Below are 57,671 nucleotides of genomic sequence, written 5' to 3'. Positions count from 1 at the left end.
GAGCGTACAGAGCGCGAAGAGGAAGAAAAGACTGCAAAATTACTAAGTAATCTGAACATTTATTCTACAGATGTTATTGCAGATATTGGCGCTGGCTCTGGTTATCACGTTTTTAAAATGGCGCAAATGGCTTCTAAAGGATTGATCTATGCTGTTGATATTCAACCAGAAATGTTAGTTGCTATGGATTATAAAATAAATGCTGACAACATTAAAAATGTGGAAACTATAAAAGGTGGTGAGCAAAGTGAAAATCTTCCAGAAAATTCTATCGATAAAGTACTCATGGTAGACGTGTATCATGAGTTTAATTATCCTGCAGAAATGTTGGCATCCATCAAAAAAGCATTAAAACCCAATGGTAGAATATTTTTAATCGAGTATCGTGGCGAAGATGGTAACGTTCCCATTAAACCCATTCATAAAATGACAGAAAAACAAGCTATAAGAGAGTTTGCAGTTGCTGGGTTTGTCTTAGAAAACAATATTGATAACTTACCATGGCAACATTGTATGATTTTTAAAGTAAAGTGATCACTAGAAAATGTGCCAATTCTAGTACCTTTTTTAACCTTTAAAATTATATCTAGTAATAATTTCTTTTAGTCTGATTTTTAAATCTTCACCTGTATCAAAAATCATTTGTTCTGTATTTGGAAACGGTACAACTCGATTAGTAATATAATCTAAATACACACCGTCTATGGCTCTTTTGTCCCCTTGATATGTAGCGAAAAAATGTTCAAATAAAAATGTACTTTCTATAGGAAAGCGGTCTATCAGTTGCTTCGTTTTTGTATCTGTATATTCTGCAGTTGCGACTATAGTCGATGTTTTAAATTGACGAGTCTCTAGATACTCACAGGTGACTTTTGTGAATTTATCTTCTTTTATATCATCACCCAAAGAATCTTTTTTTACGTTGCCATTGCTGTCTAATACATATTTAAAACCGTCTTTCACGAGTTTTTCTTGAATAATTTGTCGCTCTTTTATGTGTTCTGGGGACATTATAATATCTTTAAAAATTAAAGATAAAGTATAGTCATAATTTAAATCGGCTACTTTTTCATTGTGATAAATAGTCCATAAATCATTTAATCCATATGTGCTTATGTTTAGTAAATCTGTTTCTAATCGTTGGGGTATTATTTGCTCTGTATTATTTTTGAGAGTTATAAGTATAATATCCTGACCTTTGTATAACGCATCATTTGTGAGTGCATTTACATCTTTATAATTAGGGTTTATTTTATCTATATATTTAAAATCATTATAAGCTTGTCTTGCATTCAACTTATCATCAGTCTCTAGTAAAATTATAGCTTTACCATATAGGTAATTAGTCGTTTCCTCTTTGTATTTAATAATTTGTGCGGTGTAATCACTAAATTGAAACTTAACCTCTTTACCACTATAATAGAGTGGAAGTATAGGTTTAATCTGTTCCTGACGGTTATTTAATTTTTGGAATAGACCATAAATATCTTCAAAATTCTCTGGGTTTGCATCTTTTTTTAAATATGAAATTCGATCTAAATCTCTCTTAGTTGCTTTATTGAATGCGTTTTTTAATAATAATATAGAGGCTTGTTTGCTTTTTTTAGACTTGTTGTTACTCAATTTTCTCAAGGCATCATTTATGGCAATATCGTAGTTGCCATTATTAACTTGTTTTTCAATGCTCTTGGTCGTATTACAGGCCACTATTACAATTGCCATCGTAATTAAAAGTAGATATTTTTTCATTTAGAATCGGGTTTAGTTCAGTATTTAGGGTAAAAATATAATAACCTTTAATACTTTAAAATTGTTTAGCACTTATTTTGAGATTTAATCTCTTTAATCTTTAGATTGTTATTCTTACAAAAAGACTCCCAAAGCAATTACTTTGAGAGTTTGTTATAATAATTTTAGCCTCTTTTTATTCTATAAGAGCTAATAATATCTTTCAATTTTAACTTGATGTCTTCACCAGTGTCATATACCATTTGTGCATCGCTAGGAAAGAGGAGTCTTCTGTTTCTAGTTAATTCATGTTCTTGTCTGTTCAACGTTCTTTGGTCACCTCTAACAGTTGCATAGAAATGTTCAAATACAAACTCACTATCAATAGCAAAAGCTTCTAAAGCTTGGTTTGTTCTTAAATCTGTATACACCACATCGGCAATAACTTGTGTTGATTTAAATTGATTAACCTCAAAGTATCGCGCTCTAATAGTAACAATCTTATCAATCTTTATGTTGTTGCCTAGACTATCCACCATCACATCGCCATGAGTATCTGTTTGGTATTCCCAACCATCAACTATGTTTTTTTGCTTTAATACTTGTCTAGAGTTTACTTGCTCTGGCGAAATATTAATACGCTTTAATTGCAATTGCATTTCAAAATCATAATTGACTTCGGAAATGTGCTGAGCGTGATAAACCGTCCAAAATTCATTTAATCCGTATGTATCAAAGTTCAATAAATCGGCCTCTAATTGCTGCGGAATGATTTGTGTTGTTTGGTTTTCAATAGAAACCATAACATAATCGGTGCCTTTATTGTGAGCTTCGGTTATAAGATTTCTAGTGTCCTCAAAATTCGGATTGATACGTTCTACATAATTAAAGATATCGTATGCTTGTCTAGCATTGTACTTATCTTCAGAATCTAAAAGCGTGATCCCTTGGCCAATTAAATAATCTGATGTCCTATACCTGTAGTCGACGATTTCCGAGGTGTAATCATTGAATTTTAAATCAAGATTTCTACCACTTATTTGTAAAGGCATGACGCGCTTAATCGCATTTTGTCTTGCTTCTAGATCTAAATAAGTTTCGTAAATCGCTTTGTATTGCTCAGGATTTCCATCTTTTTTTAAATGTACGACATCTCGTAAATCTTCCTTTAAAACTTTGTGGTAAGCATCTTCAAGCATTACGATATAGTCCTGCTTACGCTTATTGTCTTTGTTGTTTTCGAGTTTTATTAACACATCATTGATTGCTTGGTCATAGTTGCCCTGATTAATAGCGCTTTCCACTAGTTTTCTTCCGTTACATGATGTTAGTACCAGAAAAAGTACTGTTGTGAGTAGTAATTGCCTCATAATTCTAGATTTTAGTGAAACTCTATGTTACAAATCCTATAGGATTTAGCAACATGGTTAGCTGAACTGATCCCGAACTCGTTTCGGGATCTTCAACTAGTAATTCCAAATTACGTGCCATACTAAAAACGAAACATTTATATTTTATAAATTCCGAAGAACATATAAAACAAAAAGCTTGAAATTAAAAGGGGTATCCTTCTAAGTTCAAGCTTCCATGTTCTAGTTTTGTATTTTTTATACTACTTCTTTTTCTTCGGATTAAAAACCGGTAATAATTCTGTTTTTACAGATCCAAATCCAATACGTGTACCATCGTTTTCACAGTACCCTCTCATAATTACTGTATCATGATCATTTATGAATTTACGCTCACTACCATCTTTCATTGTTACTGGTTTTGTGCCCTTCCATGATAACTCTAACATAGATCCGTAAGAATCTGGCGTAGGTCCAGAAATTGTACCACTTCCCATCATATCTCCAGAGTTCACAGGACACCCATTTACAGTGTGATGTGCTAACTGCTGTGACATATTCCAGTACATGTACTTAAAGTTTGATTTAGTAACAGTCGTTTCCTTAGCACCTTTTGGTCTGATACCAACTTCTAAGTTGATATCGAAACTCTTTTTACCTTTGGTTTGCAAATACTCAAGTGGTTTAGGATTTTGTTTTGGGCTCTCAACTCTAAACGGTTCTAGAGCATCAAGTGTTACAATCCATGGCGACATTGAAGAGGCAAAACTCTTACCTAAAAATGGTCCTAATGGTACATATTCCCATTTTTGAATATCACGTGCAGACCAGTCATTAAATAACACTAGTCCAAAGATGTATTCTTCCGCTTCAGCGATAGGAATTGGTTCACCTAAATCATTTGCATCTGTTGTAATGAAGGCCATTTCTAATTCAAAATCAACTAATTTAGAGGGGCCAAAAACAGGCGTTTTTGCACCTTCTGGCATCGTTTGCCCTTGCGGACGATGAATAGGAATTCCAGATGGAATAATAGATGAACTGCGACCATGATAACCAACAGGCATGTGGACCCAATTTGGTAATAATGCATTGTCGGGATCTCTAAACATGGTGCCTACATTGGTTGCATGTTCTTTACTAGCATAAAAATCGGTATAATCTCCAACTTGAACAGGTAATTGCATTTCAATTTCATCTAAACGAAATAACACAATTTCTTTATGTGGATTGTTGTTTTTAAGTGTTTCGTTTTCATCATCAAAAATTTTAGCGATGCGGTTACGAACTAAACGCCAGGTTTTTCTGCCATCTGCAATGAAGTCATTTAAGGTGTCTTGAAGAAAAATATCATCTGTTAGAGGAATTCCTTCAAAATAACCAAGTTGATGTAAAGCACCAAGGTCAATGGCTGTATCTCCTATTCTAGTTCCAATAGTAATGATGTCATCACGAGTTAGGAATACTCCAAACGGAATATTTTGAATTGGGAAATCGGAGTTTTTTCCAACGTGCAACCACGAAGAACGATCAGGATTATTTGCAGATAATGGCATGTATAACAGTTTTATTATATTTTATTTTCTATTCAAACCTACATAATTTTTTTATTTTAATCTCATAAAAGCATAAAAAATAGGGATAATTTAACTGTTAATAACATGCTCATAAAAGTTTGTTATAAATCTGTTTATTTGAACTCTTTTAAGAGCATGATTTCTTACTTTTGTAAAACTTAATTTAAACTTTAGATATGCAACGTGATTCACAGATTTTTGAACTTATAGATGCTGAGAAAAGCAGACAAATAAACGGTTTAGAGCTTATTGCTTCAGAGAATTTTGCAAGCGACCAAGTCATGGAAGCTGCGGGTTCTGTGCTAACGAACAAATATGCCGAAGGCTATCCAGGTAAACGTTATTATGGAGGTTGTGAAATCGTTGATGAGGTTGAGCAACTTGCTATTGATAGAGCCAAAACTTTATTTGGTGCTGTGTATGCTAATGTACAACCACACTCTGGAAGTCAAGCGAATACTGCTGTTTTTTCAGCTTGTTTAAATCCTGGTGATAAGATTTTAGGTTTTGATTTGTCGCATGGTGGGCATTTAACTCATGGGTCTCCGGTTAACTTTTCTGGTAAATTATATAACCCAACATTTTACGGAGTAGAAGAGGAGACAGGTGTTTTAAACTATGATAAAATTCAAGAGATTGCATCTCGTGAAAAACCTCAAATGATTATTGCAGGAGCTTCTGCTTATTCTCGTGATATTGATTTTAAGCGTTTTCGTGTTATTGCAGATAGTGTTGGTGCATTATTGTTAGGAGATATTTCGCATCCATCAGGTTTAATAGCTAAAGGCATTTTAAACGATCCATTACCGCATTGTCATATTGTAACGACTACCACTCACAAAACATTAAGAGGACCAAGAGGTGGCTTAATAATGATGGGACAAGATTTTGATAATCCATTTGGTTTAAAACTGAAAAACGGAAATCTTAAAAAAATGTCTTCATTGTTAAATTCGGCTGTATTTCCTGGTAATCAAGGTGGACCATTGATGCATATCATTGCTGCTAAAGCAATCGCATTTGGTGAAGCGCTTACTGATGAATTTATGCATTACATGTTGCAAGTGAAAAATAATGCGGCAGCCATGGCAAAAGCATTTGTAGATAGAGATTATCATATTATTTCAGGAGGTACAGATAACCATATGATGCTTATCGATTTAAGAAATAAAGATATCACAGGTAAGGCTGCAGAAGAAGCTCTAGGGAAAGCAGATATTACAGTGAATAAAAACATGGTGCCATTTGATGATAAGAGTCCGTTCGTGACCTCAGGAATTAGAGTAGGTACAGCAGCAATTACTACTAGAGGCCTAAAGGAAGAGGATATGGAAGCGATAGTTGGTTTTATTGATCAAGCGATTACTCATAACGAAGATGATACAAAGCTAGAAGCGATTGCATTACAAGTGAATGAGATGATGGGTGGGAAGCCATTGTTTGCTTAAAACAACAGAAACAACCTTTAAGGTTTAAAGTAGATATTTATAATTGAACCTCATAGGTTTTTAAAACCTATGAGGTCCTTTTGTATTATGCCATTTCGACGAAAGGAGAAATCTCATTATTTGATGTATTAAGGACTTCTTATATACTTCTAAAATTTTAAGTTATAACAGTAGTATAGAGTAGTTCTAGCCTTATCGGTGGAAAACACCAACAAAGAATAAGTCGATTCTTTGTAGTCATAAATTTTAATGAATCAATCCTCAGTAAAAGGAGCACTCTTGTAAGCACCAAGATCTGGAGGTGATGGTCTTGGTTCACCTAAAATATCATTAGTTATTTCAAAACTCGTGCTTCCAGCGCCATTAGCTGCAGAATTCTCACCAATCATCAGCATGTTTTTAAACGGGAGTTTAAAATCTGGATCGCTATTAAAAATACAGTCCTCGTATAAATCTGTATTACTTATACCGTAGTTGGCATTACTCGAGAAGTTACCACTAGTATCCTGAAAACGGATTAAGCAATTGGTGAACTTGAAATTGAAAAGGTTGTCAGAAATATTATCAAAACCAATTTCTGGATTGTCATTTCCAAAGATGATACAGTTGTTGAAATTAGCTTCCATTAAATCATTACCAATATTCATATTGTTTGTATCGGTAATATAATTGTTTAAAAACACTGCTGGAAACTGTCTAAAACTATTATTCCAATAATTAGCGATTGTACAATGTGTGAAATTATATTTTCCGCCAAGAGTTCCAGCAAAAGAGGATTGTCCGCTAGCATTAATTACCACGTTTTCTGCAGAAATTGAACTCGCACGACCCAATATTCCAAAGTTACTAGAATTATAAATCTGAGAGTTGGTAATCGTTAATTTATCTTCTATGGCATTTTGGTTGCCTTCACTTAAAATCCCAACCGTACCATTTTTAATAGTCGCATAATTAATATCATTATCAACACTACCATTAAACAACCATATCGTTCCCCATTGTCCAGGAATATTTTCATACAAAGGCTCAAGTCTATCGCCTTGAAAGATGACTTCATTTTCTAAGAGTTCTTGGTCATCACTTAATCCGCCATTTACTTTTAATGACGCATTATTAGTCACCAATAAACCAGAATTAGCATGGAAATGCACACGTGCTCCTGCTTCAATAGTTAAAACATCTCCATCACCGATCGCTGCGTAGCCATAAATAACATAGGGTTTTTCGTTTGTGAATGTGAGTTCGTTATTTTCTAGAAACCGACCTTGAAGTGTCGTTTCATCTTGCGTACCGTCACCATCCACATCAAAAGTTAAGGTTTCAACGATACCAGTAGTATTATCTCTATCTGGATAGATAAACACTGCGTCTTTTATAAGGGTTACCAATTCTACTTTTTGGGAATTAGTACCAGTATCAAACTCAATAGCATCGGTATACAGAAACTCTAAACTGTTTAGCGCGAGCGCTTGAATATCGGCTGTAGTTTCTACAAAAATAAACAGACTATCATTGGCTAAAAGCTCTACGTTTTCAAATTCTTTTCCAGGGAGACCATCAACATTTAATCTGTAATTTGAACTTACACCTTGGCTTAAACGTACTGTAGGAATAGAAATATCATCATTACTACGGTTATAGACTTTTAGGTTATAGGTACTTGATCCTATATTTGAAAAAATGGTATCTAAGTAGATGGTGTCTTTAGAAAATTCTAGATTACCTGTACTTGGCGCAAAATCAAAATCTTTTCTGCACGAGCTCCAGAACATTAATATGCCAATTGTAAATAGAAAGTATATAATTCGCTTCATAAAAAAATAATCTAAACCTAGTGCGCTTGAGTAAATAATCAAACGTGCCTTAGGCACCTCAAATATAACTTTTGTAGTTAACTTTTATTATGGTTGTCTACAAAATGTTTTAAATCTAATTCTTAGTATGAGCTTCAAGTATTTTTTTAAAGGCTTCACTGTGGGTTAAAAGTACGTCAACCAACATAAACTCATTTTCTTTTTTAAGTATTGTAGCATTCAATTGTTGCGCGCTGCAATAATCAAAAAATAATTGTTGATATGGTTTTGGGATATCTAATTGAATAGTTAAATACTTCTGATTGAAGTAGGTATTCGTTTCAAAAAGAATAATTAAGTCCTCTGGAGCTAAATAAACCACATCAGGTTCACTTTTTTTCTTTTTAAAGAGGTTTCCTATTAATTTAGCAACTGCAATAAGGTCTAAAGTAGGTTGGAGGTTTTCTCCACTTCCAAAGGTTCGTTTTTTGAATGCTATTTGTCCTTGCCTTGCCGTATTCGTGCTTAATCCAATTGAATCAAACATTTTTTCTTTAATCTGATTAACTTCAACTGGATCTAATTCATTCGTAATTTTTTTCAGCTCGATAACCATATCTTCTTTAAAATGAGAGGCATTAATACTTATAAATTCTTGACTATGAAAATAAGAGTTAATTACGAGTACATCATTAACCTGAGCCTCAATTTGGAAAACGCCTTTATCATCAGAATAGCTTAAGATGTTTTGTGTTCTATTAATGATTTTAGCACCTGTTATCGGTGCTTCGTTGTCATAGATAAAACCTTTTATAGATTGCGCTCCAGTAAATAATGGTAAAAGAAGCACAATAAGTAATTTTAGATGTTTCAAAACCGTGGTTATAAATTGAATCTTAAAATTAAGAAATTTTAGAGGAATAAAAATAGATATTAAGAGAATTTAACGACCTTACTATATGTAATGTTGCTGATTTAATCGTCTACTTAGCTGTCTAAAAGTAAGTTGAGTGCTTCGCTAGAAATAATTAAATAGTCTAATAATTCAATCTCTCGATGTTCTATAATAAGGGTCTTATTTATGTTTTGAACACTACAATATTAAAAAAAAACAAATATTGTAATTCTGCCTTTATTTTTAATTCTGAGATGAGCAAAGATTGATTAAAAAGTCTATTGTTTTTAAATAAGGTGATCAAATCTTGTGTTTGGACATAAACGATTTCAGGAGTTTTGATTTTCTTTTCCAAAATTTTAGTAACTTTTGATTCATCCAATGCGTTAGCGATTTTTTGAAGTTCGATAATGATTTCCTTTTTAAAATAGTTCTGCGATATTATGATGGTTTGTTGCGAATGAAAATAAGAATTGATAATGAGTGTGTCCTTAAGCCTCGCTTTTATTTTAAACTGACCTTTGTCGTCAGAATAGGCTAAGATATTTTGAGTTGTATTTAAGAGTTTTACGCCTTTAACAGTTGTTTCATGATCGTAGATAAAACCATTAATGGTTTGAGCATTGGACACCAACGGAATGATAAAAAGTAGAACGATTAAATATTTCAATGAAATTACTAATTGGTTTATATCTCAAATTAAGACATTTTCGAAGAGAATAAAATTAGGTTTAAGAGAATTTAACAGCCCTTTTAGAGTTTATTTAACTGAATAATGTAGCGAGGTCTTCCGGGATTCTTGCTGGACGATTTGTCTCATGAGACATAAAACACCAGATCGTTTCTGAGGTTGTCAATAACTTATCTGTATTTTTATTATAGATGTCTACAGTTCTTGTAGATCTCACGCCTCCAGATTTTACGACATATGTTTTTAAGAGCAACATCTCGCCCAAAAGTGCTTCGGCTTTGTATTGAATGTGATGACTAAGTAAAACCCAATAATAGGTGTTTCTTATCTTTTCTGTAGTTTTAAAATTCCAATGTGCTGCTGCAATATCTTGAACCCAACGCACATACTCTATGTTATTCACGTGGTTTAATGCGTCTAAATGGCCTTTTGTAACAGTGAGTTCTTGCTCGTAGATTTGCATACTTTTTAATTTCTAGAATAAAAATTTAAAAGTATGGATTATTCTTTCTTTCTGAAAATATTAGTCATGTTATATAGTAGTTTTTCAATTAAAGTGCGCTCTAGTTCTTTGTTTCCAATTTTTTTACGTCTTTCTTTTCTTTCCTTGTTCTTTAAGCAATTATTTAGTCGAGCATAGTTTGCTACTCCTGCGTAAATGTTGTGTTCTCCACAGTCATCTGGGGCTTCTTCAAGTTCTAACTTGTAATTGTTATTTTGATTTATTGCCAGATTGTATTCAGAAAGACCAGCAAATGTCATGTGTAGTGTGTCGCCAGTCTTTACTTTTAATGTATAGTAACCATCAAAATCTGATTGGATTTCAGCTTTGGACCTCACATTGACAACTATAACACCAGGTATTGGTAACCTGTCAATTTTGGTAGTAATGAAGCCTTTTATTAGTCGCTCGTTTAATAAAGAAATACCTATTTTTCCATTGACTATTGTCGTGTTTAAAGTGTCTATTTTAGCAATTATAGGCTTTCCTTGCGCTTCAATATTTTGTGTTCCAAAACTTAAAAAAGTAAATAGGGTTGAAGCGACGAAACTCAAATAGTTGTTCTTGTCGTTTCTGCTTAATACGAGTTCTCTCTTAAGCTGGGTTGATTTAAATCGTCCACAAATTTCACCTTCATCCAAAAAGGTTTTTACAAGGTGTTCATCTGTGGATGCTGTGAAATCATAAACAGTTTTCTCGCAAGATGAACAATGACGACCTTTTTTTTCTGGTGTCATTGTGTTCCAGTCCTCATGACAAGGCTTTGGAATATTTATGGTTAAGGTCGTTCTCATGATTCAAAGAACCAAAAGAAAGTCTTCTTTTAAATGTAAGAATGAGTGAACGGTACTTTTGATTGAGTGAAGTAAACCTTTGGTTTATTTCTCAAAAACCTCCACCTCAAATAATTTATCCCAACGTTTTCCTGTGACGAAAAGTGTTTTTGTATCAGGATTGTAAGCAATACCATTGAGTACATCTAAACCTGCATGTTGCTGCACTAGATTATGCAATGGAGAAAAATCAATAACACCTTCGATAGCCCCATTTTTAGGGTTTATAATGGCCACTCCATTTTTTTGATAACGATTGGCATAAATTTTACCGTTAACATATTCTAACTCATTCATGCCAATTATTTTTCCTTTATTGGTGTACACTTGAAGTTTAGAATCTTCGACTAAAGTTTCAGGATTTAGTAACCAGATTTGTTCAGTACCATCAGATTTGTAAATGTTTATCCCATCGTTACAAATCCCCCAACCTTCTTTACTTTTTCCGTAGGTAAAACTACTTTTCTTTTCAAACGTATTGACATCGTACACAAAGCCAATATTTTCTTGCCACGTTAATTGGTAAATATGATCATTCATGATGGTTAGGCCTTCTCCAAAATATTGATTTCCTATAGCTTTATTTTGAAGGACTTCACCCGTTTTATAATCTACTTTTCTCAATTTGGATTCACCATATTGTCCAGTGCTCTCGTACAGTTCTCCATTATGAAATTCTAAACCCTGCGTGTAAGAGCTGATATCATGCGGATACTCGTTTATAATTTTATAACCGTAAACCTTAGGAGATTGGTTGTTTAAAATGGTAATCTTAGTTTCTATAACTTCGGAAGCATCTCCTATGCTAACCGTAGCCTTGACTGTTTGAATTCCTAAAAGGACATTATCCAATTTTAAAGACGCATCAACCGGTTCACCATTTAAGGTGTAGCTAATTGCTGAGATTTCGATCCCTTTTGGGTTTTTAATTGAAAGATTTATGGTTTCTCCTAGTATTGTAATATTACTCTTAGCGTCTGTTGTAATGGAAAGACTCGGTTTTTGAGGTGTAGAATTTCCGCAGGAAATAATAGTAACACTTAAGATTGTGATTATGAAAGCTTTAATTGAATACATTTTTGTAGATATTTAGGTGCAAGTTATTTAATAAAATTCAGTTTAAAAAATCAAATAAAATTCAGTTTAAAATCATTGCAAAAGAATTAAAAGATTGTATCTTTGCTGCTGGCAAGTCCTACACAACTAGCTCCTGTTGAATCCTCCAGGTCGGGAACGAAGCAAAGGTAAATGGTCGTAGCAGTGTGATGTAGGTAGCTTGCCTTTTTTTGTACCATAAACTCAAATCTTGAAAGCCTTGGCGAATCAGGGTTTTTTAGTTTTTAATACTCCCAGCGGTCATCGGGATCTCATTATGAAATACGGTCTTTTGAAATGTTGTATTTTGGTATTTGAAATTTATAAATAATATGTCTAAAGTTGTTTTAATTACAGGAGGATCTTCAGGAATTGGTAAATCAATTGGCGAGTTTCTATCTCAAAAAGGATTTACGGTTTATGGAACAAGTAGGTCACCTGAACGCTATCCAGATTCTAAAATCAAATTGGTAGCATTGGATGTGGCAGATGTACTTTCTGTAGAAAAAGCAATTGCAACTGTAGCTCATGAAGCTGGACGTATAGATGTGGTCATTAATAATGCAGGAGCAGGAATTACTGGGCCTATTGAAGATATTCCTAACGAAGAGATCAAGCGTAATTTTGAGACTAATCTCTTTGGACCTATCAATGTTATAAAAGCAGTGTTACCTCAAATGCGTAAACAAAACTACGGGCTTATAATAAACGTCACATCGATTGCTGGTTATATGGGACTACCATATCGCGGAATTTACAGCGCTAGTAAAGGTGCTCTAGAGTTGATTACAGAGGCATTTAGAATGGAAATTAAAGATTTTAATATCCATATGACGAATGTGGCTCCTGGTGATTTTGCGACTAATATTGCAGCGGGTCGTTTTCATGCTCCTGTGATTAAGGGTTCGCCTTATGAAGAAAAATATGGTCAAGTTTTGAAAGCTATTGACGAAGATGTCAATAAAGGCAATGATCCCATCATGGTGTCTCATATGATTCATAAAATTATTAAAACTCCAAATCCTAGAATACATTATAAAGTAGGTGCATTTATGCAAAAGTTTTCTATTATTTTGAAAAGAGTTTTATCTGATAAGATGTATGAAAAAATGTTGCTGAATCATTATAAATTATAGGTGTTTTTGTCAAAACATAAAACCTCTTTAATTGTTTGTTCGTTTTTTGCAATATTATCTCCAATCACTCAAATACTCGTTAGTTCCGGTGGAGGTTCTTTAGCTTATTTGATATCGTCAAATGATTTTAATGCTCATAATATAGTTGGGGCCTGGCATGGCTGTCTTAGCTGTGCTTTTTTTGATTGGTTTTGGTTGTCCTAAATCAAAATTATTAAAAATAATTAGTTCTTTTATAGCTACTTTGTTTCTCTGTAATCTTATTGTTTTTAGTCATTTAGATTTTACAAACAGTGATTTTTTGTGTTTCCAGGGCAGTATATTTTAGGTTCAATACTTTCATTTAGTGTGTTGTATATTATTTCCGAAGTAAAAGAAAAACACCTTTAATGTATCTTGTTAATATCATTTAATAATATGTTCTGCCAAAAGCGTCATAAAATCGTAAATTTGTAACATAATTTTAATCGCAACTATAACATTACAACACATGAAATTTTTTATTGATACAGCAAACCTTGAACAGATAAAAGAAGCTCAGGATCTTGGTATTTTAGATGGGGTAACTACCAACCCTTCATTAATGGCTAAAGAAGGTATTACAGGTCATGATAATATTATGAAACATTATGTCAACATCTGTAATATTGTAGATGGAGATGTGTCTGCAGAGGTGATTTCTACAGATTTTGAAGGTATGGTAAGGGAAGGTGAGGCGCTTGCTGATTTACACGAACAAATTGTTGTGAAGTTACCAATAATTAAAGATGGTATTAAGGCCTGTAAGTATTTTACGGATAAGGGTATTAAAACAAATCTAACTTTAGTGTTTTCTGCTGGTCAAGCATTATTGGCAGCAAAAGCAGGTGCAACTTATGTGTCTCCGTTTATTGGTCGTTTAGATGATATTTCTACAGATGGTTTAAACCTTATTGCAGAGATTAGAATGATCTACGATAACTACGGTTTTGAAACTGAAATTCTTGCAGCTTCAGTTCGTCACACCATGCATGTTATAGATTGTGCGAAATTAGGAGCAGATGTTATGACAGGTCCTTTAAGTTCTATTACAGGATTATTAAAACATCCGTTAACAGATATCGGTTTAGAGAAATTCCTAGCAGATTACAACAAAGGGAACTAAATACTATTTTAAAATTCCTAAACGCAAAAAAACTCCTGAATAGATATTCAGGAGTTTTTTTGCGTTTAGGGAATTTAAGTTTAGTTTATTTAATGCGTGTGGGCTAAAGTGGACTCAATAAGCTCGTCAATATCGGTACTAAATAAATCGGTGTTAGATTCAATGATATAGCCATTATTATCCACTATTAATACCTTTTGTGAATTAGCTATAGCAAACTTTTGGATGGCTTCATTAGGATTTTTAAACATATATTCATTCTCAGTAGGATACTTTAATAAATTTAATGTCTTTTTCCAGGAACTCGTATTCATGTCATTAATATTGATGGCAATAAAATTCATGTTAGGATATTTAACTTTTAAATTTTTCATCATATAATGATTGTTCGTATAACTAAATTTAAAATTTGATGACCAGCAGTAAATTACTGTTGGTGCTTTAATAACGTCATGTAGATCTATAATATTACTATTAAAATCTACAATATCAATATTAGGCACCTTATTTCCTGGATACAAGCTTAAAGTAGAATTAACCAAATTTTTAATGTAGGTTTTGTCAAATTCATTGGTGCTCTTTTTTAGGTAAGAGTCGAGCATACTTTTAGATTGCTCTGCGCTAGAACTATTATATACAAATACTCTAGTCGCATGTTTTAGCACATAGTCTTTTATTGTTTTATTATCAATAACACTATCAATTAATCTTAATTTTTCTAGATTATAATCTAGAGCTTGTCTATCAAATTTATGATGACTTCCATCATGATAATATTCTTTTAAGGCAGTATTATGAAAATACCAATCCATAAACTTATTATATGAATAAACACCACTTAGAGACACATCATTAAAATCAATATTTGTCCTATAATCATAAAAACCGTCAGGAAGATCCTTGTAATGTATCAACTTATTATTTCCGAAGTAACCAAAAGGATATTTTTCTTTATACGTATAGTAGCTGTAATTGATTCCAGCCTCAGCAATTTTCTTAAATAATAATGACGTTTCTTGTTTAATTACAAAACGCTCTAAATTTTCTAATCGCTGCTGCCTTGCTTTATTGATGTGTTTTTCAAATTCTTCTGGTTCTAAATGTTGTAGTTCATAGAACTCCTTGCTAACTACTTCATCATTTAAAAATGCCTTTATGAGAAAATTATTCTTTTTGGAACCAATTCCAGTATAGACTAAAGACTCATCAAAATCACTAGTGTTTAATCTAAGCATGATGCTATCATTAGGCTCAATAAGAAGCGTTTGATATTCACCTCCATGGGTAAAATAATATAAACCAGCCTTCAAATCATTAATTTTATAGACAAACCTATTTTGTACGTCTAGACGAATAGTATCACGCTCAGTTTCGTTATTATAGATGGTGATATAATTATTATTAGGATTGACAATTTCTCCGCCAAAATAAGCTGTATCAGCGGTTTTGGGTTCAGAATTGCAACATGTACATAAGAAACTTGTTAATATACTAGCTATAATTAGTTTCATAGAAAATTTAAGTCGTGGGTAATTATTCCTAACAAAAATAAAGGTTGCGAACTCTAACTGATGTTAATAGGTTGTTAAATGTTGATTTTACTAAGATAAGAGGTTATTTTGGAGCTAAAAATAAGCCGTTTAGTTTCATACAATCGTAAGAATTTTTTACTTTTGCATCCTGAAACTTTGGGTGCTTATGTTTCTTCGGAAATTCTAAAGCGGTAAAAGTTGTAACTTAAATAAATACAGTATGTTATCAGTATCAAATCTTTCGGTACAATTCGGAAAAAGAATCCTTTTTGACGAAGTAAATACAACCTTTAATAATGGAAATATTTATGGAATCATTGGGGCAAATGGCGCAGGAAAATCTACATTTCTAAATATTATTGCAGGAAAACAAGATCCTACTTCGGGACATGTCCATTTAGAGCCAGGTAAACGTATGTCGGTTTTAGAACAAAATCATAACTTATATGATGAGCACACTGTTTTAGAAACCATCATTATGGGTAACAAACCTTTATTTAAGTTGAAGTCTGAAATTGATGCACTTTACGCTGATTATACAGATGAAAATGCTGAAAAAATAGGAGAACTTCAAGTGCAGTTTGAAGAAATGAATGGTTGGAATGCAGATAGTGATGCAGCAGCTATGCTATCAAACCTTGGCATCAAAGAAGAATATCATTATACATTAATGAGAGACTTAGATGGTAAACAAAAAGTACGTGTCTTATTAGCACAAGCCCTTTTTGGAAGTCCAGATTTGTTAATTATGGATGAGCCTACAAATGATTTAGATTACGAAACGATTTCTTGGTTAGAAAACTTTTTAGCTAACTATGATAATTGTGTTATTGTGGTATCTCACGATAGACACTTTTTAGATGCCGTTTGTACACATATTTCGGATATTGATTTTAGTAAAATCAACCATTTTTCTGGAAACTATACGTTTTGGTATGAGTCTTCACAATTAGCAGCAAGACAGCATGCACAACAAAATAAAAAAGCAGAAGACAAGAAAAAAGAACTAGAAGAATTTATTAGACGTTTCTCTGCTAATGTTGCAAAATCAAAGCAAGCAACAAGTCGAAAGAAAATGATTGAAAAATTAAATATAGGAGATATTAGACGCTCTAGTCGTCGCTATCCTGCTATTATTTTTGACCGTGACCGTGAGGCAGGAGACCAAATTTTAAATATTGAAGGATTATCAAAATCATTAGAAGGCGAAGTCTTATTTAGTAATATAGATATTAATCTTAATAAAGGAGAAAAAGTAGTACTGTTCTCTAAAGATTCTCGAGCAACATCAGCTTTCTATCAAATTATAAATAGTAAGGAAGCAGCAGATTCAGGTAAGTTTGCTTGGGGAGTTACTACGACACAGTCTTATTTACCTTTAGATAATAGCGAGTATTTTGATAATAACCTTTCACTTGTAGACTGGTTGCGTCAATGGGCAACAACAGAAGAGGAACGAGAAGAAGTTTTTATTAGAGGCTTCCTTGGTAAAATGATTTTTAGTGGAGAAGAAGCTTTAAAAACTTCAAATGTACTTTCTGGAGGAGAAAAAGTACGTTGTATGTTAAGTCGTATGATGATGGTAAGAGCAAATGTATTAATGCTTGATGAACCAACAAATCATTTAGATTTAGAGAGTATTACTGCATTCAATAATTCGCTTAAAAATTTCAAAGGGACAATCATGTTTACAACTCATGATCACGAATTTGCTCAAACAGTGGCTAATCGCGTTATCGAATTAACACCAAGTGGCGTTATAGATCGTTACATGACATTTGATGACTATATGAGCGATAAAAATATTAAAGAGATGAGAGAAAAAATGTATGCAGTAACAGTATAGTCTCCTATATTTTTTTCTCTTCGGAAATAGAAAAACTCTAAGACTCTAACTCGTCCTGAACACTTGATATAATTGTTTTTGCTTCTAATAGTTCTTCATTACTCACGTAAAGTTCTTGGTACCCTTGTATAGAGGCTCCAAAACCTGCAAGTCTTCCAGATTCAGATTCGTCTTTGATAATAGCGTTTATTCCTGCGCTTTTAAGCCTATCTAAAGCCAATTGAACAATGATGAAACTTCCTGAGAATATTTTAGTGTATGCGTTATCTGACATCGTTTTAAATTTAAGATTAACAAGTAATGTATAGGTATTAATAATGGACTATAAGTTACAAAAAATGCGCCACTTTTTTTGTTGTTTTATAAAATCTATAGGAATGTTAAAATTTTTATAATAAGTCAAAATAATGTTTAATCATTTTGTACTTTCGTTAAACAAATAAAGTAATTATCTGTTAAGGGTAATATTTTGATTGATTTAGTTAGGTTGTTGAAAAGCCATATTCGTAAGAATATGGCTTTTTGCTTTTATATCCAGTTTGTAAGGAACAGACCCTAATACTTAACTTTTCTGTCTGAAATAATGATACATCTATAGATTTCTTCAATCTTAATATAATTTATAATAATAAATATCTATAGTGTTAAAGTGTTTAATTTTTCTAACTTTAAACGATCAATAAAATAAAACATTTACCATGGATAATAAAAACACTGAAGCCTTCGGAATTAATAATTCTTCCGCATCAAATTGCCCTTTTTTAAGTGGAACAAATAATAAGACCTCAGGAGGTGGAACTACAAATCGCGATTGGTGGCCAAATGAACTTCGCCTTAATATTTTGAGACAACACGCTCCAGAATCTAGTCCAATGGATAAAGATTTTGATTATTCAAAAGCATTTCAAAAGTTAGATTTTAGTGCGTTGAAAAGAGAAGTTTTAAATTTGATGACAGATTCTCAAGATTGGTGGCCTGCAGATTACGGTCACTATGGTGGCCTTATGATTCGTTTAGCATGGCATAGCGCAGGAACGTATAGAATTGGTGATGGTCGAGGAGGAGCAGGTGGAGCAAACCAAAGGTTTGCGCCAATAAACAGTTGGCCAGATAATGGAAACCTTGATAAAGCGCGATTATTATTATGGCCTATTAAGCAAAAATACGGACAAAGTATTTCTTGGGCAGATTTAATGATACTCGCAGGTAATTGTGCTTTAGAATCGATGGGTTTTAGAACCTTTGGATTTGCTGGAGGTCGAGAAGATATCTTTGAGCCAGAACAAGATGTATATTGGGGAAGCGAGACGGAATGGGGTGCAAATGATGAACGCTATGAAAATGGAGAACTAGAAGATCCATTAGGAGCAGTAATGATGGGGTGGATTTATGTCAATCCAGAAGGACCAAATGGTAATCCAGACCCAATGGGTTCTGCTAAGAATGTTAGAGAGACCTTTGGTCGCATGGCCATGAATGATGAAGAAACCGTTGCCTTAGTCGCTGGCGGTCATACTTTTGGGAAAGCTCACGGTGCTGCAGATCCCGATAAGTATGTCAGTACAGAACCAGCTGGTGCAACAATACAAGAGATGAGTACGGGTTGGAAAAATAGTTTTGGTACCGGAGTTTTAGAGGATACAATTACAAGTGGTATTGAAGGTGCATGGACGCCTAACCCAACCCAATGGGATCATGATTATTTTGAAGTGTTATTGAATTATGATTGGGAATTAACGAAAAGTCCAGCAGGTGCACACCAATGGACTCCAACAGCAGCATCAAATGCGAGAATGGCCCCAAGAGCTGGAGATGCTAATGGCAAGCAAGCATTGATGATGACAACCGCAGATATAGCACTAAAGATAGATCCAGACTATTTGAAAATTTCTAAGCATTTTCATAAAGATCACAAAGCTTTTGAAGATGCTTTTGCACGCGCGTGGTATAAATTAACGCATCGTGACATGGGACCAATTGACCGTTACTTAGGTCCAGAAGTTCCTAAAGAAGAATTATTATGGCAAGACCCAGTACCAAAAGTTGATTATACTTTAAGTGATGGAGATATGAGTTCACTAAAACAACTCATAAGAGATTCGGGTCTTTCAATATCACAAATGGTAACGACTGCTTGGGCGTCTGCTTCTACTTACAGAGGTTCAGATAAACGTGGTGGAGCAAATGGTGCACGTATACGATTAGAACCCCAAAAAAATTGGGAGGTTAATAATCCTATGGCTCTGCAAATTGTTCTCCATAAATTGGAAGACATCCAAACCCAATTCAATGGCGATATTTCCATGGCAGATTTAATTGTTTTATCAGGAAATGTAGGTGTTGAATTAGCTGCTAAAAAGGCGGGACATACAGTTGTATTAGATTTTAATCAGGGTAGAGGAGATGCTACTCAAGAGCAAACAGATATCGATTCATTTTGTTATTTAGAGCCTTTGGCAGACGGTTTTAGAAATTACATCAAACCTAATGTCAAATTAGCTGCGGAAGATCTATTAATTGATCGTGCTAATTTATTGACATTAACTATTCCTGAAATGACAGTTTTAGCTGGTGGTTTAAAAGTTTTAGGAGCTAATTATGATGGTTCTAATCATGGTGTTTTTACTGAAAGTGTTGGGGCATTAAGCAACGACTTTTTTAAAGCTATTTTAGATTTAAATTATACTTGGAAAGCCACTTCGGACGATGACAAATACTTTGAAGGTAGTAATCGCAAAACAGGTGACGTTAAATTTCATGGAACGCGTGCTGATTTGATTTTTGGTTCAAACTCTGAATTACGTGCTATTTGTGAAGTTTATGGTGCTAATGATGGTGAGGATATGTTTATTAATCACTTCGTTAAAGCATGGACAAAAGTAATGAATTTAGATCGTTTTGATTTGAAGTGATTTTCAGAAGAAAACAGAAAACAGGGAAGGAGCGAGTGTATTAAACTCGCTTCTTTCTACTTTAAATTGGAAGATTTACAAATGATGATTGGTTGAACATCCAATCAAAATAATAATATGTTTATGAAAGAGGTTGAATTATTCTTCGAAGCTATTCGTACAAAAGACCATGATACCCTAAAAAGACTTTTAGTTGCTAATCCAAAATTAGTAAACACGAAAGATTCTAGAGGTTTTACACCCTTAATTTTTGCAACTTATTTTGATAATGAAAGGGCGAGTGCTCTTTTAATTGATCATAAGGCAAACATAGATACTAAAGATGGTACTGGAAATACGGCATTAATTGGAGTTTGTTTTAAAGGCAACGAAAAGTTAGCAAGGCTATTAATTGAGAACGGAGCACATATTAATGCTCAAAATAATTTAGGAACAACACCCTTGATTTTTGCAACGATGTATAATCAAGAAAAGAGTGTTAGGCTGCTTTTAGAAAAAGGAGCAGATACAACCATTCAGGATAACGAAAGTAAAACAGCATTAAATTATGCTTCAGAAAAAGGCTTCCAATCAATTGTTGACCTTTTGAAATAGTTTTTATATGTTCGTTTAACATGATGTGTATGTTTAGTTGCATTGGCTAGCAACTAAATTAGTAAAGAGAAACGAAACAGAATAAAATAAGTAGAATTTTAGAGTACACGCACGTAACAAGCAATTGGCTATGCACGTTGTTGTTAATAGTTTTTATTCACAGATAAGATTATAATTTTCAACTATTTGAGTAACATTTTTTTTTCATAAATATCATCTTCAATAAAAGAAACAACATCTTCACAGTCAGAGACGTAATTTTTTATGGAGTTTTTAAATGATCGAAGATCAGCGTTGTATAGGACTTGAGTTGCAGTAAGTTTGTTTTCACGTATTAAAAAGTATTGTTTTACTTTTATGTCCTTTGTACTATATAATCCATTTTGATTTGAAAAATCTCTACGTACATGTCTTTTAATTGTTCTGGTGTAAAGTTTTACTTTTCCATTTCTTATTAATTTAAATATTAACATTTTATTGCTAGTTATTGGTATATGTTCATAATAGTCAAGATTTGGATTAGAAGTTCCAAAATACACCTTGTCAACTTGTGTTTGGTCAAATTTTTTCATCCTACTTCTTAATTCAGGTCTATATTTTAGTTCAGATTTCCCAAAGGAAATAGGTGTTATAGGAATTGAAGTTGTTGGGATTTTGATATACCCTATTAAAATTTCTTCACGTTTTAAATATAGTTTACCACGAGTCCAGTCTTATTGAGCAAAGCTGGTTTAAAAAGTTAATATTGTAATTATTAAAATAATATATTTTCTCATTTTTTATTTTAAATTGTTTGCAATCCAATGCAAAGATACAGTTCCATTTCAATGAATTTTATTAGTTGTAAACTAAGGTAGTAGAAAATTCGTGTAACGTTAAGTTTTGATTTAAACAAAAAAATCACCTTGCTTTCGCAAAGTGACTTTTAAATACTACTATTTTTTCTTCTTTCTAAGTATCAATAGAACCCATAACACGTTTCATAAAAGTATTCAACGCCTCTTTTTTGGGTGTTCCCGTCTTGATCATCTTTTGAACTTCTAAAGCACCATACATGTTAGAGATTAGTTCTCCAATAACATCTAGTTCTTCATCTTTCAAAGAAGGCACTTCAGTAAGATTCTCAAGTGTTTCGATGGTTTCAACAACATAATCTTCGTCGTTGTCTTCAATAAATTGAGATAAATGTTTAATTACAGGTAACTTCATGGAAAATTTATTTTTAATGTCCGCGACAGCGGAAAACTCTTAAAGATTATACAATTTACTTTACGCCTTCAACCAATTCCTTCAAAACATCAAACTTGTTGGTTTGCGTTTGATTGACAAAAGTTCCGTTTTTAAATGTCGCAAATGTTGGTAAATTATCAACAGTCGCTAATTTTCTAGATTCTGGAAATTGTTCTGCATCAGCCATTACGAATGTGATATTTTCATTTTCAGAAGCTAACTTTTTGAATTTTGGCTTCATGATTCTACAGTTGCCACACCAAGTAGCAGAATATTGTACAATTACCGTTTCGTTTTCTGAAATGAATTCAGATAAATTATCGTGTTCTAATTCCTTGACCATAATTTTGATTAATATTAATATTCCAATATCTAAACCAAACGATTTAAACATTGGAATTTAGAATTTGAATGTTATGTTTAGTTCATTTGTGCTTTTAAATACGCTGCAGTACCTTTAGCATTCGCCTGCATGGCATCTTTTCCTTCTTCCCAGTTTGCAGGACAAACTTCTCCTTTTTCTTGAACGTGCGTTAAAGCATCAATGATTCTTAAATATTCATTTACGTTTCTACCTAATGGCATGTTGTTAACGCTTTCGTGTTGGATGGTTCCTTCTTCGTCAATGATGTAAGTCGCTCTATACGTTACATTATCACCTTCAACAGTATATAATCCAGTTTCTTCGTTAAAATTACCTTCAGAAATATCTAAAATATCAAGAGCAGTTGCTAGGTTTCTATTTGAATCTGCTAATATTGGATACGTTACACCTTCAATCCCTCCGTTGTCTTTAGCTGTGCTTAACCAAGCAAAATGCACTTCTGCAGTATCACAAGACGCTCCGATCACGATTGTATTTCTTTTTTCAAATTCTGCTTGTGCAGCTTGAAATGCATGTAATTCAGTTGGACATACAAAAGTAAAATCTTTAGGGTACCAAAATAAAACTACTTTTTTGTTGTTGTTTTTTGCTTCTTCAAGAACGTTGAGTTTGAAAGTATCACCCATATCATTCATTGCATTTACGTTTAAATCTGGAAATTTTTTTCCTACTAAAGCCATATCTATATTTTTAATTTGTTGTTATATCTTAGTGCAAAACTAAAGAATAGAATAGGTAATTAATATAGATATTAATTATAAGAAACTATGAAATAATAGTATTTGATTATAGTTTAATTAAAGTAGGTAAAAATGTATTAATTTGATAAATAATGAATGTTAAAACTGTCAAGTATGCAATTATGAGCTCATAATAATAAAATATTATTTTTACTTATTTTTTAATTCTCGAATTTTTATTGAGAAAGCAGCAAATACTAGGGTTGTAAAAGGACTTAGCCAATTAAAAATAGCATATATAAAATACTCGCTAACACCAACACCTAGCACACCAGATTGGTATGCTCCACAAGTATTCCAAGGAATTAACACAGATGTAACAGTTCCAGAGTCCTCTAAAGTTCTAGATAAGTTTTCTGGAGCAAGGCCTCTATCTTGGTAAGCTTTCTTGAACATCTTTCCTGGGATTACTAAGGCGAGATATTGGTCTGAGGCAATAATATTTAGTCCTAAGCAACTTACAACTGTACTCGCAAACAATCCAAAAACTGTCGTGGCAATAGAGAGTAGTGCTTTGGTAATTCTAGATAAGGCACCTATAGCATCCATAATACCCCCAAAAACCATTGCACACATTATGAGATAAATAGTCCATAGCATTCCGTTCATTCCTCCAGCACCAAAAAGTTGTTTGAGTTTATCAATAGTCAAGAGTCTACTTAGGCTTTCTGTTTTTAGGTCTAATGTGTTTTTATCATAGTTGGCATTGTCAAAAATGTGTTGTAATTCTTCATTTGAAAAGTTTTTTTCAATTCCCCCATCAGCGAATAGAGGTTCTAGATTTTCGTTATTATTTATGGCTTTTATATCCTGTGTATTGAGGTTTGCCATGTAAGTCGAATCATCAATAGGGATATTAGTATCTGTAAATATTGAATTTACTATAGTTTCAGTTTTTGATCCTGTGACATTTTCTAAGACATTAGGTTGGAAAATAACTGCGAAAATAATAGCTAAAATAACTCCAGTCCCTAAGGCGACTAATGGTTTTGTTTTTAATAAAATTAAACCAACAACGGCAACAGGTACTGCAAATAACCAAGGGGTGATATTAAAAGTAGCATCAATAGTTTCGAGTATTTGAGAAATATCTGCATTTCCTGTGGTGTCTATTGTGGCACTTATGATAGCAAAGACAATCAAAGTTACAATTATGGTTGGTACGGTTGTATATGCCATGTATTTGATATGGGTAAATAAATCGGTTCCAGCCATTGCAGGAGCAAGGTTTGTGGTATCGCTTAAAGGTGACATTTTATCTCCAAAATAAGCTCCCGAAATTACGGCGCCAGCAATCATCCCAGGATTGATGCCTAAAGCTGTACCAATACCAACCAAGGCAATCCCAACGGTGGCAGAGGTGGTCCACGAGCTTCCAGTAGCAATAGAAATAACTGCAGCAATAATCACAGACGCTGGTAAAAATATCTCTGGACTCAAAACTTGTAATCCGTAATAAACCATAGCAGGAATCACGCCACTAACCAACCAAGTACCAGCAAGCGCACCAACCAAAAATAAAATCATTATCGGCACAAAAACACTTCTAAGATTCTCCCAAATCTCTCTAAGCATTAATCCCAAAGAGACTTTATTAAAAAAGCCTACAATGGCAGATACGATACCTCCAAGTAATAGTATGATTTGATTAGTATAACTTCCAAACCACTCTTGATCGTCAACAAAAAAGATATTATAAGCTAACATTCCCATTAAAATAATGACAGGAATTAACGCTTCAAAGAAATTAAGTTCCTTATTATCAACTATGTTTTGATCTTTAGCTTTAAATTTTGAAATGTTATTGTCTTCGCTCATGTGATTATTTTGACTGTTTTCTATGGTAATGTTACAATAATGTTGGCTATTCTGCAAATCAAAATTGTTGCGTACTTTTACATTTCAATTTTAAAAATAGTAATGGATTCCTTAACTCAAATTATTTTAGGTGCTGCTTGTGGTGAAGCTGTTCTAGGAAGAAAAATAGGTAATAAAGCGTTATTATTTGGAGCTATGGGAGGAACGATTCCTGATTTAGATGTGTTCTTCGGAAGATTAATTTATACAAATGAAATTGATATTATGTTGTTTCATAGAGGGTTTATGCACTCTATTTTATTTTCCGTTTTGGCTGGTTTTTTATTCGGTTGGTTGGCATTCAAATTATAAAATACTGGAAAGCGATTACATACAACCACACAAAAAGACTGGATTCAATTGTTTTTCTGGTCTTTGTTTACACATCCTTTACTAGACTGTTTCACACCATATGGAACACAATTGTTTGCACCATTTTCTAGTTATCGTGTGGCTTTTAATAATATTGCAGTTGCAGATCCTCTATATACTGTGCCTTTTTTGTTAAGTATGATTGTGTTGCTATTTTATAAAAGACAGAGTAATAAGCGTCGATTATGGTTGAAAATTGGCGTAGGGGTAAGTTCGGTATATATGATGTTTACTGTATTTAATAAAGTACATATCGATCAGGTTTTTAAGAATTATTTAGCTCAAAAAGGCCTCAATTACAATCGGTTTAGTACACAACCTTCAATACTAAACAACTTATTATGGTATGGTATTGCCGAAACTGATAGCACGTATCAAGTTGCTTACTATTCATTATTTGATGAATCCCATAAATTTTCTGAGTGGAAGATATTTCCGAAGAAAAGAGGTTTACAAATAGACGACTATAAAGATCTTAGATGTTTAGCTTGGTTTAGCAATAATTATTATAATATTGAAAGTCTAGGGAATGGAGATTATACGTATAAAGACTTGCGCAATCCCTTAGTTGAGACACGAGACGGTTATCAAGCACTTTTTAGTCTAGAACTTTATACATTAGATAAGCGTTTGGATATGAAGCCATTTGCGCCTCAAATAGATGATTTAAAGTTCACGATGAGTGCACTTTGGGCACGTCTAAAGGGGATTAATTAATCTCTAATATCAAGATTGTAGTTTACCAATAAGCTTTACTTCATTTTTGATGGTATTGTAGTTTGGTGAATGCATAGTCACACGCTCCATTAATTTCTCATATTGTTCTTGTGTACCGTTTCCTTCGACGTAGAAAATAAATTTTAGCTCTGGAAAACCAGGATTAACATCAGGATTTAGACCTAAGAACCCTCGTAAATCTAATTCGCCATCAATTTCAAGTTGTAATTGATTAATTTCAATATTCATAGCTGTTGCACCAGCCATAAATGTCACAGCCATACAACCAGCCATACCACCAAGCATGTATTCCGCAGGATTTGGTGCACAGTTAACTCCCAATAATTCGTTAGGCTCATCAATAGTGAACTTAAAATCACGAATAAGTTTATGTTCTCCAAGTACCATGTTTTTTGTTGATACTGTTGTTTTTGTTCCGCTTTCCCAGTTGAGTTTTACACCATAAGATGCTTTGCCTTCGATGTTTTGTTCTTTTACCTCGTTTGCATATTCGCTTAAGCCTGCAATATTTATATTATTAAGCATAGTTAGGTTGTTTTTTAAAAATGTAATGTAATGCTTGTTCAAAATCTGATGTTAAATCTTCAATATCTTCTACACCAACAGAAAGACGTATAAGCCCGTCATTAATACCAATGGTTTTTTGTTGTTCTTTGGTTAGTGATGCTTGTGATGTATTGTAGGGTAAAGAAATAAGACTTTCTACACCACCAAGACTTGTTGCTTCTTTAGGTAATTTTAATAGCTTTAAAAGGGAATGCGCATTTTTGTCACCACCTTTAATTTCAAAACTTATCATCCCAGAGTTTTTTCCTTTTAATTGAGTTTTAGCTAATGCATGCTGATTATGGGATGCTAATCCAGGATAGTATACTTTTTTGATATTGGGATGATTTTCTAGATACGTAGCTAATTCTAGAGCATTGCTATTATGTGTGCGCATGCGTAAAGCAAACGTTTTTAGACTGCGTTCTAATAAAAAGCAGACATGTGGATCCATTGAGCCACCATTTTTTAGCATTTGGGGCCATAAACGGTCTACTAGTTTTCTAGACCCAGAAACTGTTCCTCCAATTAAATCTGAATGACCATTCAAGTATTTTGTGGCAGAATTTACAACCAAATCCACACCTAAATCTAAAGGTTTAACATTGTAAGGCGTTAAGAATGTATTGTCAATAATAACTCTCAAATCATATTTTTTACCTAGGGCGACAATCGCTTCAATTGGTACGATTTTTAATAAGGGATTCGTCAGGGATTCAAAATATAATATTTTGGTATTATCTTGAATTGCTGATTCGATATCTTCAATATCTGTAGGGGATGTGAAAGTTACAGACATGCCATATTTATCTAAATCTTCATATAGAAAATTATAAGTCCCACCATAAATATCTCTAGAAGATACCACATGACTTCCTTTATCTAGCATGCCAAGAATAGCTGTGGAGATGGCAGCCATTCCAGAAGAAAATACAATAGAGCTCTCTGCATTTTCTAAAGCAGATAACTTTTCTTGAACGCTCCATTGCGACGGGTTCCCGTAACGCGTATAAATCATTTCATCGCGTCCACGTCCTTCTTCAATAGCTTCATAAGAAGATTCATTCAGGTAAAACGTTGAACATTGAAAAATTGGAGTTCCCAATGCTCCAGTTGTTGGATCGTCATATTGTCCAGCGTGAATGGATTTAGTGGACTCCTTGTAATTTTCGTATCTATTGGTGCTCAATGTAGGACCTTGAGATCGCTTGCGTTTAAGATCATTAAACCAAACATCACCATTGGCTCTTTTTTGTTCAATACCTTGATAACTTTTTTTCATTTATTAAAGGAGTAAGACCAAATAAACTTAAAATTCATTTGGCATGGATTATGCAAATTGTTTTTTTAAAATCATATTAGAGTAAGCAGGTTCTTCTTTTGATTTTTCAATATAATCACTTAAAAATTTAGCATCTTTTTTTACACCACCCAAGGTTGCAGAGCCTCTAGTGAATAACCAGGGAAGCCCTAAAAAGTAGAGCCCTTCTAAAGCACTAACACCTCTATAGTTTTTTGGGTATTTATAATCGTTTAGAGTGACCCCTTCAATCCATTCAAAATTAGGTTTGAAACCCGTTGCCCAAACAATATTTTTTATGTTTTGATAATGTCCTTCTTCAAAATATAATTCGGTTTCATTGGCATCTAAAGTTCGCCCAACACAAATTACATTGTCTTTTTTTAAGAGTGATTTTACATCTGTTCCAATAACAGGTTGACCACCTTTACTTAGTTTTTTTCCTATATAAGAAAACTTACTAACCGATAGAAATCCAATCTTCTTAAACCACCACCATATTGTTTTTCCCAATATTTCTTGAGGAATTGAAGTAATATTAGTATCTCCAGAAAAATAGACATTGCGATCAGTGTTCGAAATTTCATTGAGAATTTGAACTCCAGAATCCCCTGCACCAACGACTAATGTGTCTCCTTTTTGAAGTTGGTCGGGATTTTTATAGTGTTCACTATGTATTTGGATAATGTCTTTTGAAATTTTAGAGTGGAAAGGTGGCGTAAACGGTTTGTGAAACGGACCTGTTGCCACTACAACATTTTTCGCTTTAAAGGTTTTTGATTCACTTTTTAAAACAAAATGATCATCTTCCTTTTTTAAACCTTTAATCTTTTGATTAAAAGTAATTGGTATTTTGAATTTCGTAACATAGGATTTCAAATAAGCTGCAACCTCATATTTATCTGGATAATAGCCTCTTTTTGTAGGGAAGTCCATTCCTGGTAAATGGTTAAACTCTGTTGGTGTAAATAGTTTTAATGAATCCCAACGTTTGAGCCATGGTGCTCCAGTTTCACTGTTAGCATCAAGAATTAAGAAATCTTTTTTTAATTTAGTAAGTTGGTAAGCCATTGATAACCCTGCCTGTCCAGCTCCAATAATTATAAAGTCTGTCATGCTTCAAATTTCAGCTTATTTAGATTATAAAACAAACATTTGTAGTTTATTTAGAAAATAAAACTATATAATAATGAATTTATAGTTATATTTGTTTTAAATATTAGTATTCAATATCATAAACTGAAAATCTTTCAAACTCATGATTCAACGAGATGCCATAGATAAAAAATTACTTCATTTTCTCCAAATAGATAGTAAGCAAACAAATAAAGAACTCTCTGGTAAATTAAATCTTTCTGTGACAGCAGTTTATGAGCGTATTAAAAAATTAGAACGTGAAGGTATTATTTCAAAGTATGTGGCTCTAGTTGATAAGAAATCTGTAGACAGATCTTTCGTGACGTTTTGTAGTATTAAATTAATGCAGCACACCAATGATTATGTGGTCCAATTTGAAAAGGAGGTGAAGGAGATAGAAGAGGTTTTAGAATGTTACCATATAAGTGGAGATTATGATTATCTGCTTAAAGTTATTGTTGCAGATATGGACGAGTTTAGAGAATTTATGGTTAAAAAATTAACGTCAATCAGTCATATTGCAAGTACCCACAGTGCTTTCATGATTAGTGAAGTAAAACATACCACGGCGATTAGTGTTTAGCATTAATTGGCTACCTTTAACTTATGCAATCATCCGCTTATAAATTATCAGAATTCTTTATCGTCTTCATTTTAGTGCCAGTCAGTTTTGCAATTGAGTATCCTATTTGGATTAAAATAATTATTGGATTATTGGGGTTTTTATACATCCTTTTTGTGCTTTTACGAGTTGAGAAAAATAAGTTCAGAATTGCTCAAAACCTAGATTGGTCATCTTTTATTAAACGAACATTTCTGCAATTGATCGGTATTGCTCTTTTAACAACCAGCTATGTATGGTTTGTAGATTCATCTAACCTCTATGTTGTCGTTTTGAATAAGCCATTACTCTGGTTGACGATTTTATTTCTTTACAGTTTTTTCTCAGTATATCCTCAAGAGTTGATTTATAGAACCTTCTTTTTTCAGCGTTATCTATCGCTGTTTAAAAACAAAACACTTTTTATTATTGTCAATGCAGCCTTATTTTCATTAGCTCATATTTTCTTCAAAAATGGGCTTGTCATGATTATAACGTTCTTTGGAGGAATTCTTTTTGCTCTAACCTATAGAAATACAAAATCAACATTGTTAGTAACCATTGAGCATGCTATTTATGGCTGTTGGTTGTTTACAGTTGGAATGGGAGAAATGTTAGGATTTCCACATTAGTATTTTTTTTTAATTTAGCATAAAGAAAATTGTCATTCTATGAAATACTACCAGATTAAGGATTTGTATATGTCTATTTTTAAGTCTTACGAGAAACCTTCCTTAGAAACACACATCAAAAAAATTATGGACTTGGATAGTTATTTGCCTTATAGCTCCACATTTTTTTGTATTACGAATACACAAAGCTTAGAATTTGAGTATATAAGCAAAAATTTTAAAGCCTGTCTTGGATTGGATTCTAATGAATTAAAAACTCAAGGTATGCGTTATTTTTGGAGTAGAATTCATCCTGGTGATCTTGAGAAATGGCTTAAAGCACTAAATGAATTAATGAAATTTACTTTGGGGAATATTAATGAAGAAGACCGTTACAAAGCAAACTACACATGGAATTATAGGTTTAAAAATGCTGAAAATGTTTATGTGAATTTAATTCAAAATACAACGCCTTTAGCTTTTGATAGCCAAGGGAAACCTATTATTGGGCTTGCACATTACACGGTTCTTCATTCTAAAATAAAAATGGACATAACTGCATCTGCTAAATTATTAAATAATCAGAATGAATATGAGACGCTTTATTTTAATAATTACGGAAAAAAATTATTAAGTGAAGGGATTAGTAACAGAGAAAGAGATGTCATTAGATTATTAGTTTTAGATTTTAGTAGTAAAGAGATTTCTAAAAAGCTCAATATAAGCCCTCATACGGTAGATACGCATCGTAGAAACATATTAAAAAAACTTAATATATCTTCTACAGGCGAACTTATTGGTATGCTGAAAATGAATCAAAATTTGATTTAAATACAAACTGTTAAAATTACTCAATTTGAGTATTGCAACGTATTTCTTTTTATAAGACATTTGTATTATGCTATTAATTAATTCATAGGGAATTAAGATAAAGTGTCTACAAAAGAATTTTTATCGATTCGAGTAGGCACTTTTCTTTTTTTGATTATCTCAATTAACGTCATTCAAGAATTTCTGTATAAGGACAAAAAACGTTAATCTTCACTCGGAATTAGTCAATCAAAATCGTACTTTTGTAAACGTCTTTTAACTAGATAAAATTAAACTTATGAAATCATACGATGTAGCAATAATAGGTTCTGGACCTGGTGGATATGTAGCGGCAATTCGTTGTGCACAATTAGGTATGAAAACCGCAATCATAGAGAAATATGCCACCCTTGGAGGAACTTGCTTAAATGTGGGATGTATTCCAAGTAAAGCATTATTGGCATCTTCTCACCATTATGAAGAAGCGACAAAGCATTTTGAAGAACATGGAATCGAAATTCCTGGAGAAATCAAAGTGAATTTAGAAAAAATGATTGGTCGCAAACAAGCCGTTGTTGATCAAACTACAGGAGGAATTGATTTCTTAATGAAGAAAAATAGTATTGATGTTTTTGAAGGTCTTGGGAGTTTTAAAGATGCCACACATATTAAAATTGATGGTAAAGACGCCCAAGAGATTGAAGCGAAAAATATTATTATTGCCACCGGTTCAAAACCTGGAAATCTGCCTTTCATTACCTTAGATAAAGAACGTGTTATCACGTCTACAGAAGCTTTAAAACTTAAAGAAATTCCTAAACACATGATTGTGATTGGAGGAGGGGTTATTGGTTTAGAACTTGGTCAAGTTTACAGACGTTTAGGCGCTGAGGTAACTGTGATAGAATATATGGATAGAATCTTGCCTACAATGGATGCAGGATTATCTAAAGAATTAAATAAGGTTTTTAAGAAGGCCAAGTTTAACATGATGACGTCTCATAAAGTACAATCTGTTGAGCGCAAAGGTGACGAGGTTACTGTAAAAGCTGAAAACAAGAAAGGTGAGATTGTAGAATTTAAAGGTGATTACTGTTTAGTTTCGGTAGGAAGAAAACCGAATACAGCAGGCTTAAATGCAGATGCAGCAGGTTTGAAAATAAGCGATAGAGGACAAGTTGAAGTCAATGAGCATTTACAAACAAACGTGAAGAATATTTACGCGATTGGTGATGTTGTAAGAGGTGCTATGTTGGCTCATAAAGCTGAAGAAGAAGGTGTTTTTGTTGCTGAAACGTTAGCAGGTCAGAAACCGCATATTAATTATAATTTAATTCCAGGCGTTGTTTACACTTGGCCAGAAGTTGCTGCTGTAGGAAAAACAGAAGAAGAATTAAAAGAAGCAGGAGTCGAGTATAAAGCAGGACAATTTCCGTTTAGAGCATTAGGTCGTGCAAGAGCAGGAGGGGATTTGGACGGATTTGTAAAAATCCTAGCAGATAAAAAAACAGATGAAGTTTTAGGAATTCATATGATTGGAGCACGTTGTGCCGATTTAATTGCTGAAGCAGTGGTTGCCATGGAATATAGAGCATCTGCTGAAGATATCTCTCGCATGTCTCATGCGCACCCAACGTATGCTGAAGCGATGAAAGAAGCGGCATTGGCTGCGACTGAAGATCGGGCTTTACATGTGTAAATAGACTCCTGCGTTCTCAGAATACCGAAGATTCAGCGAAGTTAATCTCATAATAATTAAAAAGCGAACCACACTTTGAATATACTCAGTGAACAGGTTCGCTTTTTTAGTTTTGTAATTTCCATGCAGTCAGGAATCTATAAAAGGTATGTATTTCAGAATTAATATATAGCATTAGTAATCCTTTAAATCATAGACGCTTGCTGCGATATTGGATGCAGTAAAAATGCTGCCGAAGTATTCTGTTTTTATGTTGTAGTATTATAAAGGTAACAATTTAATATCTTTAAACGCATGTAGTTAACTAGCCTCAACTACAACCACTAATTTGATTTGCTTTCATTAGAAATTAAATGGTTACACTTTTTCGCCGATTTAGGCATCGATTCCTTTTAGAAAGTATATTTCCGAAATACCTTATCTACACTATTACGGCTATCATTAATAACTCTCAGGCAATGACTGATTAAATATTTTGTCACATCCCCAAATCATATCCCATGGAAAATACAACCTCTGCAAAAGCCGAGAATAGCTCTAGAAATCTTTAAAAACTTGCGATATGCCATTGGTCAAACTGTTCTTGAGGGTATGCGCCTTTTATTGTGTTGCAGAGGAGTAACTAGAATACCATAAGAATTAGTAATGCTGCCATTGTGGCCTTGTTCTAAAAAAAATAGTATTAGAAATGGTGGTCGTATAGCATTACAAATTATGGAAGCTTAAATAGAAGTACCATATACTTTATAAAATAAAGTAAATTAGTTCACAATGATAATAAGTTATAAATTACAATCGATACACTACATTTAATACAAACTAAAACAGGTAGAAATCATGGGGATGTTTTGGGATTTAATCCAACAAGACGAATTACAAAAGCAAGAAGAGAAAGCCAATAGTTTAGAAGAGAGGGTTGAACGACTTGAATCTGAATTAGCAGCAACACGAATATTACTTAACAAAACATTAGTTGCGCTTGAAACCCATTTGGTGAAAGATATCGATGGCGATGGTGAAATGGGATAAACCTTAATTGAATTAATACATAACATTAAGACTATTAAAATGAAAAAACTACTATTATTGTTAATGCTTGCTAGTGTTTTTGAGGTAACAGCGCAAACCGAAATTGAAAAAGTAAAAGAGACAATAAGTAAATCAGATATTGAAGGTCATATCTATTTTTTGGCTGACGATATTTTAAAAGGACGAGCAACAGGTTCTCCTGAACTTAAAATTGCAGCGTCTTATTTAGCCAATACCTTTCGTCGTTATGGTGTAAAACCAAATCCAAAAACAGGAACCTACTATCAAGCGGTAACGCTTAAAAGTGTATCTCCTCCTAAGCATGCATCTATTGAAATAAATAGCCAAGTTATTACAGATTATGCATTGCTTAACGCTGCTGCAATGACATCAAATCAAGACGCTATCTTTTTAAATTATGGGTTAGCTGACGATTATATGGGTAAGGATGTAAAGGGTAAAGTTATTATTGTAAAAGCCGGAAGTCCAGAAACCAGTGATACAAGGGCTGCATTTGAATTACGAGGTTCTAAGGAAAAATTAGCCAAAGACAATGGTGTAATGGCTATTATTGAGTTATTAAAAACAGACGATAATATGTGGAGTTTTATTGATCATAATTTTAATGAACCAAGCCTAACGGTAGACTTAGGAGAAGAGGATAAAAGTGATGGTAGCGATATAACTTATGTTTGGGTTTTAGATAGAGAAGGAAAAATAGCAGAGCAACTAAGTGTTGTCACAACGATAAGTTCTAAAATAGCTATTGGAGATAAACAAGAAGAAGCTGTGATTTCACAAAATGTTATTGGTGTTGTTGAAGGCACAGACGAAACGCTTAAAAATGAATATATTATTTATTCTGCACATTATGACCATGTTGGTATTGGTGAACCAGACGAGACAGGAGATACCATTTATAATGGAGCAAGAGACAATGCCGTTGGCACAACTACGGTATTGAGTATGGCTAAAAACTTAGCAAAATATCCAACAAAACGTTCTGCATTATTTATTCTCTTTACTGGAGAAGAAAAAGGTTTGTTAGGAAGTAGTTATTATGTTGATAATCCGGTATTACCATTAAACCAAATGGTGTATTGTTTTAATAGTGATAATGCAGGTTATAATGATACCTCTTTGATCTCAATTATAGGGTTGACTAGAACGACTGCTGAAAATAATATTTTTAGTGCAGCCGAAACGTTTGGGTTAAAAGCTATTGAAGATCTAGCTAAAGAACAAGGTTTATTTGACCGAAGTGATAACGTAAACTTTGCTAAAAAAGGAATTCCTGCTCCAACATTCTCTTTAGGCTTTACATCTTTTGATGGTGATGTTACTAAATATTACCACAGACCAGGAGACGAATCACACACGTTAGATTATGATTATTTATTAAATTTTTTTAAAGCTTATGTACTAGCAGGGCGTAAAATTGCTAATGATCCTGTAACTCCTGTTTGGAACTCTGGCGACAAATATGAAGAAGCCTCTAAAGGTCTTTATGGCGTAAAAGCAATTAAAAACTAACTTCTAAAAGCTATTATATTATTAAGTTTTATGGAAACAACAACCATTATTTATTTAGTTGCAGCAGTTTTAATATTGAGAATCGGTATTAAGTTTACAGCACGTTATTTGAAAGAACAAAAAAACGAAAAAAATGTTGAATAGTTTTGATTAGGTATTTTCTAAAAACCTGCCAAAACCTAATTATAGAAAACAAAAAAAGTAAACTTGCCTTGCTGTGAGACAGGTACTTTAAATATATCATTGGCGAAATTATCTTTTTGGGTACAAGTATTCTAATTGTGATGCAAATTAATAATTGGAACTTAAATCGTTTGGATAAAAAAAGAGAAGACTATTTTGATTGGTTTGGAAGTCGAGTTTGATGGAAACCTTAGTCTGATTTTAAATTCTGAATAACGAAATTTAAGTACTGTTTGGCTAGGTGTTTTAAATGACCTCAAAGATGAAGATATGTAGCATTAAACTATTCACAAAAGGTGGTTTTGCCCTTCTGGGCCTCTATTTATTTGATGACCAATTTAGAGTGTTATAATTTCAGCTTTCATCCAAAATTTTATAAAAATGTAACTTTTGATAATACAGAATCTAATTTTAAGGCATATGATGTAGAATGATTCTTACTAAAATGAATACTATTAAATCCTGTGTCATTGTCTTATGTTTTGTGACATCTTTTAGTACTGTTGTTCAAGGTCAATAAAAAGCACAGCTAATAGACTTGTTTTATCAGGCAATAATTAAAGAAGATGACACTAGAAATGACGATGCTAGTAAATTTACAGAAATTAGCTTAGTAAATTATGAGGGAGACATAATAAACCCCATAGTGCTTTTAGAACGCTATCCAGATACTAAGAAGTACATGCTAAACGATTCTATAATGACCATTAATTCTGGCGTAGTAATTCAGGGTTTTATAGAAGACCTATCGAAACTAGATAGTCGTATGATAATTGAAAATTTTCATTTTAAAAAATATGTACTCTTAAATTTATCGCTTTATGGAGAGCTTGAAAGTGAAATTTTTAACGCATCCGTTTTGAGAATTAGACATTGCGTGTTTGATGATTCATTTCTGACGTGGTTTTGTAATTTTAATCTTGATTTTAGAGACAACAGCTTCAACGAGCTTATTACTATTAACGAAACGGAGACATCCCCTAGAGTCGTTATTGAAAATAATACGATAGGGTATTTGCATTTTTGGACGGCAACACTAGGTATCGTAACCATTGCTGAAAATCAAATAGGCTATGTGGAAATTGACCTATCCTCTTTTAGAAACTTAAAACTTCTAAAAATTAGAATTTATGGTTTGGGCACTTCTAACTATTCTCAAGAAGAAATAATTGGGAGGAAATATTGGAAATCTTATATTAATTTACGAAGGGCTCAGCGCTTAGTTGCACTCGATAAACTTTCAGAAGATTCTTTATATTCATATAATGATATTAGTGGTAAGGTTCTATTTCAAATGAATAGTTTAAATCGGGTGGTTTCAGAATTAGAAATTATTGGGAACTCTTTTTTAGATCCAACACATTCAAAACGTTATGAATATCTTTAACGAACAGAGGTAGGAACGACAAATTTCTTTCAGTTGTACCTAAATAAACTATTAAAGATCTATACACGTCACTGGACAGATCCTGCTCAGGCTGGGACTTACTCCCTTTGGATAATAATATTTTTTAGCCTTATTTATTTCTTTTTTCCATCCGATGGGGATGTCTCTTCAAAATCGAAGCTTATTAAAAATTTTAAAGCGTTTACCGAAAAAAATGAGAAAGGTTATTTCAGACTATTTTTATTCCTTGTTAAGGGGTTGCTTTACAGCTTTTTTAAGGCCATTACTTTAACTGTCAATAGTTTGTAACACTAAGATTTGGAATGATACCCACGAAAGGACTTGCTAAATATATTTGTATTTTTCAAGGTTTCTTAGGTTGGTTTTTATTGTGGCCTTAATCAATCAAATTCTTATTTAAATGATTAAATTTTTTTGAGACAGAGTAGAAAAGATCTTATGGAACAAAATAAAAAATCTAAACCTGTCTTGCCTGCAGTGAAGTACTTCAAATATGCCATTAGGGATATTGTCCTTGTGGTACTTGGGATTCTCATTGCATTACAAATTAATAATTGGAATCAGAATAGAAAAGCTAAAATTGGTGAACAAAACGTATTATATACACTTCATAAAGATTTAAATATGGCTTTAGTTAATGGTCAAAATTATTTAGAGAATGAATCTATGCAAGTTAAAATCTTAAACGATTATATTATTTCTAGTGTCAAAAGAGACTCTTTATTATCTTTAGATAACGGTGAGTATTTAATTATGAAAGGATTATGGACAGTTGAATTTCAAACACCTGTTGTAAGTGTCTTTGAGGATATGAAGAACTCTGGTACAACGGCTATTATATCCAATCAGGAGATCAGAAAAAATTTAGCAGCATTACATGTGTCTTTATAAAAAATTAAGTTTCAATCGGAAGATAGGATGTGCATTCAACGCACCTATATAGATCCTTTTATTCTAAATAAACTTAATTATACAGCCTATGAATTTAGAAACTCAGAGACCGATATAAGTAATTTAGAGTATACTGATTATAATGACACTGTATCAAATTTAGAGATAAAAAACAAACTTACTGCAAAGTTGTTTTTAGGAAAAAATGCCATTGATATGAGAAGAGATTTACAGAAAAAAATAAGTAATATCATTTTAAGTGTTGAAGAAGAGTTATATAATCAATGATTAAATTCTTCAGGCCTACTAAAAAAAAAATCTGGAACAAAAAAGGTAAATATGTCAAACAAGGTCTGCGCTAAAGCATAGCTTTTAATAGATTTTTTTAATGAAAGTTATAACTTTTTAATGACCTTAAAGCCTAAATGATGTTTTTCTTGGTGGAGCAATTTACCCTTACAACACCAGTCCTTTTGTTTTCTGCTATTTCTTTAATTATGTTGGCCTACACCAATAAGTATTTGGTGCAACGCTTATTTTATTAATGGTATCATGAGCATTATTAATTAGAGAAACACAGATTTATGCGAGAGCATTGAGTTTACATATTGATGATATAAAAAAGCCTTTGAAAAAATAAATAGTGGTTCATAACTCCTTAATCAAATCAAAAATTCTTAAACGATTACTATAATCATTGGCATTAACATCTCTGACAAAGCAATACGCACTAATAGCTTCTTTTTTTACTTTATTAGATAACTCTTCTACAGTAAATGGTCCAAACTCTTTTGATTTTTCAATGTAGTAAAATTCATGATCGTAAATTAAGTTTGTGACTTTTTGCTTGTACTTTTCTTTTAGAAATAGCTTTATATCTTCTACAGTTTCTAAGTCTTGCGTATAATTTGTAGTATTGATAAAAAGAGCGAATTCCTCTTTGTTTTGATGATTAAGGACTAAGATATCATCGTCTTTAAAATAGACTTTTACGGTAATGATGCCGTCCTCTGTTTCAATAGAGAATATGTTTTGAATGTCTATTGACCAAAAGGTTTTAATGGTCTGCTCTTTCCTTGAGATTTCTAAAATATTATCATCTTTAAATGTGTATGTTGATTTTTTTTTAGAAAGACCATTAACCAAAACCCAATCTTTATTTATGAATAAGGTGTCATAATGAAGCGTATGGTTAAAAGGTTTTAAATTAGGAATAGTGTCATGTAGGTATTCGTCCATCGATAAGCAGGCTTTTTTACAAAAATAGTGATTAATGAAACAACGAGTAAAATATCTTTCTATTGACTAATGCTCAAAATTTTTCAAGTTGTTTTAGCACCTCTTTTTTATAAGACCTACTTATTGGTAAAGCCTGCCTGTTTATTGTGATATACTCATTTGTAAAGGATTGAATGAAATGTATTGAAATAATATATGAACGATGAATTCTTAAAAATTGCTGTTTAGGCATTTTTGCTTCAATTGCAGTTATAGTCTCTCTGGTTATGATTGTGTCGTTCTCTGTATGTATTTTGAGGTAATCACTATAACTTTCAATATAGCATATAGCACTATATTCTATCTTTATCATTTTTCGTTCTGAACGTACAAACATAAAGACTGAAACCTCATGGACTGAAGTATCTGTTTCTGTTACATTTCTGTAGATATCAAAATAGGTATCTAATGCTTTTTGTAATCTTTCAAGTGAAATAGGTTTGAGTAGGTAATCTACAGCTTTAAGCTCAAAACCTTCCACAGCGTAATCTCTATAGGCTGTTGTAAAAATAACTTTGACGCTATCGTTTATAGACTTTGCGAATGATATTCCAGAAATCCCAGGCATATTAATATCCAAAAACACCAAGTCAATATCTTGATTGCTAATGTAATGAAAAGCTTCAATGGCATTACTACAACTCGCTATAACATGAATGTTTTCAATTTTAGATAAATGTGTTTCAATAATTTCTCGCGCAATGGCTTCATCATCTACAATTAAGCAAGATATTGTCTTTGTTTTATGCATTGCCAGTCGTATTTAGTTTTAATTCTACTTCAAAAGTATCTGTTTTGTCATCTATTGCTAATTCATGTTTATTAGGATACAATAACTCTAGTCGCTTTTTAATGTTTTCAAGACCAATTCCATGATGAGTGGGTGTGCTTTCAGAATTTGAATTTTTTATTCGGAAATGGATATGATCCAAACTAGCGGTCAGTTGAATGTCAATTTTTAGAGTACCCTTTTGAATACTGCCATGTTTGAAGCTATTTTCAATAAAAGGAATCAATAGCATTGGAGCAATCGTAATAGCTTCTGAAGTTTTAGAAATGTTTATTTGAACCTTGAGTGTGTTATTAAATCGCATTTTTTCAAGCGCTATATAATCGTTGACGTGCCCAATTTCTTCAGATAGTAAAACAATAGGTTTTTCAACTTGATATAAAAGATAGTCCAATAAATTAGATAGTTTTAATATCATATCTGGCGTTTCATCTGCCTTTTTTAAAGCAAATCCATACATGGTATTAAGCGTATTAAATAAAAAATGAGGATGTATCTGCATCTTCAAGTAATTAAGCTCCTGCTCTTTAAGTTTTAGTTGTGCATCTAGTATTTTAGTTTCTAATAACTTTGTTTTTGAGGCTTGCTCTAAATTTAGTTTTAGTAATTTAAAAGCACTAACAATAATAACAACTAAATAAACAGCAGTGCTTATAAAAATTATATTCTTGGTGGCAGGATTCATGGCGTCATATTCAAAATTTGAAATATAAATGAGGCTAAAAAAAATAGAAACCATTAATAAATAGACAGACACGATAAGCGTATATATGCTGTAAAGTACAAATTGCCAATATTGTTTGGTGATTAAATAATCTGGAATTAATTTATAAGTCGATACATAAGTGGTCGCAATAGTTGAAGGCATTAAACAAAGAGAAAAGAGTAAGGTGTCATTAAACTCAGCGTTATTTACACCAAAAAAATAGGTAAAGAAAGCCAGTACAGCAGTCCAAAACAGAAGGTGTAAAATTATTTGACTTATTTTTTTTATAAAAAATGACTTTGTAAACATATTCGGTGTCCTCAATACAATGATAATATTTTTTTTTACTGATAAACGTGAAATAGAGACGAACTACCAATTTAGTTAGGGTTTTGACAAGGAGGTCATATCCCAGATAAAAACGGTTGTTAGTCGCAATAAAAGAAAACTAATGTTCTTAATTTTTAAGTTTGAGCATGTTTAACTAAATTTATAACTATGAATACAGTAATAATTACATTAAATGGTTTTTACAGTCAAACCATAGCCGCAAACATTTTTACAGATGGCGGAACACTATTCATGTCTCTTATTTTAATGTGTTTATTAGCCGCTTTGCTTTTTATTATAAGAGGTTTTATAAATGTAAAAAAATCGGTTGCTATAGCAAACAAATCTTTAAAATTAGCAACAGACTTTAGCTTGCTTGGCTTAGTTACGGGGTTTTTAGCCTCTATTCTTGGATTGATTTCTGCATTTGACTCTTTAGAAGCTATGGGTAATGTTGATCCCGCAGTTTTTGCTGGTGGACTTAAGATTTCATTGCTTACAGCAACTTTTGGGCTATTTACATTTGTTGCCGCTAGAATAGGAATACTCGTATTGAGGATGATGATCTCTAATACAAATAGCACAAAATAAATCTAACACAGATGAAAAAAGTATTTCGAATTTTTGCTATAGTCGTATTTGTAGGTTTTAATGTATCCATTTATGCGCAAGCTAACCAAAAAGTACTGCAACAAATAAGCACAGAAATTACAGATAGCATTTATTCAGAAACCTTAGACAGTTATCGTCATTTTTGGGTAAAACTACCAGATAATTATAATCCAAAAAGTAACGCCAAATATCCTGTAGTCTATCTTTTAGATGGGTTTTCTCTTGAATCTAGCTTAGAAACGGTGTACGATAATTATTGGGGACATTATATGCCACATATGATTTTAGTTGGTATTTCTAACAGAGAAAATAGAACTCGTGATTTGACTATTTCTAAAATTAAATCCCGTCATGGTACAGCTATGCAGTCAGAGACAGGAGGTGCAGAGCAGTTTACTTCATTTATTGAGAATGAGTTAATGATATATATTGATAAAACGTATCCTACTACAAATTATAGAACGTTGATTGGGCATTCGTATGCTGGCTTATTTACAATTCATGTTTTATTGTATCATACCCACCTTTTTACAAATTATATAGCTATTGATCCAAGTCTAGAATGGGATAACCAAAAATTATTAATCGAAGCTAAAAGGACACTAAAGACAAAGAACTTTGAAGGCAAAGGATTGTTTGTTGCTTTAGCCGCAGAACAATTACATATGCAAGATGCCTCAGTGACTATAGATAATTTAATGGAGGATACATCAGAGTTTAGTTTGTTTTCGCGTTCTATTATGGAATTTTCTCTATTGGCAGCAGCACACAAAGAAAATGGATTAAATTTTATATGGACGGTTTATCCAGAAGATTTGCATGGTACTGTTCCTTTGCCAGCGATTAGAGACGGACTTGTATCACTATTTGAGTGGTATCAGTTTAAGTCGCCACAAAAATATAATAATCCAGAAACCTCAATAGATGAATTGCAGATTTTGCTAAATAATCAAGAAGTGATTTACAATCAAAACTTTGGTTATAAAACACCTCCAATGATTGAGGAACTGTTGAATGGTTATGGGTATATGAACTTGCAAATGGAGCAACCAGAAAAAGCATTTCTGTTTTTTTATATGGCTATAAAATATTATCCAGAAAGTGCTAATGCTTATGATGCTATGGCAGATTATTATAGTGCCCAAAATAATAAAGCTAAAGCCATTGAATATGTTGAAAAAGCATACATGTTAAGCGGTAATGATTACCACAAAGAAAAACGAGCGACTCTTAAAAAATATTAGGAAAACAAATAAAAAAAAGCGAACTCAGATGAGTTTGCTTTTTTTATCAATTTATATTTCTAGCAATTATTCCATTTTATATTTTTAACTTTTTGATATGTAATTAATGTGATTTATCCATAATTTGAGTGTCCTAATAAACAATTAAACAAACTTTTATTATTTGCAACCCTCTGGTGACCTTTTAAAATTATCAGATGGAGATCCGTTGAGTGCTATTGTAAAAGATAACAATACGATACTTTTAAAGTATTTTATAATCGTTTTTCCTCATTGGTATATAATATATACTATGGATTTGTCTGGAGGTGAAATGTTAAGACAAATCATATTTTTCTAATTAATCCTATTTATTTCTATTACAGTATTAAATCAAACTGGAGTAAATACAGATATTATCACCAGTAATATTAGCTCTCTTTTGGGTTAGGAACTATAGAACTCATTGGAGATTTATTGAAAACGTTTTATAAAATAAAAACATTTGAAGTAGGAAATAAAAAAGAGTTTGCTGGCAACGCGTCTGAAATAGAGGCGATTAATAATATCTCTAAGATATTAAAAAATACGGAAGCAAAACTCGTCATACCAATTAAGGATATAGTCGAAAGCCATATTAAAGTGTTGGCCTAGACGTAATTATAAGGACATAGATTATTAAGTATAACGACTTAGTTCACTCGAGGTTTCCTATAAGCCCTTCTCATTAATTTGAGAAGGGATTTTTCTACGGAAATAGTATAATTTGAAACACAGTGCTTGCTATTTATAAGATATCATTTAAAACGGTAGCCAATCTAATCCCAGCTTTTTGCATCTGTGATCTAGCAATATTTAGATATTTATAAGAATATCTACCACGTAAGTTTTCTCCTTGTTCTGCCGATTTGTAGATGTCATTTGTCAAGATATGAGTTTCTGTAATCCAATCTACAACAGTCCCTTCTTCAATGGTCTTAACCTCTTTTTTAGATAGGAAAGCAGCATTGTCTGCTAGCTCAGAAAAACTCATCCCAAAAGATTCAATCATTTGTGTATCCCAAACTCTATGCATATTAGTGTCTTTGTAATTCCATTGTAATTTGAAGTCATTACCGCCACGATCTTCTTGTAATCCCAAGTGCATAGGTTGGTGTAAGTCCCCAATAAGATGAATAAGCATTTTTAGATAAAACGCTTTGTCGTCATCAGTTGTGTTATCGTTCATAATCATGACCTTACAGTAAGCGATTCCTGTAACTAAATCACCTTCAGGGTTTTTCTCAGACGTTTCATAAGTCTCATCCAAACTCATGTTGAGATAGTGCCAAGTTTTAAATTTGTTATATCGAGCATCTGATTTAATTTCATCAGCAAATGTAGAAGCTAGAGCAAGTGATTCATAGTTTAAGAGCTTTTTAATTTTACGCTTGGTGCTACTCTTTAAATAATTATCGGCGATAGCTCCAACCACGCGATGACCAGTTTGTCCCCAAATAGGAGGCGTTTCTGCATTTAAACTGAAAGTGGATAACAAGAGCAGTAGGAATAAAAAAGAATACTTCATGATAGTAAGTTGAAAGATTTAATATGATTTTTAAAAGGGTGAATACTGAAAATTGAAGTTGTTATTAGAGTCATAATTAAAAACGGATACTGAAGACTTTTTTTACCGCAACAGTAAGTGTTGCGAACTTTTTTCACCATCAGAGTAAGCATTGCAAATTGACGACTGTCAACTTATTTCTTATTCCGTTTATTATAATTCTTATCACCTCTAGTTTTAGGCTTTTTATATTTTGCAGCAATTTTAAATTTGTAAGAACCACCTAGATTTTCCTTTTTGTTCTTGTCTTTCTTTTCGTGAAAAGCAGGTCCAGGAGCATCTAAGTCTCGTTGTTTGATTGGATTGTTATGTTCTCTTATTTGTGGTCTTTCCTCTTCAATTAACTCTTGAGAACGCGTTACATCTTCAGGGAAATCAAGCAATGTTATTTTCATATCCATGTAAGCTTCAATGTCTACAATGGATTCTTGCTCTTTTTCTGTAGAAAAAGAAATAGCATGACCTGGTTGCTCTGCACGACCTGTTCTACCAATTCTATGCATGTAATTTTCAGCATATTTAGGCGTGTCAAAATTAATCACCTGACTTATATTCTCGATGTCTAATCCACGAGCCATGACATCTGTAGCAATTAAAATTCTATTCTCACCAGCTCTAAATTGCTCAATACTACGCAATCTGTAATTCTGAGTTTTATTAGAATGAATCACACAAGATTGTTCAGGGAACAGTTCTTCTAGTTGTTCAAATAATAAATCTGCCATACGTTTAAAAGCAACAAAAATGAGCACTTTATGATACGTTTGTTTGTCATTAAGCAACTGTTCTAATAAATTTACTTTCGTATAAAAATTAGCAACGTCATAGCGTTCTTGCTCAATATTATCTAAAGGAGTTCCAGAAACAGCAATCGTTACTTTTTCTGGTTTGGTGAAAAAATCTATAATTAAATCGTCAACATCTTGAGTCATTGTTGCAGAAAACATGATATTTTGACGACGCGGTGGTAAAATATCAAAAATGTTTAATAGTTGATGTCTAAACCCTAAATCTAGCATCACATCAACTTCATCAATCACTAATTTTTGTATGGATTTTAAGTGGAGCACATGACTAACCGCTAAATCAAAAAGACGACCTGGAGTCGCAACAATAATATCCTGACCTGCGGCGACTGCTTGTTTTTGGGTGTTGATATTCGTACCTCCATAAACCCCTAAAACTCTAACATTAGTGTACGCCGCTAATTTTTCTATTTCGTCAACAACCTGCACAACCAGTTCCCGGGTAGGCACTAAAACTAAAACTCTAGGATTCTCCTGAGTAGAAAATTTTAAATGACGCAAAATTGGCAGCATATAAGCAAACGTCTTACCAGTACCGGTTTGAGCAATACCAACCACATCCTTTCCAGAAGATACAATGTTAAATGCTTGTTCTTGAATAGGTGTTGGGTACTCAAAACCTAAATCGCCTAAGGCATTGTATAAAGGCGTATTTAAATTTAAATCTGTAAAAGTCGTTCTTTGATCCATGGTGCAAAGATAATTTTTTACTTCGGAATAATATACTTGTCAGTGACCACATTAATTCGGAAATTTGTTTTTTATAAAAATCGATATTGAGACAGGTAAAAACCCAACACATTTCTAATCCCGGAGCGTTTAAAAAACAACTCCTTAATTGGAGCCAACAATTTGATGAAGTCATTTGGTTAGATAGTAATGACTATGCACAAAAAGAGTCTTCTTATGATGCGGTTTTAGCGGTTGAGGCCTTTACCGTTTTTCAAACCGATGCTTTTGATGCTTTTAACCAGCTCAAAGAATATCAAACGACTACCAAAGATTGGCTTTTTGGATATCTATCTTATGACCTTAAAAATGACGTGGAACGCTTGTCATCAAAAAATCATGACGAATTAGGATTTCCAGATCTTTTGTTTTTTCAACCCAAAAAAATATTTTTATTAAAAGGAAATGTGCTAGAAACGCACTATTTGAATCTTGTTGATGACGAGTTAGAACAAGATTTAAGGGACATTAAATCAACGGTCACTTCGAGCGGAGTTGAGAAGTATGACAAGGACATTAAAATAAAACTGAGAATCCATAAAGACGAATACTTTAAGAAACTCAATAATTTATTGTCACGCATTCACAGAGGCGATATTTATGAAGCTAATTTTTGTCAGGAGTTTTATGCAGAAGACACTATAATTAATCCTCTAGAGACATACCAGCAGCTCAATGCGATTTCAAAACCGCCTTTCGCTACGTTTTTAAAGATCTACGACAAATACTTGTTATCGGCTTCACCAGAACGCTATATTAAAAAAGAAGGTTTAAAAATAACGTCCCAGCCTATAAAAGGAACTGCTAAACGCTCTAAAAATAAAACAGAAGATGAGGCTTTGATTAAGAACCTTTCCGAAGATAGTAAAGAGCGCAGTGAAAATGTGATGATTGTAGATTTGGTACGAAATGATCTTTCAAAAACAGCTATTAAAGGCAGCGTAATCGTAGAAGAACTCTGTAAAGTTTATACGTTTGATCAAGTACACCATATGATTTCTACGGTAACCTCACAAGTTAGTGATGCAACACATCCCATAGAAATTATTAGAACAACGTTCCCAATGGGAAGCATGACAGGTGCACCAAAAATTTCGGCAATGAAAATTATCGAAGTGCTGGAGGAGACCAAACGCGGACTCTACTCAGGTGCTGTCGGTTATTTTACGCCAGATAATGATTTTGATTTTAACGTAGTGATACGAAGTATTTTGTACAATGAGACTAATAAATACGTGTCGTATTCTGTAGGCGGTGCCATTACTGCTAAAAGTGATCCTTTAAAAGAGTACGAAGAATGTTTAGTTAAGGCTAAGGCAATGCGAACTGTATTGGAAAATTAAAATAAAGTGCGACAGGTGACGCAACCATTCTGTTATTTCTTCATCTAGAAATAAATACAAAAAAATAAAAATATGAAAAGTAATCTCAAATTTCTTCTGCTCGCACCATTATTTATGGCAATTCTATGTGAAGACGATGACTACATATGTGGCTTAGAGCAACCAGAAGCTTACATTGTAAATGTTGAAAATAATGCAGAAACGTATGCAGTAAACGAAATGATTTTTATCAATTCTCAAATATCTTCAAATCTAGTTAATTCATGTACGCCTGAAACCGAACCAGAATTAATTGTTGACAATACCGTTTTTATTGATGGCGTCTTTGTCTTAAAATTGAACAATTCATTGTCGGGTTTAAATGCCGAATTATCACAAGGTTTTGAAGTAACTTATAATCTTGGAGAAGCTTTTAATGGTGATTTTTGTTCAAATGCAATTAGATGTCTTCCAGAGTTGTCTAATGATAATTTGACCTATAATTATAGATTGGGAATCTCGATAAATATTCCAGGAGACTATTGTATCGTAAATGTGTACAACAATACGTTTAATACAGAACAGGAAAATAATGCTCAAATTTTTGAGGTTTACAATACGCTTGGTGATGTTATTAAGTTTTCTAACTGTGGTGATGTTTATACCCGAAATGGAACAGAAGACTTCTATTTTTTCTCAGTCCAATAGTTTAGATATATAATTTTTTGAACTAGTTAGTGGCACACACTTTAAATTTCAATAACTTTGGTGTGTGCTTAAAAATTTTACAAATCATATCGAAAATCAATTACCGTTTCTAAAAGAAGCACGACTTCTTATTGCCATTTCTGGAGGATTAGATAGTGTCGTATTGACGCATTTATGTCACGAATTGAAGCTTGATATCACGCTAGCACACTGCAACTTTAATTTACGAGGAGCAGAAAGCGACGGTGATGAAGCGTTTGTATTAGAACTGGCAGACAACTTAGATTTAGAAGTATTTATAGAACACTTTTCGACCAACGAATTTGCCAAAGACCAAAAGCTCTCAACGCAAATGGCAGCCAGAGACTTACGCTACAATTGGTTTTCTGAGTTAGCTGAAAGTTTACACTTCGATTATATAGTAACCGCACATCATGCCGATGATAATCTCGAAACCTTTTTAATAAATCTCTCGAGAGGCACAGGCTTAAGCGGACTGACAGGAATTCCAGAAATTAACGAGCATATCGTGAGACCCTTATTGCCTTTTTCTAGAGAGGCGCTAGAGACGTATGCTAACACTACTAATTTAAAATGGAGAGAAGATAGCAGCAATGCCTCAGATACATACCTCAGGAATAAATTACGTCATCATGTTATTCCTGTGTTGAAAGAGACGAATGCCAACCTGCTTCAAAACTTTAAAACGACTTTAGGTCATTTAAAGGATACCTCAGACATTGTGGAAGAAAGTTTGAGAGCAGTCGCTAAACGCGCCATAATCGATATAGATGAACATAAGATGGTATTGGATATACTGCCATTTAAAAAGGCAAACAATCCCAAGGCCTACCTGTATGAGATGTTTAAAGATTACGGATTCACAGCATGGGATGATATGGTTGATTTATTAGAGGCACAATCTGGAAAGCAAATACTGTCAGACAAGTATCGACTTGTAAAAGATAGAGCGCATCTAATTTTAACACATCGAAATACTCAAGAAGACGAGGAGCACACTGAGCACACTGAGCGCAGTCGAAGTGCTTTAAAAGACACCTTTATAATACATACATTAGAACATGAAATCCAAACACCAGCAGGCACCTTATCTTTTGATGAAGCAGCTGCTGTTGTGGGCCACCAGAGCCATGTGATTTTTGTAGATCAATCCAAATTAAAATTCCCTTTAACTTTGCGACAATGGGAGGAAGGCGATGTGTTTCACCCCTTGGGAATGAATGGGAAAAAGAAACTCAGTAAATATTTTAAGGACGAGAAATTATCGTTGATAGATAAAGAAAACGTCTGGTTGCTCATTTCTGAAGAAAACATTGTTTGGGTGCTGAATAGAAGAGCTGATGAGCGCTTTAAAGTGACCGATAAAACCAGCACTATTGTAAAGATTGAATTCAATTAGAAGGGCTTCGCTACGCGCTTAATAACATGAGCATTGACAGGCAGAAGGCGTTCAGATACGTATCAGATAACTCAAGCATCTTATTACTAATTACACATGAAAATACTACAAGGTCAAATAGTCGATATCAAAAATAAACGCATTTTTAGTGGCGAAGTCACCATTTCTAAAGGTAAAATTTTCAACATAGAGGAGAAGGCACACAACGTCAATCAGTACATCCTTCCAGGATTTATAGATGCACACATTCACATAGAAAGTTCCATGTTGGTGCCCACAGAGTTTGCAAAAATTGCGGTGACTCATGGTACAGTGGCAACCGTCTCTGATCCTCATGAAATCGCTAATGTGCTCGGGATAGAAGGTGTCAATTTTATGATAGACAACGGGAAACAAACCCCTTTTAAGTTCAATTTTGGCGCACCATCTTGCGTGCCTGCAACCAGTTTTGAATCTGCTGGAGCGGTTATCGATGCCGATGGGATTAAGGAGCTTATGGCAAACCCAGAGATCAAGTATTTGGCTGAGATGATGAATTATCCTGGTGTGTTATTTGATGATCCAGAAGTACTCCAAAAATTAGAATGGGCAAAACACTATAAGAAACCTATTGATGGTCATGCACCAGGCGTTGTTGGTGAAGACATTACCAAATATATCAATGCAGGAATTTCTACAGATCACGAATGTTTTACCTATGAAGAAGGGCTAGAGAAACTACAAAAAGGCATGAAAATTCTCATTAGAGAGGGGAGTGCTGCTAAAAACTTTGAAGCGCTCATTGATTTGCTACCACAGCATTATGAGAATATGATGTTTTGCAGCGATGACAAGCATCCCGATGATTTAATCGTCAATCATATCAATAGATTGTGTGCGAGAGCTGTGGCTAAAGGCATGGATGTGTTTAAAGTATTGCAAGCGGCTTGTGTAAATCCCATTGCCCATTATAATTTAGAGGTTGGATTACTCCATGTTGGTGATGCTGCAGATTGTATTATAGTCAAAGATTTAATAAACTTTGAAGTGATGAAAACATTCATTGATGGTGAGTTGGTGAGTGAAAACGGGGTGTCTAAACTAAAGTCTGTACCGTTTAAAAACCTTAATAATTTCAATACGAATAAGAAGCAGGTATCCGATTTTAGAGTGGCTTCAAGCAGTACTTCGGACATATTAAACATTCGAGTCATAGAAGCTTTAGAAGGGCAGTTAGTCACTAACGAAATCATAAAAGAAGCGACGCTTCATAACGGAAACTTGGTGTCTAACATTGAAACAGATATTCTTAAAATGACCGTTGTTAATCGCTATAATAATGACCAACCAGCAATGGCATTTATTAAAAGTTTCGGACTCCAAGAAGGTGCCATAGCCTCTTCCGTAGGTCATGATTCTCACAATATAATTGCAGTAGGCGTGAGTGACGAGATGATTTGCAAAGCGGTTAATCTCATCATTGAAAATAAAGGTGGTATTTGCGCAGTGACAGCTTTTGAAGACAAAATTGTTCCGCTTCCTGTGGCAGGAATTATGAGTGATCAAGATGGCGACACTATTGGTAAGGCCTATGCAGCGCTTGATAATATGGCAAAGCAAATGGGAAGTCCATTAAACGCACCTTACATGACCTTGTCGTTTATGGCACTGTTGGTTATACCATCGTTAAAATTGAGTGATAAAGGCTTGTTTAACGGAAAAGATTTTAAATTTACAGACGTTATCGTTAATGAATAAGAAAACGGACTGAAAACGAAATTGAAATTAAAGTTTAAAGGTATTACAAAGAATGATCAGTTAAATGCTAAAAAAACAGCCGAGTAAACACATATTTGTTTCCCTCCTTGGGAGGACTACAAGAGTAAACACGACCGAGTAAATACAACTAAACAAAAAACAACTTTACAACCAATATCAATAAATGCCAATCCTACAATCCACCTACAAACCTTCATTTCAATTCAAAAACGGATTTATAGCCACTGTATATTCAGGGATTATCCGTAGCGTGACATTAGAACAACAGCGAGAACGCATAGCGACTCGCGATACAGATTTTTTGGATCTGGATTGGAGTTATGCTCAAAATAAATCGACCTCCGTAATTATTTTACTCCACGGTTTAGAAGGTCACGCACAGCGACCGTATGTTACAGGAACAGCAAAACTGTTCAATCAAAATGGAATGGACGCGGTGTGTATGAATTTTAGAGGCTGTAGTGGTGAGGACAATCGGCTTTATAAGAGTTATCATTCTGGTGCAACCAATGATTTAGATGATGTTGTGCAACATTGTATTAAGCAAAAAAAGTATTCTAAAATTTATTTACAAGGCGTTAGTTTGGGGGGTAACGTCGTTCTCAAATATTTGGGTGAGGATAGGATTTTACCATTAGAAATACGAGCAGCCATTGGTGTTTCTGTACCCATGCATTTGGACGGTTCCTCAACGGAATTGCAGAAACTTAAAAACAGACCCTTTGCCATTAGGTTTAGAAAACATCTCTTGGATAAACTACGCATAAAACAAAAGCAATTTCCAGATCTACTCAGTGATGACAACTTAAGCCATATTAAAACCTTAAGAGAATTTGATGATTTTTACACTTCAAAAGCCCATGGTTTTGAAGATGCTATGGATTATTACACACAATGCAGTAGCCTGCAATTCGCACAGAGTATTGAGGTTCCAACTTTAGTCATTAATGCTTTAAACGATTCTTTTTTATCTGCAAAATGTTACCCCGTAAAAGAAGCTAAACAAAATAACAACCTGTATTTAGAAATGCCAAACTTTGGAGGTCATGTAGGGTTTATTCAAAAAGGAGGGTTTTATTATAATGAAAAGAGGGCTTTGGAGTTTGTGAATACACATAATAATAGCTAGTAAGTTTTATTACAACAGGTTAATACTCATTACAGAGACTACTGCGCATATTTTGAAATCGCCCTGATTTTTAATAGGGACCAGACATAGCATTTAATGGCTATTTATTGCGGTTATCCGTAATATTTTATAACAAACAATGTATACTATTGTAAGGTTCATATTTAATACTTATAAACTAAAATATAAGTAGAACTACGTATTGATTGCTTTACAAAAAAACAATTAATTTTGTCTAACTTCGGATTTCGACAATTGAAACAGGAGATAGCTTTGCATATTCTTGTGACCATCTTTAAGAAAATAAAGACGCTTTAGTTGGTTAAGACTATAATTGAGATATATATAACATATGTGATATATACTATTGTTGGCAACAAGCTGAGAAAACAGAAACCTATGATACATTTAATTTGGTCAATAATAAACGGAATGATTGTTTTGTACTTTCTATATCTGATTGTCGGATTTATAGCAAAAGGAAAACGAATTTTCAAACCTCAATTTAAAGTTGTTTCAATTTTCATAATGGTAATCGGAATTGTTCAAATAATTTCTGCTTCAAACTCGGAAAAAAGCACAAATCGAATAACAATGAATGACGATTATAACAAAAAAAATAACTCAAAAGTTAAAAAAGTAACACTCGAAGATAATTTGACTTTCGACATAAATATGCACGTAAAATATTCAGTTGACAAAAACGAATTTATCCCAATTGAAAGCAATAGTTTTTTGACTGGATTTGTTAGTGGTTACGTTTGGGAATTTAAGTCGATACAAACGAACAACTACAAACCGAATGAAAAATCGGAATATATTGCTGATGGAATTTTGAAATGGAATCTATTCGGAATAACAGTTTACAGCGAATCAAAAACATTTAACGGAATTATAAAATAATAAAGCCAGTTGCCAACACCGTGTATAATTAATTGCTTTGGCAAGTGCTTATTTCGAAAATTCCTTCGGAATTTTCTCTGGTACGTATTTGTTTACTAAATTAGTTGCTTAACCACGCAACTAACCATACACAACAACGTTACCAAATATTAGAGAAATGAAAAACATACAATTAAAATCATTCGCAAACGGAGAAATAAATCTAAAAGAGAAATCGATTGAATTAGATGATAAAAGTAGCAGAATGAATAAAGGAATGTTTAAAATATATCCTTTTATATTTCTGTTTTTTGGAATTTATCAAATCTACTCTGGAATTATATCGGAAAGAGAGATTCAAATAATTTTAAGAATAATATCTGGAATTCTTTTGATCTCAATTCCTGCAATGGTTTATCATTCAATTTTCTTAAGAACGAATAAAAGGGAAATCGAATTGAATGAAATTAAGAATGTGAAAATGAAAAAAATATTTGGAGAAATTTTAATTGACTTTAAGTTAAAAGACAATTCTACAAGACGAGTGTATAATATTAGAAATATAACTGAATGGAATATAATAAAAGACTATTTGACTGAGAGAAAAGTTGAATGTTTGAATTAAAAAACATTTGGTAACACCGGATATAATTTATTGCTTGGTCACTGCCGTCTTACGAACATTCCTGCGGAATATTCTATCTGTGATTTGTTTGCTAACTTTAAGGCTTAACCACGCAACTAACCATACACAATCATGTTAATCCGCTGTGCTTAAAATATTTTATTCATGTTTTGAAAAAAGAAAAAGAAAAAGGATAAAAGATATATTGATTACTGGGACAACTATACTGATAAAATTGGTGATAGTATTATTGGAGGACTGGTTATTATGGGGCTTTAAGGTCTATGTGTAAATGCTGCCACCAACTTTTGAAAGCGAAAATGATTGTAAAAAAGGGTGTGGGGTCTTAATTTTCTAAAACCAGTTAAGATTTTTAATTTTTTCTCTTTAATGTGTGTTTAGGTATCACTTTATCAGAAATATCCTTAAATATAAATTGCAGCTTTTGGGATGTTCTAGCAAAAGGTGAGAAGAAGCCTTAATAACTTATAAAATATTTAATTTTTAGGCTGTTAATGTTAAAGTGACTTGCTTTTGTCAAGTCAAATTTCAGTTAACTTTCATTATTTAAATGTATTCTTTTTACTTTCTGTACAGTACTTAAACTTATGTTAGATATTTTAGCGATATTTCTTAATGAGTAATTCAGATCTTAATGAGTAATTCAGATTCAATAATTTTATTGTCTCTTTATGTTTTAGCAACAACTGTTTATTTGGTTCAATACTTCCCTTTGCTCTTCCTTTGTTTACAGCAATGAACTTAAGCGAAAGAAGATCGCAATAAGTATGACAGAAGATAATCATTGCTACGAAAATGCACTGGCAGAACGTGTAAATGGAATACAAAAAGATGAATTTCATATCGACCAAACCTTTGCCTGTGTGGAAGAAGTAAAAAAAGCAACCAAATTATATAACTTTAAAAGATTACATTTATCTTTAGAATATAAAAGACTTAATCACATGCACCAAAATACAGTTTAATTATAATGAATAACCTTTAGACGTATTTTAGGACGAAACAAAACAAAGATGGCAGAAATACAACTACAGATTCTGTTTTTCTTCTTTTGAGTCTGCCATCAATTTTCTTGTATATCTTATTTCTATAATACAACAAGCCGAATTTTACCTAAATATCATACAATCATTTTTTTAAATTTTTAGTTTACAGTGGGTTTATTTTATTCTCAAGTATTTTTTAGATTGATCTCTAGGTCTTCTCAGATTTTTATTTTTAAATCAATTTCTTAATTGTTGGATACTATTATGCAGTATCATCTTTACAATATTAAATATGTTCTTTAAAATAGTAGAATTTTCTTTGAATAGGATTCATGAAACACGAGATTAACTATTAATAAATTACAGACCTTTTAAGAATATATTCCTAAAAGTTATTGGTCATAACATGACGAGTTATAGCTGTTAGGATATTACAAAAACCGATTATATGCAGGGTTTTAAGGTTTATTGACAAGAAGCATATGTCTTATGATGAGACTTATAATGTGGAATACATAGTGCTTTTTTTTTTTTTTTTCTGAATATTTTGTCTTTCATAAGGATAAAAACGAATTAGGACGACTATTCGTCTTTTATGTCTTTTAGCAAAGTAATTCGGGTTACCGTTGCTTGATACTTGTGCAACATAGACTCTGAAAAGTCGGAAAACACTGTAGTATTCAAAAAAACGATTATATACATTTATTTTTAGACTTTAATTGTCTACAGCAAAACACTAATAGTTAATACCCTTTTACAAAATGAAACAGAATTACATTTGGCAAATTAAAAACAGATTTACTCTATTTTTATTGTTAGTTTCTTTAATGCCTGTTTGGGCAGCTAGTGATAGCTCTAATTATAAAATTAGAGATTTAATTTCTTTAGAGGTTTCTTCGGAGAATTTAAAAGAATCAAAGAAATATTCACCACAAAGTTTTACTGCCACATTTGTTAATGACGGTAATGTGGATAGAGTTCTTTGGAGATTCTTAGGAGGAAACGATTGGGATAAAGAAACGTCTATAGATTCTGGTGACTCTGTAGATATGAATGTTACTGATGGCGAAATATGGGAAATTTGGGACACAGGTGATGATAATTTAATTACGCAATGGACAATCAATTATTCTGGAGGAAATCCTGAATATAGTTTTGGGTCGGGTGATACAGGTCCACCTGAGGATTGCGATGTGTGCCAATCCCATGGAGATCACGATCATGTTAGTGCCTTTTATTTGCGTTATGTAGGTCCAGTGAGTCCAGCAAGTATTCAATTTAATACTGATGGTTATAGTAATACGACGTATAGTGGTACGCATTCGTCAGGTGATTACATTCTTATACAGGCAGCTGATAGATTTGGAACAAATTCAGATTTCACTGTTGACGGTGTTAATTTTGATAGTCATACGTCATGTTCACAACCAACTAATGTTGGTATGGGTATTAGTACAAATGGTAATTTTATTACAAATCCAAACCCTAATGCTTCTGATATAATGTTTATTATAGAAGGAATAGCAACGGCGGAAGATGGACAGTGTGGTATATTTACACCACCAACACCGCCAACAACATCACTAGGAGACACTGTTTTTCTAGATGCAAACCAAAATGGTATTCAAAATTCAGGAGAAGCTGGCGTATCAGGTGTTACAGTAAATTTATTAAATTGTAACGGTAATCAGTTAGCAACTACAACTACAAATGCAAATGGTAATTATCTGTTTTCAGATTTAAATTCAGATATTAATTATCTTGTTGAGTTTATAACACCAACAGGTTACGAATTTTCACCATCTAATCAAGGTGGTAATGATTCTACTGATTCAGATGCAGGCACAAACGGTAGAACAGCATGTATAGATTTAGCTCCAAATGAGTACAATGCAACGGTTGACGCTGGTGTTTTTAATCCAAGTTCACCACCTGAGGATTGCGATGTGTGCCAATCCCATGGAGATCACGATCATGTTAGTGCCTTTTATTTGCGTTATGTAGGTCCAGTGAGTCCAGCAAGTATTCAATTTAATACTGATGGTTATAGTAATACGACGTATAGTGGTACGCATTCGTCAGGTGATTACATTCTTATACAGGCAGCTGATAGATTTGGAACAAATTCAGATTTCACTGTTGACGGTGTTAATTTTGATAGTCATACGTCATGTTCACAACCAACTAATGTTGGTATGGGTATTAGTACAAATGGTAATTTTATTACAAATCCAAACCCTAATGCTTCTGATATAATGTTCATTATAGAAGGAATAGCAACGGCGGAAGATGGACAGTGTGGTATATTTACGCCGCCGACAGCATCCTTAGGAGATACAGTTTTCCTTGATTTAGATGAAGATGGTATTCAGGATTCAGGAGAAGCAGGGTTATCAGGTGTTACAGTAAATTTATTAAATTGTAGCGGTAACCAATTAGCGACTACAACTACAAACGCAAATGGTAATTACAGTTTCGCAAATTTAGATCCAAACGTAAATTATATTGTAGAATTTGAAACACCAACAGATTACGAATTATCGCCAGCTAATCAAGGTGGAGATGATTCTATTGATTCAGATGCAGGTACAAATG

General features: G+C 33.0%; 53 protein-coding genes, 1 other RNA gene and 1 pseudogene (1 of these 55 running past the window's edge). 31 read left to right on the top strand and 24 right to left on the bottom strand.

What is annotated here, in order from left to right; genetic code table 11:
- Window positions 1-534: the 3' portion of a class I SAM-dependent methyltransferase gene (locus ACJAZK_RS05475; RefSeq protein ID WP_415222998.1), read on the top strand. The gene continues 186 nt to the left of window position 1, outside the view; the window shows 534 of its 720 coding nt (coding positions 187-720); the start codon falls outside the window, past its left edge; the stop codon is at window positions 532-534.
- Between the two features lie 33 nt (window positions 535-567).
- On the opposite strand, the gene ACJAZK_RS05470 is transcribed toward ACJAZK_RS05475, so the two are convergent.
- From ACJAZK_RS05470 to fahA, 3 genes are all read right to left on the bottom strand, one after another.
- Complete coding sequence (locus ACJAZK_RS05470; RefSeq protein WP_415222997.1) at window positions 568-1,749, bottom strand: hypothetical protein; 1,182 nt, start codon at window positions 1,747-1,749, stop codon at window positions 568-570.
- Window positions 1,750-1,913: 164 nt separating this feature from the next.
- A complete protein-coding gene (locus tag ACJAZK_RS05465) occupies window positions 1,914-3,098 on the bottom strand; it encodes a hypothetical protein (protein ID WP_415222996.1) in 1,185 nt (394 codons plus the stop codon).
- A 242-nt stretch (window positions 3,099-3,340) separates the two neighbouring features.
- Window positions 3,341-4,633: a fumarylacetoacetase gene (gene fahA, locus ACJAZK_RS05460; protein ID WP_415222995.1), complete on the bottom strand. Its 1,293-nt coding sequence runs from the start codon at window positions 4,631-4,633 to the stop codon at window positions 3,341-3,343.
- Window positions 4,634-4,830: 197 nt separating this feature from the next.
- Here fahA and glyA point away from each other — a divergent pair, with 197 nt between their 5' ends.
- Complete coding sequence (gene glyA, locus ACJAZK_RS05455) at window positions 4,831-6,102, top strand: serine hydroxymethyltransferase (protein ID WP_415222994.1); 1,272 nt, start codon at window positions 4,831-4,833, stop codon at window positions 6,100-6,102.
- A 254-nt stretch (window positions 6,103-6,356) separates the two neighbouring features.
- Here the strand turns inward: glyA and ACJAZK_RS05450 are convergent, their stop codons facing one another.
- The 6 genes from ACJAZK_RS05450 to ACJAZK_RS05425 form a co-directional block, all read right to left on the bottom strand.
- Complete coding sequence (locus ACJAZK_RS05450) at window positions 6,357-7,916, bottom strand: hypothetical protein (protein WP_415222993.1); 1,560 nt, start codon at window positions 7,914-7,916, stop codon at window positions 6,357-6,359.
- 115 nt (window positions 7,917-8,031) lie between these two features.
- A complete protein-coding gene (locus tag ACJAZK_RS05445; protein ID WP_415222992.1) occupies window positions 8,032-8,769 on the bottom strand; it encodes a hypothetical protein in 738 nt (245 codons plus the stop codon).
- Between the two features lie 205 nt (window positions 8,770-8,974).
- A complete protein-coding gene (locus ACJAZK_RS05440) occupies window positions 8,975-9,460 on the bottom strand; it encodes a hypothetical protein (protein ID WP_415222991.1) in 486 nt (161 codons plus the stop codon).
- Between the two features lie 94 nt (window positions 9,461-9,554).
- Window positions 9,555-9,944 carry an acyl-CoA thioesterase gene (locus ACJAZK_RS05435; protein WP_415222990.1) on the bottom strand — a complete coding sequence of 130 codons (390 nt, stop codon included), beginning with the start codon at window positions 9,942-9,944 and terminating at the stop codon, window positions 9,555-9,557.
- A 38-nt stretch (window positions 9,945-9,982) separates the two neighbouring features.
- Window positions 9,983-10,777: a hypothetical protein gene (locus tag ACJAZK_RS05430; RefSeq protein WP_415222989.1), complete on the bottom strand. Its 795-nt coding sequence runs from the start codon at window positions 10,775-10,777 to the stop codon at window positions 9,983-9,985.
- An 84-nt stretch (window positions 10,778-10,861) separates the two neighbouring features.
- Complete coding sequence (locus ACJAZK_RS05425) at window positions 10,862-11,893, bottom strand: glutaminyl-peptide cyclotransferase (RefSeq protein ID WP_415222988.1); 1,032 nt, start codon at window positions 11,891-11,893, stop codon at window positions 10,862-10,864.
- Window positions 11,894-12,002: 109 nt separating this feature from the next.
- Between ACJAZK_RS05425 and ffs the strand changes: the two genes are divergently transcribed.
- From ffs to fsa, 3 genes are all read left to right on the top strand, one after another.
- Window positions 12,003-12,101: signal recognition particle sRNA small type (ffs, locus tag ACJAZK_RS05420), an RNA gene on the top strand.
- A gap of 142 nt (window positions 12,102-12,243) precedes the next feature.
- The gene (locus ACJAZK_RS05415) at window positions 12,244-13,047 is read left to right on the top strand and encodes an SDR family oxidoreductase (protein ID WP_415222987.1); all 804 of its coding nucleotides are present in this window, start codon (window positions 12,244-12,246) and stop codon (window positions 13,045-13,047) included.
- 490 nt (window positions 13,048-13,537) lie between these two features.
- Window positions 13,538-14,191: a fructose-6-phosphate aldolase gene (gene fsa, locus ACJAZK_RS05410; protein WP_415222986.1), complete on the top strand. Its 654-nt coding sequence runs from the start codon at window positions 13,538-13,540 to the stop codon at window positions 14,189-14,191.
- A gap of 89 nt (window positions 14,192-14,280) precedes the next feature.
- Here the strand turns inward: fsa and ACJAZK_RS05405 are convergent, their stop codons facing one another.
- The gene (locus ACJAZK_RS05405) at window positions 14,281-15,702 is read right to left on the bottom strand and encodes a TlpA family protein disulfide reductase (protein WP_415222985.1); all 1,422 of its coding nucleotides are present in this window, start codon (window positions 15,700-15,702) and stop codon (window positions 14,281-14,283) included.
- Between the two features lie 241 nt (window positions 15,703-15,943).
- Here ACJAZK_RS05405 and ACJAZK_RS05400 point away from each other — a divergent pair, with 241 nt between their 5' ends.
- Window positions 15,944-17,569, top strand: a complete 1,626-nt coding sequence (locus ACJAZK_RS05400) for an ABC-F family ATP-binding cassette domain-containing protein (protein ID WP_415222984.1) — start codon at window positions 15,944-15,946, stop codon at window positions 17,567-17,569.
- 37 nt (window positions 17,570-17,606) lie between these two features.
- Here the strand turns inward: ACJAZK_RS05400 and ACJAZK_RS05395 are convergent, their stop codons facing one another.
- Entirely contained in the window at window positions 17,607-17,843 is a 237-nt protein-coding gene (locus ACJAZK_RS05395; protein WP_415222983.1) for a putative signal transducing protein, read from the bottom strand.
- Window positions 17,844-18,267: 424 nt separating this feature from the next.
- On the opposite strand from ACJAZK_RS05395, the gene katG reads away from it, so the two are divergent.
- Window positions 18,268-20,481, top strand: coding sequence for a catalase/peroxidase HPI (gene katG / locus ACJAZK_RS05390; RefSeq protein ID WP_415222982.1), 2,214 nt, complete (start codon window positions 18,268-18,270; stop codon window positions 20,479-20,481).
- A 123-nt stretch (window positions 20,482-20,604) separates the two neighbouring features.
- Window positions 20,605-21,075, top strand: coding sequence for an ankyrin repeat domain-containing protein (locus tag ACJAZK_RS05385; protein ID WP_415222981.1), 471 nt, complete (start codon window positions 20,605-20,607; stop codon window positions 21,073-21,075).
- Window positions 21,076-21,257: 182 nt separating this feature from the next.
- Here the strand turns inward: ACJAZK_RS05385 and ACJAZK_RS05380 are convergent, their stop codons facing one another.
- The 5 genes from ACJAZK_RS05380 to ACJAZK_RS05360 all read right to left on the bottom strand — a co-directional run bounded on the left by ACJAZK_RS05380 (window position 21,258) and on the right by ACJAZK_RS05360 (window position 25,248).
- The gene (locus ACJAZK_RS05380) at window positions 21,258-21,647 is read right to left on the bottom strand and encodes a hypothetical protein (RefSeq protein ID WP_415222980.1); all 390 of its coding nucleotides are present in this window, start codon (window positions 21,645-21,647) and stop codon (window positions 21,258-21,260) included.
- A 379-nt stretch (window positions 21,648-22,026) separates the two neighbouring features.
- On the bottom strand, window positions 22,027-22,284 hold the full coding sequence (locus tag ACJAZK_RS05375) for a DUF6952 family protein (RefSeq protein WP_415222979.1): 258 nt from the start codon (window positions 22,282-22,284) through the stop codon (window positions 22,027-22,029).
- A gap of 55 nt (window positions 22,285-22,339) precedes the next feature.
- A complete protein-coding gene (locus ACJAZK_RS05370; RefSeq protein WP_415223019.1) occupies window positions 22,340-22,648 on the bottom strand; it encodes a thioredoxin family protein in 309 nt (102 codons plus the stop codon).
- Between the two features lie 77 nt (window positions 22,649-22,725).
- Window positions 22,726-23,370: a peroxiredoxin gene (locus ACJAZK_RS05365; protein ID WP_415222978.1), complete on the bottom strand. Its 645-nt coding sequence runs from the start codon at window positions 23,368-23,370 to the stop codon at window positions 22,726-22,728.
- A 210-nt stretch (window positions 23,371-23,580) separates the two neighbouring features.
- Window positions 23,581-25,248 (bottom strand): Na+/H+ antiporter NhaC family protein, encoded by a 1,668-nt coding sequence (locus tag ACJAZK_RS05360; RefSeq protein WP_415222977.1) that lies wholly within the window; start codon window positions 25,246-25,248, stop codon window positions 23,581-23,583.
- A 39-nt stretch (window positions 25,249-25,287) separates the two neighbouring features.
- Here ACJAZK_RS05360 and ACJAZK_RS05355 point away from each other — a divergent pair.
- Window positions 25,288-26,376: pseudogene (locus ACJAZK_RS05355) on the top strand (metal-dependent hydrolase).
- Between the two features lie 9 nt (window positions 26,377-26,385).
- Here ACJAZK_RS05355 and ACJAZK_RS05350 read toward each other — a convergent pair.
- The 3 genes from ACJAZK_RS05350 to ACJAZK_RS05340 are packed head-to-tail and all read right to left on the bottom strand — an operon-like array spanning window position 26,386 to window position 29,359.
- Window positions 26,386-26,922 carry an OsmC family protein gene (locus ACJAZK_RS05350; protein ID WP_028871781.1) on the bottom strand — a complete coding sequence of 179 codons (537 nt, stop codon included), beginning with the start codon at window positions 26,920-26,922 and terminating at the stop codon, window positions 26,386-26,388.
- Window positions 26,915-28,225, bottom strand: a complete 1,311-nt coding sequence (locus ACJAZK_RS05345; protein ID WP_415222976.1) for a trans-sulfuration enzyme family protein — start codon at window positions 28,223-28,225, stop codon at window positions 26,915-26,917. The genes ACJAZK_RS05350 and ACJAZK_RS05345 overlap by 8 nt, the downstream gene beginning before the upstream one ends.
- A 48-nt stretch (window positions 28,226-28,273) precedes the next feature.
- Entirely contained in the window at window positions 28,274-29,359 is a 1,086-nt protein-coding gene (locus ACJAZK_RS05340) for a flavin-containing monooxygenase (protein ID WP_415222975.1), read from the bottom strand.
- Window positions 29,360-29,504: 145 nt separating this feature from the next.
- Here ACJAZK_RS05340 and ACJAZK_RS05335 point away from each other — a divergent pair, with 145 nt between their 5' ends.
- The 10 genes from ACJAZK_RS05335 to ACJAZK_RS05290 all read left to right on the top strand — a co-directional run bounded on the left by ACJAZK_RS05335 (window position 29,505) and on the right by ACJAZK_RS05290 (window position 38,690).
- Window positions 29,505-29,963 carry an Lrp/AsnC family transcriptional regulator gene (locus ACJAZK_RS05335; protein ID WP_415223018.1) on the top strand — a complete coding sequence of 153 codons (459 nt, stop codon included), beginning with the start codon at window positions 29,505-29,507 and terminating at the stop codon, window positions 29,961-29,963.
- 23 nt (window positions 29,964-29,986) lie between these two features.
- Window positions 29,987-30,613: a CPBP family intramembrane glutamic endopeptidase gene (locus ACJAZK_RS05330; protein ID WP_415222974.1), complete on the top strand. Its 627-nt coding sequence runs from the start codon at window positions 29,987-29,989 to the stop codon at window positions 30,611-30,613.
- A gap of 39 nt (window positions 30,614-30,652) precedes the next feature.
- Window positions 30,653-31,423: a LuxR C-terminal-related transcriptional regulator gene (locus ACJAZK_RS05325; RefSeq protein WP_415222973.1), complete on the top strand. Its 771-nt coding sequence runs from the start codon at window positions 30,653-30,655 to the stop codon at window positions 31,421-31,423.
- Window positions 31,424-31,700: 277 nt separating this feature from the next.
- Entirely contained in the window at window positions 31,701-33,101 is a 1,401-nt protein-coding gene (gene lpdA / locus ACJAZK_RS05320) for a dihydrolipoyl dehydrogenase (RefSeq protein WP_415222972.1), read from the top strand.
- An 843-nt stretch (window positions 33,102-33,944) separates the two neighbouring features.
- Complete coding sequence (locus ACJAZK_RS05315) at window positions 33,945-34,130, top strand: hypothetical protein (RefSeq protein ID WP_415222971.1); 186 nt, start codon at window positions 33,945-33,947, stop codon at window positions 34,128-34,130.
- 39 nt (window positions 34,131-34,169) lie between these two features.
- Window positions 34,170-35,663: a M28 family peptidase gene (locus ACJAZK_RS05310; RefSeq protein WP_415222970.1), complete on the top strand. Its 1,494-nt coding sequence runs from the start codon at window positions 34,170-34,172 to the stop codon at window positions 35,661-35,663.
- A gap of 721 nt (window positions 35,664-36,384) precedes the next feature.
- The gene (locus tag ACJAZK_RS05305) at window positions 36,385-37,233 is read left to right on the top strand and encodes a hypothetical protein (protein ID WP_415222969.1); all 849 of its coding nucleotides are present in this window, start codon (window positions 36,385-36,387) and stop codon (window positions 37,231-37,233) included.
- A 459-nt stretch (window positions 37,234-37,692) separates the two neighbouring features.
- Window positions 37,693-38,145 carry a DUF6090 family protein gene (locus ACJAZK_RS05300; protein ID WP_415222968.1) on the top strand — a complete coding sequence of 151 codons (453 nt, stop codon included), beginning with the start codon at window positions 37,693-37,695 and terminating at the stop codon, window positions 38,143-38,145.
- 27 nt (window positions 38,146-38,172) lie between these two features.
- A complete protein-coding gene (locus ACJAZK_RS05295; protein ID WP_415222967.1) occupies window positions 38,173-38,433 on the top strand; it encodes a hypothetical protein in 261 nt (86 codons plus the stop codon).
- Window positions 38,434-38,570: 137 nt separating this feature from the next.
- Entirely contained in the window at window positions 38,571-38,690 is a 120-nt protein-coding gene (locus ACJAZK_RS05290; protein ID WP_415222966.1) for a DUF2721 domain-containing protein, read from the top strand.
- A gap of 103 nt (window positions 38,691-38,793) precedes the next feature.
- On the opposite strand, the gene ACJAZK_RS05285 is transcribed toward ACJAZK_RS05290, so the two are convergent.
- The 3 genes from ACJAZK_RS05285 to ACJAZK_RS05275 form a co-directional block, all read right to left on the bottom strand.
- Complete coding sequence (locus ACJAZK_RS05285) at window positions 38,794-39,384, bottom strand: hypothetical protein (protein WP_415222965.1); 591 nt, start codon at window positions 39,382-39,384, stop codon at window positions 38,794-38,796.
- A gap of 73 nt (window positions 39,385-39,457) precedes the next feature.
- Window positions 39,458-40,174 (bottom strand): LytR/AlgR family response regulator transcription factor, encoded by a 717-nt coding sequence (locus ACJAZK_RS05280; RefSeq protein ID WP_415222964.1) that lies wholly within the window; start codon window positions 40,172-40,174, stop codon window positions 39,458-39,460.
- Complete coding sequence (locus ACJAZK_RS05275; RefSeq protein WP_415222963.1) at window positions 40,167-41,081, bottom strand: sensor histidine kinase; 915 nt, start codon at window positions 41,079-41,081, stop codon at window positions 40,167-40,169. Before ACJAZK_RS05275 ends, ACJAZK_RS05280 begins: the two co-directional genes overlap by 8 nt.
- Before the next feature lie 336 nt (window positions 41,082-41,417).
- Here ACJAZK_RS05275 and ACJAZK_RS05270 point away from each other — a divergent pair, with 336 nt between their 5' ends.
- The 3 genes from ACJAZK_RS05270 (at window position 41,418) to ACJAZK_RS05260 (ending at window position 43,445) form a co-directional block, all read left to right on the top strand.
- Window positions 41,418-41,840 carry a hypothetical protein gene (locus ACJAZK_RS05270; RefSeq protein ID WP_415222962.1) on the top strand — a complete coding sequence of 141 codons (423 nt, stop codon included), beginning with the start codon at window positions 41,418-41,420 and terminating at the stop codon, window positions 41,838-41,840.
- Window positions 41,841-41,851: 11 nt separating this feature from the next.
- Window positions 41,852-43,105: an alpha/beta hydrolase-fold protein gene (locus ACJAZK_RS05265; RefSeq protein WP_415222961.1), complete on the top strand. Its 1,254-nt coding sequence runs from the start codon at window positions 41,852-41,854 to the stop codon at window positions 43,103-43,105.
- Window positions 43,106-43,268: 163 nt separating this feature from the next.
- Window positions 43,269-43,445, top strand: coding sequence for a hypothetical protein (locus ACJAZK_RS05260; RefSeq protein WP_415222960.1), 177 nt, complete (start codon window positions 43,269-43,271; stop codon window positions 43,443-43,445).
- 426 nt (window positions 43,446-43,871) lie between these two features.
- Here ACJAZK_RS05260 and ACJAZK_RS05255 read toward each other — a convergent pair whose 3' ends face one another.
- On the bottom strand, window positions 43,872-44,651 hold the full coding sequence (locus ACJAZK_RS05255) for a S1/P1 nuclease (protein ID WP_415222959.1): 780 nt from the start codon (window positions 44,649-44,651) through the stop codon (window positions 43,872-43,874).
- A 173-nt stretch (window positions 44,652-44,824) separates the two neighbouring features.
- Window positions 44,825-46,186 carry a DEAD/DEAH box helicase gene (locus ACJAZK_RS05250; protein ID WP_415222958.1) on the bottom strand — a complete coding sequence of 454 codons (1,362 nt, stop codon included), beginning with the start codon at window positions 46,184-46,186 and terminating at the stop codon, window positions 44,825-44,827.
- Window positions 46,187-46,272: 86 nt separating this feature from the next.
- On the opposite strand from ACJAZK_RS05250, the gene ACJAZK_RS05245 reads away from it, so the two are divergent.
- From ACJAZK_RS05245 to ACJAZK_RS05205, 9 genes are all read left to right on the top strand, one after another.
- Window positions 46,273-47,568, top strand: a complete 1,296-nt coding sequence (locus ACJAZK_RS05245; RefSeq protein WP_415222957.1) for an anthranilate synthase component I family protein — start codon at window positions 46,273-46,275, stop codon at window positions 47,566-47,568.
- 72 nt (window positions 47,569-47,640) lie between these two features.
- Complete coding sequence (locus ACJAZK_RS05240) at window positions 47,641-48,255, top strand: hypothetical protein (protein WP_415222956.1); 615 nt, start codon at window positions 47,641-47,643, stop codon at window positions 48,253-48,255.
- A 64-nt stretch (window positions 48,256-48,319) separates the two neighbouring features.
- Window positions 48,320-49,675 (top strand): tRNA lysidine(34) synthetase TilS, encoded by a 1,356-nt coding sequence (gene tilS, locus ACJAZK_RS05235; protein ID WP_415222955.1) that lies wholly within the window; start codon window positions 48,320-48,322, stop codon window positions 49,673-49,675.
- 96 nt (window positions 49,676-49,771) lie between these two features.
- Window positions 49,772-51,412 carry an adenine deaminase gene (ade, locus tag ACJAZK_RS05230; RefSeq protein ID WP_415222954.1) on the top strand — a complete coding sequence of 547 codons (1,641 nt, stop codon included), beginning with the start codon at window positions 49,772-49,774 and terminating at the stop codon, window positions 51,410-51,412.
- Window positions 51,413-51,596: 184 nt separating this feature from the next.
- A complete protein-coding gene (locus tag ACJAZK_RS05225; protein WP_415222953.1) occupies window positions 51,597-52,562 on the top strand; it encodes a YheT family hydrolase in 966 nt (321 codons plus the stop codon).
- A gap of 399 nt (window positions 52,563-52,961) precedes the next feature.
- A complete protein-coding gene (locus tag ACJAZK_RS05220; protein WP_415222952.1) occupies window positions 52,962-53,465 on the top strand; it encodes a hypothetical protein in 504 nt (167 codons plus the stop codon).
- Between the two features lie 157 nt (window positions 53,466-53,622).
- Entirely contained in the window at window positions 53,623-54,069 is a 447-nt protein-coding gene (locus tag ACJAZK_RS05215; protein WP_415222951.1) for a hypothetical protein, read from the top strand.
- Between the two features lie 707 nt (window positions 54,070-54,776).
- Window positions 54,777-55,055, top strand: coding sequence for an integrase core domain-containing protein (locus ACJAZK_RS05210; protein ID WP_415223017.1), 279 nt, complete (start codon window positions 54,777-54,779; stop codon window positions 55,053-55,055).
- Between the two features lie 782 nt (window positions 55,056-55,837).
- On the top strand, window positions 55,838-57,671 hold a 1,834-nt coding region (locus tag ACJAZK_RS05205; RefSeq protein WP_415222950.1), incomplete at its 3' end, for an SdrD B-like domain-containing protein.

The organism is Psychroserpens sp., from assembly GCF_047633235.1.
Lineage (GTDB): Bacteria > Bacteroidota > Bacteroidia > Flavobacteriales > Flavobacteriaceae > Psychroserpens.
The sequence above is the reverse complement of the archived record's forward strand: the minus strand, read 5'-3'. Positions and strand labels throughout refer to the sequence as shown.

Coding starts and splice junctions, on each gene's coding strand:
- ACJAZK_RS05470 (WP_415222997.1), bottom strand. CDS start 1,749: ATGAAAAAATATCTACTTTTAATTACGATGGCAATTGTAATAGTGGCC.
- ACJAZK_RS05465 (WP_415222996.1), bottom strand. CDS start 3,098: ATGAGGCAATTACTACTCACAACAGTACTTTTTCTGGTACTAACATCA.
- fahA (WP_415222995.1), bottom strand. CDS start 4,633: ATGCCATTATCTGCAAATAATCCTGATCGTTCTTCGTGGTTGCACGTT.
- glyA (WP_415222994.1), top strand. CDS start 4,831: ATGCAACGTGATTCACAGATTTTTGAACTTATAGATGCTGAGAAAAGC.
- ACJAZK_RS05450 (WP_415222993.1), bottom strand. CDS start 7,916: ATGAAGCGAATTATATACTTTCTATTTACAATTGGCATATTAATGTTC.
- ACJAZK_RS05435 (WP_415222990.1), bottom strand. CDS start 9,944: ATGCAAATCTACGAGCAAGAACTCACTGTTACAAAAGGCCATTTAGAC.
- ACJAZK_RS05430 (WP_415222989.1), bottom strand. CDS start 10,777: ATGAGAACGACCTTAACCATAAATATTCCAAAGCCTTGTCATGAGGAC.
- ACJAZK_RS05425 (WP_415222988.1), bottom strand. CDS start 11,893: ATGTATTCAATTAAAGCTTTCATAATCACAATCTTAAGTGTTACTATT.
- ACJAZK_RS05415 (WP_415222987.1), top strand. CDS start 12,244: ATGTCTAAAGTTGTTTTAATTACAGGAGGATCTTCAGGAATTGGTAAA.
- fsa (WP_415222986.1), top strand. CDS start 13,538: ATGAAATTTTTTATTGATACAGCAAACCTTGAACAGATAAAAGAAGCT.
- ACJAZK_RS05405 (WP_415222985.1), bottom strand. CDS start 15,702: ATGAAACTAATTATAGCTAGTATATTAACAAGTTTCTTATGTACATGT.
- ACJAZK_RS05400 (WP_415222984.1), top strand. CDS start 15,944: ATGTTATCAGTATCAAATCTTTCGGTACAATTCGGAAAAAGAATCCTT.
- ACJAZK_RS05395 (WP_415222983.1), bottom strand. CDS start 17,843: ATGTCAGATAACGCATACACTAAAATATTCTCAGGAAGTTTCATCATT.
- katG (WP_415222982.1), top strand. CDS start 18,268: ATGGATAATAAAAACACTGAAGCCTTCGGAATTAATAATTCTTCCGCA.
- ACJAZK_RS05385 (WP_415222981.1), top strand. CDS start 20,605: ATGAAAGAGGTTGAATTATTCTTCGAAGCTATTCGTACAAAAGACCAT.
- ACJAZK_RS05380 (WP_415222980.1), bottom strand. CDS start 21,647: ATGAAAAAATTTGACCAAACACAAGTTGACAAGGTGTATTTTGGAACT.
- ACJAZK_RS05375 (WP_415222979.1), bottom strand. CDS start 22,284: ATGAAGTTACCTGTAATTAAACATTTATCTCAATTTATTGAAGACAAC.
- ACJAZK_RS05370 (WP_415223019.1), bottom strand. CDS start 22,648: ATGGTCAAGGAATTAGAACACGATAATTTATCTGAATTCATTTCAGAA.
- ACJAZK_RS05365 (WP_415222978.1), bottom strand. CDS start 23,370: ATGGCTTTAGTAGGAAAAAAATTTCCAGATTTAAACGTAAATGCAATG.
- ACJAZK_RS05360 (WP_415222977.1), bottom strand. CDS start 25,248: ATGAGCGAAGACAATAACATTTCAAAATTTAAAGCTAAAGATCAAAAC.
- ACJAZK_RS05350 (WP_028871781.1), bottom strand. CDS start 26,922: ATGCTTAATAATATAAATATTGCAGGCTTAAGCGAATATGCAAACGAG.
- ACJAZK_RS05345 (WP_415222976.1), bottom strand. CDS start 28,225: ATGAAAAAAAGTTATCAAGGTATTGAACAAAAAAGAGCCAATGGTGAT.
- ACJAZK_RS05340 (WP_415222975.1), bottom strand. CDS start 29,359: ATGACAGACTTTATAATTATTGGAGCTGGACAGGCAGGGTTATCAATG.
- ACJAZK_RS05330 (WP_415222974.1), top strand. CDS start 29,987: ATGCAATCATCCGCTTATAAATTATCAGAATTCTTTATCGTCTTCATT.
- ACJAZK_RS05325 (WP_415222973.1), top strand. CDS start 30,653: ATGAAATACTACCAGATTAAGGATTTGTATATGTCTATTTTTAAGTCT.
- lpdA (WP_415222972.1), top strand. CDS start 31,701: ATGAAATCATACGATGTAGCAATAATAGGTTCTGGACCTGGTGGATAT.
- ACJAZK_RS05315 (WP_415222971.1), top strand. CDS start 33,945: ATGTTTTGGGATTTAATCCAACAAGACGAATTACAAAAGCAAGAAGAG.
- ACJAZK_RS05310 (WP_415222970.1), top strand. CDS start 34,170: ATGAAAAAACTACTATTATTGTTAATGCTTGCTAGTGTTTTTGAGGTA.
- ACJAZK_RS05300 (WP_415222968.1), top strand. CDS start 37,693: ATGGAACAAAATAAAAAATCTAAACCTGTCTTGCCTGCAGTGAAGTAC.
- ACJAZK_RS05295 (WP_415222967.1), top strand. CDS start 38,173: ATGTGCATTCAACGCACCTATATAGATCCTTTTATTCTAAATAAACTT.
- ACJAZK_RS05290 (WP_415222966.1), top strand. CDS start 38,571: ATGATGTTTTTCTTGGTGGAGCAATTTACCCTTACAACACCAGTCCTT.
- ACJAZK_RS05285 (WP_415222965.1), bottom strand. CDS start 39,384: ATGGACGAATACCTACATGACACTATTCCTAATTTAAAACCTTTTAAC.
- ACJAZK_RS05280 (WP_415222964.1), bottom strand. CDS start 40,174: ATGCATAAAACAAAGACAATATCTTGCTTAATTGTAGATGATGAAGCC.
- ACJAZK_RS05275 (WP_415222963.1), bottom strand. CDS start 41,081: ATGCCTTCAACTATTGCGACCACTTATGTATCGACTTATAAATTAATT.
- ACJAZK_RS05270 (WP_415222962.1), top strand. CDS start 41,418: ATGAATACAGTAATAATTACATTAAATGGTTTTTACAGTCAAACCATA.
- ACJAZK_RS05265 (WP_415222961.1), top strand. CDS start 41,852: ATGAAAAAAGTATTTCGAATTTTTGCTATAGTCGTATTTGTAGGTTTT.
- ACJAZK_RS05255 (WP_415222959.1), bottom strand. CDS start 44,651: ATGAAGTATTCTTTTTTATTCCTACTGCTCTTGTTATCCACTTTCAGT.
- ACJAZK_RS05250 (WP_415222958.1), bottom strand. CDS start 46,186: ATGGATCAAAGAACGACTTTTACAGATTTAAATTTAAATACGCCTTTA.
- ACJAZK_RS05240 (WP_415222956.1), top strand. CDS start 47,641: ATGAAAAGTAATCTCAAATTTCTTCTGCTCGCACCATTATTTATGGCA.
- ade (WP_415222954.1), top strand. CDS start 49,772: ATGAAAATACTACAAGGTCAAATAGTCGATATCAAAAATAAACGCATT.
- ACJAZK_RS05225 (WP_415222953.1), top strand. CDS start 51,597: ATGCCAATCCTACAATCCACCTACAAACCTTCATTTCAATTCAAAAAC.
- ACJAZK_RS05220 (WP_415222952.1), top strand. CDS start 52,962: ATGATACATTTAATTTGGTCAATAATAAACGGAATGATTGTTTTGTAC.
- ACJAZK_RS05215 (WP_415222951.1), top strand. CDS start 53,623: ATGAAAAACATACAATTAAAATCATTCGCAAACGGAGAAATAAATCTA.